This window comes from Leifsonia sp. Leaf336, assembly GCF_001423695.1.
Lineage (GTDB): Bacteria > Actinomycetota > Actinomycetes > Actinomycetales > Microbacteriaceae > Leifsonia.
On the sequence record NZ_LMOZ01000002.1, the window covers coordinates 225,346 to 281,206 of the forward strand.

Below are 55,861 nucleotides of genomic sequence, written 5' to 3' on the forward strand. Positions count from 1 at the left end.
GCGGGCACGATCCGCGGCTCCTACTTCGTCGTGAAGGGCGAGTACTGACGCGACCTCCGCGCGGGCTCACGCTTGCGGCTCGACGTCCGCGAGCAGCTCCCGCTTGACGTCGTGCTCGATCAGCACGGGGATGAAGTCGCGCACGGGCGCGCCGGTGTATTCCAGGTGCCGCTGATGCACGAGGTCGATGATCCGGTCCCGGGGGACCGCCGGGAAGCGCTCGGCGAGCCGGTCGACGGCGTGGCCGATGGCGACCTCCTCGTCGGCCTTCTCGCCGGGCGGGGCGACCATCGTCACGTCGTCTTCGAGGTTCGGCAACGAGATGGAGGGCGCTTCGTCACTCATGGCGAGATTATGCCGCGCGTGACAGGGTGGAGGCTATGGATGAAATCGAGGTAGTGGTCGTCCGCGTCTTCACCGATGAACGCGGCACCAACGGCAACGAACTGGGCATCGTGACGAGCTCACCCGCGACGACCGGGCGCGAGCAGGACATCGCCGCGGCACTGGGGTTCAGCGAGACGGTGTTCATCGACGCGCTGGACGAGTCGGCCGGCCTCGCGACCATCCGCATCTTCACGCCGGCCGCCGAACTCCCGTTCGCCGGTCATCCGAGCGTCGGGACGGCGTGGTGGCTGGCGCACGAGCGCACCCCCGTCGGCGCGCTGGCCGAGAAGGCGGGAGACGTGGCGGTGGAGGTCGACCTCGACGCCGACGCGGCCTCCATCGACGCCCGCGCCGAGTGGACGCCCGCCTTCACCTGGCTGCCGCTGGGCACCCCGGCGGAGGTCGAAGCGCTCGACCCGTTCGCGTTCACCGAGGGCCAGCACTACGCCTACGCGTGGATCGACGAGGCGGCGGGAACCCTGCGCGCGCGCATGTTCGCTCCCGCGATGGGCATCGTGGAGGACGAGGCGACCGGCGCCGCCGCCGTCGCCCTCACCGCGAAGCTCGGCCGCGCGCTGCGCATCACGCAGGGCGAGGGCTCCGAACTGGTCACCGAGCCGCTCGGCGACGGGCTCATCCGGGTCGGTGGGACCGTGGTGTACGACCGCACCATCGACGCGACCCTATGAGCGTCGAGCTCTTCCCGGTCGGCGCCCCGGGTGACGGCCTGACTCGCGTGGCGGCGACCGACGACGGCGCCGTCTGGTTCACCCTCGGCGAGAGCGGGCGGGTGGGGCGGCGAGACGCCGACGGCACGGTCGACCACCTCGACCTCGGCGCCGAGCCCGGCGCCGCCGAACCGGCCGGCCTGTGTGCCGCGACGGAGGACACTGTGCGGGTCGTGGATCGCGCGGGCAACCGCCTGGTCCATCTCGGCCGGGGGCCGCGCGTGATCGGCGAGACGGCGGTCCCGACACCTGACGCGGGTGTCCTGGCAGCGGTGACCCTGTTCGACGGCACCACCTGGTTCACCGAGCAGTTCGGCGGGGCGCTCGGCCGCATCGACATCCTGGGCCGTGTCGAGGAGTTCCCGGTCGGGGCCGAGGGCGCCCCCTCGGGCATCGCGGCGTCGGGCGACAGCATCTGGTTCTCGCTGCAGGGCCATCGGCCGGCGCTCGGACACGTGCGCGGCGGCGACGCGGCCATCGAACTCGTCGAGCTGCCGCTGGGCTCAGGGCCGCTCGGCGTGGCGGTCGCCGACGACGGCGCCGTGTGGACCGCGCTTCACGCGGCGGACGCCCTGGGGCGCGTGGACCGCGACCGCACGGTGACCGTGCTCCCGCTCGACGAGGGCGCCGGCCCGTTCACGGTGGTCGCCGACGGCCGCGGCGGCGTGTGGGCATCGCTGTGGGGAGCCGACGCCCTGGTGCGCGTCACGGCCTCCGGCGAGACCGAGCGCGTCGAGTTGCCCGAGGGTTCGGGGCCTCGCGGCCTCACGGTCGCTCCCGACGGCGCGGTCTGGGCCGCGCTGGTCTCGGGTGCGCTCGCCCGCGTCCGCTCCTGACCACGAACGGCCGTAACGGAGGAGATGCGGGCGGTTCCCGCCCGTACCTCCTCCGTTACCTGCCTTTCACCGGTGTGTCGGCGCGGATCTCCTCCGTTACCGGTCGCTCGGGAGGTGCCTACTCGGCCACGCCCACGTACTCGGCGGCCTGATCGGCGCTCGCGAACCCGGCCTCGAGCCGTGCGCGCAGCGCCACCCCGAGCCCTGAATCGACGTTCGTCCAGTACTGGATCGCACGCTCGCGGATGTCCTCGCGGGTGACACCGCCCACGGCTCCCGCGATCGTGTCCAGGAACCGCTCCCTCGCCGCGTCGTCGTACACCTCGCGGTAGAGCGTGCCCGCCTGGCCGAAGTCGTCGTCCTCCGCGTGGAGCGTCGCCGCCGCGCGCACGAGTGCGCCGTCGGACTCCCACGATCCCTCGCCCGCCGCCGCGGCGGAGGCCGACGGGCCGCCGAACGAGTTGGGCGCGTACACGGGCGCTGACGCCGGCTTGAAGCCGTGACGCCCGGCGCCGTCCTGCGAGTAGTTGCGCACCGGCGCGACCGGCGCGTTGACCGGCAGCTCGTTGTAGTTGGTGCCGACCCGGTAGCGCTGGGCGTCCGGGTACGAGAACACGCGCGCCATCAGCATCTTGTCGGGGCTGATGTCGATGCCCGGGACGGTGTTGGCCGGCGAGAACGCCGCCTGCTCGATCTGAGCGAAGAAGTTCTCCGGGTTCTCGTTCAGCGTGTGCACGCCCACCTCGATGAGCGGGTAGTCGCTGTGAGGCCACACCTTGGTGAGGTCGAACGGGTTGAAGCGGTAGGTCTTCGCATCCTCGTAGGGCATGACCTGCACGCTCACCTTCCACGCCGGGAAGTCGCCGCGCTCGATGGCCTCGTAGAGGTCGCGACGGTAGTAGTCGGCGTCCTCGCCCGCGATCCGCTCGGCCTCGGCTCCGTGCATCTCCTCGTTGCCCTGCAGCGCGTGGAAGTGGTACTTGACCCAGAAGCGCTCGCCGGCCGCGTTGATCCACTGGTAGGTGTGGGAGCCGTAGCCGGGCATGGTCCGCCACGAGCGCGGGAGGCCGCGGTCGCCCATCAGGTAGGTGACCTGGTGCGCCGACTCCGGCGATAGCGTCCAGAAGTCCCACTGCATGTCGGCGTCGCGGAGGCCGGAACCGGGCAGGCGCTTCTGCGAGTGGATGAAGTCGGGGAACTTGATCCCGTCGCGGATGAAGAAGACGGGGGTGTTGTTGCCGACGATGTCGTAGTTGCCCTCGGTCGTGTAGAACTTCACCGAGAAGCCGCGCACGTCGCGCCAGGTGTCGGGGGAGCCCTGCTCGCCCGCGACCGACGAGAACCGCTGGACCGTGCGCGTGGTGGTGCCCGGCTGGAACACGGCGGCCTTGGTGTAGGCGGTCACGTCGCCGGTGACGACGAACTCGCCGAAGGCGCCCCCGCCCTTGGCGTGCACGATCCGCTCCGGGATCCGCTCGCGGTTGAACTGTGCGAGCTTCTCGACGAGGTAGCGGTCGTGGAGGGCGGTGACGCCGTCCTGTCCCGCCGTCAGCGAGTGGGCGTCGCTGCCGACCGGAGTGCCGGTCTGGGTGGTCGTGTGGTTCTGCGTCATGGGTCTCCTCATCTCATTCGGCGTGCGACGGGGCTTTCGTCGCGCGCTCCTGACAGGACGGGCACAGCCCCCAGAACGTGACCTCGGCCGTGTCGACCACGAATCCGCCGGCATCCGAGGGATGCAGGCAGGGCGCGTGGCCGACGACGCAGTCGACGTCGGCGACCGCACCGCACGACGTGCAGACGACGTGGTGGTGGTTGTCGCCGACGCGGCGCTCGTAGAGGGCCGGCGAGTGCGCCGGCTCGATCCGGCGGAGGAGGCCGGCGACCGTGAGGTCGCCGAGCACGTTGTGGACGTTCTGGACCGAGGTGCCGGGAAGTGCGGGTAACACCGCGCGGTACACCGATTCCGCATCCACGTGGGGGTGGGCGTCGAGCACGCGGAGGACGGCGAGCCGCCCTTGCGTCACACGGAGCCCGGACGCGCGGAGCGCATCCTCGTGCTGTGCCGTGTCCATGACCCCAACGCTATCGGCATAGTTTTGACTAACTCAAAACAGACCACATCCCGGGCGTGGCGGCGCCGGAGGGCTCAGCGCAGGATGGACTCCATCTTCTTGCCCCGTGCCACCTCGTCGACGAGCTTGTCCATATACCGCAACTGCTGCATCAGCGGATCGTCGATCTCCTCCACGCGGACGCCGCAGATGACTCCCGTGATGAGGGAGGCGCGCGGATTCGGCGCCGGCGCCTCCTCGAAGAAGGTCTGCAGGTCGACGCCCCGGTCGATCGCCGACCTCAGCCCTGTCTCGTCGTAGCCGGTCAACCAGTGCACCACGGTGTCGACGTCCCCAGCGCTGCGGCCCTTGCGCTCGACCTTGGCGACGTAGAGCGGATAGATGCTCGCGAAGCTCGAGGCGAAGATCCTGTGCATGCCGTCCAGGGTAGTCTTCGCGAGCCCCGCAGGCCCGTGGGGCCGTGACTTTCGTCCCGTATGCTTCCATGAGACATATCGGCGAGACGGAAAGACGGTTCCGATGACGCAGGAGTTCGACGTCGAGGCGCTGGGCGTCGGGCTGCGCGTCCGGGTCGCGGGGCTGACACGCCGCGACGTCCGCCGACTGCGCGCTCAATGGAGGCGGGTCTCCGGTCGCGGCGCGACAGCGGCGACGATCTCCGTCGTCGTCGGCGACGGTGTCGCGGGCGCCGACGTCCGGGGGAGGGACTTCGACGAGGTCAGCGTCGCGCTTCGGCAGGTGATCAACCTCCGCGCGATCGATCGCAGGCGCGAGGACCTCCTCATGTTCCACGCCGCGGGCCTGGCCGATCCGGCGACCGGTGACGTCATCGCCTTGATCGGGGCGTCGGGCGCGGGCAAGACGACAGTGGCGTCGTCGCTCGGGACGGCGCTGGGGTATGTGTCGGATGAAACCGTCGCCGTCGACGCCGTGGGCAGAGTGCACGCGTTCCCGAAGCCGCTCGCGGTCAAGCAGCGCCACGGCCTGAACAAGCGGATCGCCGGCCCCGACACGCTCGGGCTGCTGGAGGCGCACACGCCCCTCCGGCTCACGCGGCTCGCACTCCTCGACCGTCGCGATGAGAAGGTGGCCCCGACGATCACCACGGTCGGGCTCGAAGAGGCCCTTGTCCCGGTCATCGAGCAGACCAGCTACTTCGCCTCGCTTCCGAGTGCCCTTCAGCGCCTGGATGCTCTCGTCGAGGCCTCCGGCGGTGTTCACGTGATCCGCTATCACGACGCGGCCGACCTGGTCGAACCGGTGTCGGAGCTGCTGCGGCGACGCGGTGCGCACCTCCCGTTCCCGGGGATCGTCGAGCGCAGCGGGTCCGTGGCCGACGCCGACACCATCCCGCCCGGCTCGTACGGGCGGGCGGGTGTGGATGACTGGATCGAACTCGACGGCGACATGCTGGTCCTCCTCGGCGGTCAAATCTCGCGGCTCTCACCGCTCGGATCCGTGCTCTGGGCGGCGCTGCAGGCGCTGCAGGCGCCGCAGCCGCTGGAGGCGCTCGTCGCCGCTGCCGAGGCGGCCTTCGGCCCCGCCCCCGCCGGCTCCGCACGGGTCGTCGTCGAGGCCCTGCTCGATGAGCTCGTCGCCGCCGGGTTGGTCGTCGCCGGGCCGCTACCGCGAGCGTGAACGCAGGCGGGTCTCCTCGATGTCGAGCATCGACTGCGCCTCGCTGAGGATGCGAGACGGGTAGGCGCCGCGCGCACGCTCGAGCAGGAGCCGGTCGCGTTCGGCGTCGACCACGGCGAGCCGGAGCGTGCGATACACGTGATGCGGCCGGTTCTCCGGGGGAGCGTCGTAGAGCACGATGCGTTCCCAGGCCGCCTCGGCCCGCAGGTAGGTGGTCTGGCGTACCCGCTCGACCACCTCCGGGTCGACCGGTGCGGGCGTTCCGGCCGCGATCTCCGGGTCGTCGAGCACGGCGAGCCCCGCTTCGCTCAGGTCGTCGAGCAGCTGGGCGAGCAGCCTCCTGTCGTCTTTCACGTCGACGCCTTGCAACCCCAGCAGTTTGATCAGCCAGGGCAGGGTCCCGCCCTGGACCACGAGACTGACGACCGCGACGGTGAACGCGATGAGGATGAGTTGCGGCCGGTAGGGGATGGTGTCGGGCAGTGACTGCGCGGCTGCCAGTGTGACGACGCCGCGCATGCCGGACCAGCCCAGCACCACCCCTCCCCGCCAATCGATCGCCTCCTGACGGAATTCCTCGAGGTCGCTGCGATGACGCTCGTACCGCAGCTCGGCGCGCCGCTTGCGCTGGGACTGCCAGCGATAGCGCACCGGATGGTCACGGAAGTAGCTGATCAGCAGCCATTCCCGCAGGACCTGCTTCTCTGCCCGTTCGCCGCGTTTTCGGAGGAGGAAGATGAGTGGCCCGATCAGGATGAAGCGGATGACGACGAGGGAGGCCATGGCGATCAGGCCGATGCCCACGGCGTCCCACACGCTCAGGATCTCGGGGTGCTCGACATCGGCGATGAGCGTGCGCAGCTCGAGACCGATGAGCAGGAAGACGCCGTTCTCGAGCAGGAACTGGATGGTGCGCCAGTTGATCTGGTCGCTGATGCGGGCCTGGGCGCTGAATTGCCGGGGAGCGGCATGGCCGGTGTAGAGACCGGTGATGACGACCGCGAGCACGCCCGACCCGTGGAGCGCCTCCGTCGGCGCGAAGGCGGCGAACGGCACGACGACCGACAGCGCGGTGTCGAGCACGGGGTCGTTCAGCTTGGAGCGCACCCACACCGAGACGAAACCGACGACCAGGCCGATCGCAAGCGCGATGATGACGGCCGAGAAGAAGTCCAGAACGCCGTCGATCGGCGTCGCGAGGGCGCCGACCGCCGCCGCGAGGGCCGTGCGCAGCAGCACGAGAGCGGTGGCGTCGTTGACGAGCCCTTCGCCTTCGAGCACGGTCAGCAAGCGGGGCGGCAGGCCGAGCTTGCGGCCGATGGAGGTCGCCGCCACCGCGTCGGGCGGGCTGATGATCGCCCCGAGCGCGATCGCCGCCGCCAGGTTGAGGTCGGGGAGCATCGTGTAGAGCACGAAGCCGGAGGCGAACGCCGTCACGACGACCAGGAAGACGGAGAGCCCGGCGATCGGCGCGAGATTCCTGCGGAAGTCGGTGAGTGGCACGCTGATCGCAGCGGCGTAGAGAATCGGCGGCAGCAGCCCGTCGAGGATGATCTCCGGGGGGACCTCGATGTCCGGGACGCCGGGCAGCCCGGAGAGCGTGACTCCGACGATCACGAGGATGATGGGCGCGGCGACGCCGAGCTTGCGGGCGAAGGCGGCCACGCCGACGATCACCGCGACGGCGATCACCGCATAGACACCGAGCTCCATCCCTCAAGCCTAGGGAACGCGAGGGGTGAGTCTGAACGCTCTCTCAGAGTGACGGTGCGTCCGGAGTGCGGGCGCGGAGGCCGTCGATCGCCATCGCGACGACGCGATCGCGCTGCTCGTCGTCGTCGAACGCGACGCCGGCGATGCCGGACACCATGCGGATGACGTCGCCGATGGAGGCGTCGGGCCGCAGCTCGCCGGCCTCCTGGGCGCGGCGCACCAGCGGATCGCCGGCGTCGTAGAGCGAGGTGCGACAGCTGAGCAGGACGGGGGAGTCTTTGTTGAGTCCCTCGAGGAGCGCCTTCTTGGTGCCGACGTAGAGCAGGAACCGGCGCAGCCACGCCTGAACGGCCTCCCACGGCTCGAGGGAGGCGGCGTCCTCCGCTGCGCGCACAACGGCCTCCACCTCTTCGACGTAGACGGCCTCGACGAGGGCGTCGCGGGTGGGGAAGTTGCGGTACAGCGTGCCGATGCCGACCCCGGCGCGCCGCGCGATGTCCTCGAGGGAGGCGCCGGCGCCGTCGGCCGCGAACGCCTCGCGCGCGGCGGCGAGCAGCGCGTCGAAGTTGCGTCGGGCGTCGGCGCGCTGGGGCCGCGCGATGAGGGGGCGGGCGGTGTCGGTGCCGGTCACGGCAGTGGTCCCTTCCAGGGGTCGGAGAAACTGAGGGTTGCGAAGTGGAGGCACCCTCCGGTAATGTCTTATCCGTAACCGGAGGCGGCCTCCGATCGGAGCCTCCCTCCAATTGTAGCTCTCCCGCAGCCGAAAGTTCACCCGGTCGGCCACACGCCGACCTCCGCGTTCGAGCGTTGTCAGCCATCGAGTAGGAAGCCGTACCCCGTGTCTCGATCCCGTCCCTCCGCCACCTTCGCCGTTCTGGCTCTCAGTGTGGCCTCCTTCGCGACCCTCCAGTCGCTCGTCGTCCCGGTCCTTCCGGTCATCCAGCAGGACCTCCACACCACCACCGCCGGCGTCACCTGGACCATGACCGCGTGGCTGATCGCCGCCGCGGTCGCGACGCCGCTCCTCGGACGCGTCGGCGACCTCGTCGGCAAGCGCCGCGTCTTCGTGCTCGCGCTGCTGGCCGTGGCCGTCGGCAGCGTCATCGCCGCCGTCGCGCCCTCCATCGGCGTGCTCATCGCGGGCCGGATCGTGCAGGGTCTCGGCGGCGCCATGTTCCCGCTCGCCTTCGGCATCATCCGCGACGAGTTCCCGGCGCACCGACTGCCGTCGGCGATCGGCGCGATCGCGTCGATCATCGCCGTGGGCAGCGGGCTCGGAACGGTGCTCGCGGGTCCGCTCGCCGACCTCCTCAGCTGGCGCGGACTGTTCCTCGTTCCCGTCGCCCTGACCGTGACGGCCGCCGTACTGGCCCTCGTCATCGTCCCCGAGTCGCCCACCCGGGCGACCGGAGGCGTCAACCCGTGGTCGGCGGCGTTGCTCTCCGGCTGGCTCATCGCCCTCCTGCTGCCGCTCGGCACGGGCGCCCAGTGGGGCTGGTCGTCGCCGCAGGTGATCGGGCTGTTCGCCCTGGCCGCGCTGCTGCTGGCCTCCTGGGTCGTCGTCGAGCTGCGCTCACGGCACCCGCTGGTCGACATGCGGCTCATGCGCGAGCCCGGCGTGTGGTCCATGAACGCCGCGGCCGTCTTCATCGGGGCCGCCATGTTCGCGGTGTTCGCGTTCTTCCCGCGCTTCGTGCAGACCCCGACGGCGACCGGGTACGGGCTCGGCGCGAGCGTGGCCGAGTCCGGCCTCCTGATGCTGCCGATGCTCGTGACGATGGCGGTGACCGGCTTCGTGAGCGGACCGCTCGAACGCTGGCTGGGCTTCCGCACCCAGATCGTGATCGCCGCGGTCGTGATGGCGGCGGCGAGCCTGTCGCTCGCCTTCCTCCACGGCACGCTCTTCGCCGTCGCCGCGGCGTCCGGTGTGTTCGGGATCGGGCTCGGCCTGATCTACGCGGCGATCACCAGCGTCGTCGTGCAGAGCGTCCCCGCGACCCAGACCGGAATCGCGAGCGGCATGAACGCGAACCTCCGCACGGTCGGCTCGGCCATCGGCGCCGCCGTGATGACCGCGCTCGTGACCGGCACGATCGGCGCGGGAGGCCTCCCCGCCGAGTCGGGCTACACCGAGGGCTTCGCGACGGCCGGGGTGCTGGCCTTCGGAGCGGCGGTCGTGACGGTCGCGGCGGCGCTCGTGGTGCGCTCGCGCGCCGGTCGCGCGACCGCGGCCGCGGACCTGGCGGCCGTGGCCGGCCTCGCCCGGCTCGACGCCGAGGCCCGCGTCGCCGCGGCGGAGCCGCTCCGCGCGGCGCCCGCGGCAGAGCCGGCGGTCGTCGAGCCGCTGAGCGCGGCTCGTGCGGCCGACGTCGAGGCGGCCGAGATGGCCCGCCTCGTCGCGAAAGTGGAGGCCGAGGGGCCGCGCCCGGCCGTGACCACCTCCGCCGCCTAGCGTCGGCAACGGAGGAGATCCGCCCGGGCGACACCCCGGATCGCGGTGAACGGAGGAGATCGGTGCACGACGTGCGCCGATCTCCTCCCTTTGCTGCGTCAGGCTTACTGCGTAAGGGCTTACTGCGTCAGGGCTTACTGCGTCAGGGCTTACTGCGTCAGGCGCGGGCGGCGGCCTCGCTGCGCCAGCGCGCGAGCAGAGCCCACGGGTCGGGGACCCGCAGCGACGCGACGTGCGCGAGCAGCGCGTCGTCGGTCTCGAACCACTCCGTGCCGGGGATGCGCAGCGCGGCGAACTGCACATGCCTGAGCTGCTCGACAGCGCGGTCGCCGCGCTCGAACGCGAGCACTTCGTCGTGGGGGAGGCTCGCGAAGCGCTGCGCCGGGTTTGCCGAGGTGCCGATCTTGACGCGGTCGCGGAACCGCAGGTAATACACGACGTCCACACGGGCCGCCCTGGCGCCATCAGGTGGGAGCTCGCCCAGCCTCCACTCGCACACCGCGCACAGCCAGCCGGACGGGTAGCGGACGCCGAGCCTCGACCCGCAGAACGCGCAGGGCGACGGCAGCAGGTCCGTCTGGCCGTATTCGGCCTCCACCCACTCGTGCGCCTCGAGCAGGTGCGCGAGACACAGGGCGAGCGGCGCCCCGGGATGCGCGGGCGCGCTGCACAGGGAACATGGCGCTGTCACACGGCGACCGTACCTGCGGCCGCTGACAGAGGAGGCGCGACGCTCAGTGGCCCGTCCCCGCCAGCACCTCCCGCTGCCGCGCGCGGCCCGGGTCGGCGTAGTACTTCGCCCACCATGCGTCGGTCGGGTCGAGGCCCACCGCCGCCACCACTCCGCTCAGCGGCCCCGGCGTCGGCTCGTGCGGCTTCAGCGACAGCGTGTACCGGAACCGGTAGTGGTCGAACAGCCGCATGAACTCGGTGAGGTACGCCTCCGCCACCCCGCTGTCGCCGCGGATGATCAGCATGTTCTCGTCGTTGCCCGTGGTGGAGGCCACGCTGAAGTTCGCCGACCCCGTCACGACGATCGGGTCGTCGCCGAGCGGGTCGATCAGCAGGTACTTGCTGTGCACGTACTCCACGTTGGTGGAGAGCGGGTTCCGCATCTCCGCCACGAACCCGGCGAGTGCGTCGGCCGGGAGGAAGGCTCCGGCGACGATGGTCGTGTTCGGGTCGGTGACGGCGGCGGAGGCCTTGGCCGCCGCCTTCGCGTCCTCGAACAGCAGGTAGCGGAGCGCGGCGTGCGACCCCGGCAGGTCGTCGCCGAACCGCGAGTCGAGCGTGAACGGGAAGGTGCCGCAGGCGATCGTGCTCGCGCTGCCGAAGAGCGCCGCATACCGGTCGAGCGCGGTGGCGTGCGTGTGCGGGCTGAACACGACCGAGACCCCGCCGGGCCACTCGTCCGGGAGCGCGTCGTTCGCGTCCACCCAGTCGTTCAGCGCGCTGTACGGCGGGTCGCCGAGCAACTGCTGCCAGTACGCGAGGTACGCCGCCGCGACGGTCGGGTCGTCGATCGAGTGCCCGACATTCGACTGGCCGAAGACGCCGTTGGTGGTGACGTTCGTCGATCCTGTCCAGACCGCGACGGGCGCACCGGCGTGGGAGGCCACGATGAACTTGTTGTGCGGGATCCTCGCGTGCGCCCGCCACCGCGCGACGAGGTCGTCGATGCCCGCGGTGGTCACCGCGTCGTGGTTCTTCGGGTTGCCGTCGTCGACGATGAGCTGCACGGAGGCCCCGGCGTGCGCGGCGACGCCGAACGCGCCGAGCACCGCGGGCAGCTGGAACTCGTAGAACGACCCGTGCAGTTCCCAGCTCGCGTCCTGCGCCCTCCCGATGAACGCGAGGAGGGCCTCCTCGAGCCCGCGGGAGAGCCAGGTCCAGGCCGCGTTGTTGGGGACGTCCTGCGGCTCGGCGTTGTGGAAGCGCTCGGCGTAGGCCTGCGACGAGATGACCCCGCGGTTGAACCACACGCCCTGCTGCGCGGGCTGGGCCGTCGAGATCGGCAGGGTCACCGTCTCGCGGGAGGTCAGCACCTGGCCCGGCGTCCCCTCCAGACTGTGGACGATGTAGGTGTAGTCGTGGCCCTCCTTGGCGGTGTAATCGCCCCAGAGGAACGTCTGCAGGGGGTTCACGTCCGTCGTCCACGTGCCCGCCGGCGCCCCGGTGAACCGCAGCCGGTTGGGCAGCCAGCGGTGCTCACCCGCCGTGTGGTCGAGTCGTTCGATGCCGAAGCCGTGGACTCCCGGCATGGTCGCCTGGTCGTGGTCGATTCCGATCAGGACGACGTCGTTGCCGGCGATGGCCTGTGCGGACAACGGTCCGCTGCTGCTGGTGACTTTCATGAGTGCTCCCCGACGTCATCCCCCGCCCGGAGCATAGGAGGGTCGTGCGCCCCCGCACCACCCCTGCCCATCGCATGTCCCGCGGAGGAGCGCGAGCTTCCGTGACGCCGTGTTTCGCGGGCGAAACAGACGGTCACGCAGGCTCGACCGCTGTTGCGAACGGCCGCATCCTGGGCTGCATCCCGTCCCGCGTCCTCAGCAATCCCCGACCCGCTCCAGGAGATCCCATGCGTTCCCGTTCCCTCCGCACCCTCGCCGGCGCCGCCGTCGCGCTCAGCAGCGTGCTCGCCCTCGCCGCCTGCGCCGGCGGCTCGGACGCCGCGACCGGCGGCGGCCAGAAGGTCGACGGCGGCACCATCGTCTACGCCCACCAGCAGGAGCCCGCCTGCGTCTTCGGAGGCTGGATCGAGCAGGCGTACCTGTCGTATCAGGTGCTCGACAACCTCACCTCGCTCGACGAGAACCACAAGGTCGTCCCGTGGCTCGCCACCGCGTGGAAGCAGTCCGACGACGGGCTGACCTGGACCTTCACGCTCAAGAAGGGCGTGAAGTTCACCGACGGCACACCGCTCACCGCGGCGGCCGTCGCCTACAACTTCGACTACTGGGTCCAGGGCGGCAACAGCACCGCCAAGGTGTGGCTCGACGGCTACTACAAGTCGGCCCAGGCGATCGACGACCAGACCCTCCAGATCAACCTGAGCCACCCGTATCCACGGCTCGCGGACAACCTCTCGCAGGGCTACTTCGGCATCCAGTCGCAGCACGCGCTGCAGACCCGCACCAAGGAGCAGAACTGCGAGGCCCCGATCGGCTCCGGCGCGTTCACCGTCGACAAGTGGAACCGCGGCCAGGACATCATCCTGAAGAAGAACAAGGACTACACCTCGCCGCCCGCGAACGCCAAGCACACCGGCCCGGCCTACGTCGACACCATCGACTGGAAGTTCGTCGCCGATCCGACCACCCGCGTGGCCGCGCTGCAGGGAGGCCAGGTCGACGCGATCTACGACGTGCCCTCCGTGCAGTGGAGCGTGCTGAAGAGCGGTGGCTACCAGCTCGAGAAGTTCGTCACCCCCGGCCGCCCGCAGCAGATCTCGTTCAACACCGCGAAGGGCCCGTTCACCGACGAGAAGGTGCGCCAGGCGTTCGCCTACAGCCTCGACCGCCCCGAGATCGTGAACACGATCGGCCGCGGGGTCATCCCGTCGGAGGGCAACGGCGGCGTCAGCCAGGCGACCCCCGGCTACAGCCAGAAGGCCGCCGACTGGTACACCCAGGACGCGAAGAAGGCGAACGCCCTCCTCGATGCCGCCGGCTGGAGCCAGAAGAACAGCGACGGCGTCCGTGAGAAGGACGGCCAGGCGCTGACCGTGCGGCTGCCCTACGGCGCCGGCTCGATCATCAACGCCGACGGCGCTGCCATCCTGCAGGGCGTCAAGGAGCAGGCGAGCAAGGTCGGCTTCGACGTCAAGCTGATTCCGGTGCCGCAGAGCGAGTTCTTCTCGGGCAAGTACTCCGGGCCGGACGCCTACGACCTCCAGGCCGGCTACTGGACCTCCGTCACGGCGGGCATCCTCTACATCAACTGGAGGCCGTCCACCGCCGACGACCCGAACTTCAGCAACAGCGCCTTCTACAACGACCCGGTGCTCGCCCAGTACATCCTCGACGGCAACTCCGCGGCGACGATCGAGCAGCAGAACGCCGACTACCAGAAGGCGCAGGACTACATCGCGCAGCACGCCCTCTCGATCGGCGTCTACGACCGGCTGAGCACGCTCGCCGTGTCGCCGAAGCTGCACGGCGTCTGGCAGGAGCACGCACAGGGAGGGCCGACGTTCTATGACGCCTATCTCACCAAGTAGGGCTGCCTCACCACGTGAGCTCCAGGCCGCAGCCGTGGCCGAGGCCGGGGCGGTCGTCACGACCGTCCGGCCCCGGCGCGGGCGGGCGGTGGTCCTCACCGTCCTGAAGAAGGTGGGGGCGGCGGCCGTGGTGCTCTGGGGCGCGGCGACGGTGGCGTTCTTCGCCCAGCTCGCGCTCCCGGGCGACCGGGCGACGACCATCCTCAACATCCGCGCCGGCCAGGTGCAGCTGCGCACGCCGGCGGAGCTCGAGCAGATCCGCGCGCAGTACGGCCTGACCCGGCCGGTCATCGTGCAGTACCTCGACTACCTCCGCGGACTGGTCAGCGGCGACTTCGGCGACTCGTATCAGCAGTACCGGCCGGTCACCGCGATCATCGGCGAGCAGCTCGGCAGCACCGTCACCCTCTCGCTCACCGCGATCGCGCTGGCCTGGGTGATCATGGTCGTCTGGGTCACGCTGACCGCCGGCCGCGGCCCGCGGGTCGGCGCACTCGGCTCGACCGTGGACGTCGTGACCGCCGGGCTGCCCGCCTACTGGCTCGGCATCATCCTGCTGCTCGTCTTCGGGCTGGGGCTGCGCTGGTTCCCGATCATCAGCGGCTCGGCGCCCAACGGCATCGTGCTGCCCGCGCTCACGCTCGCCATCCCGCTCGCCGGCTTCATGGCGCAGAGCGTGCGCACCGAGTTCGAGCGCTCGCTCGACCAGCCGTTCGTGCTCTCGGCCCGGATGCGCGGCATGGGGGAGTGGGGCATCCGCCTGCGTCACGTCCTGCGGCACGCGGTGATCCCCGCGGTCACGCTCTCCGGGTGGGCGCTCGGCGCCACGCTGTCGGGCGCCGTGATCGTGGAGTCGATCTTCTCCCGCCCGGGCATCGGCTCCGTACTGGTCACCGCCGTCAACTCGCAGGATCTGCCGGTCGTCACCGGGATCGTGACCCTGGTCGCCGTGGTCTACGTGGCTGCGAACCTCATCGTGGACGTCGTCTACACCGTGATCGACCCCCGGTTGGAGCTGTCATGACCTCCCTCACCAGCGCGTCGCCGAAACGGACGGGCGGCGCACCCGCGGTCCGGCAGTCCGCGGCCTCCCGACTCGCCCGCGCGCCGTGGGGCCTGTACCTCGCGATCGCGTTCGCGGCCCTCCTGCTCGTGGCGGTGATCGCGCCGCAGCTCCTCACGACGCACCTCCCGACCGCCATCGATTACGGCGCCGCGCTGCAGCCGCCGAGTTGGGCGCACCCGTTCGGAACCGACGAGTCGGGCCGCGACCTCTACACCCGCATCGTTTGGGGTGCGCGCGACTCGCTCACCATCGGCGTGGGAGCCGCTGCCGTGAGCATCGGTCTCGCCTTGATCCTCGGCACGCTCGCCGCGCTCGGCGTCAAGCCCGTCGCCCTGGTCGTTGACCGCTTCGTGGAGATCCTGTTCACCTTCCCCGCCCTCCTGCTGGCGCTGCTGCTCATCGCCATCGCGGGGCCGAGCGCGGCGACGCAGGTGCTCGCCGTCGGAGTCGGCACCGCGCCCGGGTATGCGCGCATGATCCGCGGCCAGATCCTCGGCGCGCGCAACTCGGGCTATGTGGAGGCCGCGACCGCCCTCGGCCACTCGCGCTGGCGGATCGTGCGCGCACACATCCTCCCGAACGCGCTGCGGCCGCTGGTCGCCGTGTTCGCGCTGTCGATCGGTCAGTCCATCGTGTGGGCGTCGAGCCTCTCGTTCCTCGGTCTCGGCGTCGCGCCGCCCGCCTCCGAGTGGGGCGCCCTGCTCGACGCGGGGCGCGCCTACCTCACCACGGCCTGGTGGCTCGTCGTCGTCCCGGGTCTCGTCATCGTCGCCGTCGCGCTCGCCGCGACCACCATCGGCCGGTACATCCAGGCGCGCCTGGAGAAGGGGGAGCGATCGTGAGCATCGCCGAGCAGAGCACTGCGGAGGACGTCGGCGCCAACGAACTGGGCGAGCTCGACTGGCCCGCCGTCCGCCTCCGGGTGCGCAACCTCCGCGCCGGCTTCACCGTCGACGGTGTGCACAGGCCCATCGTGTCCGGGGTGAGCTTCGACCTGCTGCCCGGCCAGTGCGTCGCGATCGTGGGCGAGTCGGGCTCGGGCAAGTCGGTCACCGCACGCAGCCTGGTCGGCCTTGCCGGCCGCAACGCCACGGTGGATGCCGACGCGCTGGAGCTGCACCACGAGGACGCGCGCGCCTTCACCGCGCGGCAGTGGCGGCGCGTGCGCGGTCGGGACGTCGGCTTCGTGCTGCAGGACGCCCTCGTCTCGCTCGACCCGCTGCGACCCGTGGGCAAGGAGATCGCCGAGGCGCTGCGCCTGCACCGCTGGGGGAACCGGGCGGCGCGGAAGGCCCGGGTGCTGGAACTGCTGGAGCGGGTGGGGGTGCCCGCCCCGGCGGTGCGCGCCCGCCAGCGTCCCGACCAGCTCTCGGGCGGGCTCCGGCAGCGGGCGCTGATCGCCTCCGCGATCGCGCTCGACCCCGACATCGTGATCGCCGACGAGCCGACGACGGCGCTCGACGTGACCGTGCAGGCTCAGGTGCTCGCGCAGCTGGAGGCCATGAAGGAGCGCGGCGCCTCCATCATCCTGATCAGCCACGACCTGTCCGTCGTCGCGCGCCTCTCCGACCACATCCTGGTGATGCGCGGCGGGGAGGTGCTCGAGCAGGGGCCGGCCGAGCGGGTGCTCGCCGCGCCGGAGAACGCGTACACGCGCGCACTCATCGCCGCCGCGCCCGGCGAGGCGACGCGGGGACGCGCGCTCACGCCCGGCGCACCCGATCCGGCGCCGCGCCTGCCTATCGGCGAGCCGGTGCTGGAGGCGCGCGACCTCGTCAAGCGCTTCCACACCTCCGACGGCACCGTGACCCGTGCGGTCGACGGCGTCTCGTTCACGCTGCACGCGGGGGAGACGCTCGGCATCGTGGGCGAGTCGGGCTCAGGCAAGAGCACGACCGCCAAGCTCGCCCTTGGCCTGGAGCACCTCGACGCGGGCGACGTGCGCTTGCTCGGGCACGAGTGGTCGTCGCTCCCGGAGGCGCGCCGCCGCGCGCTGCGCCGCCGCATCTCGGTCGTCTACCAGGACCCGCTGAGCTCGTTCGACCCGCGCTGGACCGTCGAGCGCATCCTGCTCGACGCCCTCCGCGCGGAGCCGTTCGCGGGCTCCGCCGAGCGGGACGCCCGCGTGCTCGAACTCCTGGCGCAGGTCGGCCTGAGCGCGGAGGTGCTGCCTCGGTTCCCGTTGCGGCTCTCGGGAGGCCAGCGGCAGCGGGTCGCGATCGCCCGCGCCCTGGCGCCGCGACCCGACGTGATCGTGCTCGACGAGGCCGTCTCGGCGCTCGACGTGACCATCCAGGCGCAGATCCTCGACCTCCTCGTCGCTCTGCAGCGGGAGTCGGGGGCCGCGTACCTCTTCATCTCGCACGACCTCGGCGTCATCAGCCACCTCAGCGACCGCGTGCTGGTGATGAAGGACGGCCGCGTGGTCGAGGAGGGCACAGCCGAAGACGTCTTCGAGCGCCCGCAGCAGCCGTACACTCGTGATCTGATCGCCGCGATCCCGGAGTTCGCCCCGGGCCTCGACAGCACCACCCGCGACACCCCGGAAGGCACCGACGCATGACCACCGAACCCAAGCAGCTCTTCGTCAACCTGTTCGAGATGGCGTGCGTGAGCCACATCACGCACGGGCTGTGGCCGCTTCCCGGCAACAACCGCGAGCGCTTCGCCGACCTCGACTACTGGCTGGAGCTCGCGCAGCTGCTGGAGCACGGCGGCTTCGACGGCATCTTCCTCGCCGACGTCATCGGCGCGTACGACGTGTTCCGCGGCGGCCCCGAGACCGCGCTGCGGGAGGGCCTCCAGAGCCCGAACCTCGACCCGCTGCTGCTCGTGCCGGCGATGGCTGCAGTGACCGAGCGCCTGGGCTTCGGCGTCACCTTCTCGACCACGTACGAGCCGCCGTTCGCGTTCGCCCGCCGCATGTCGACCCTCGACCACCTCACCAAGGGGAGGATCGGGTGGAACATCGTGACCTCGTACCTCCCCAACGCCGCCCGCAACTTCGGGCTCGACGACGAGGTGCCGCACGACGAGCGCTACCGCCGGGCTGAGGAGTACCTCGACGTGCTCTACAAGCTGTGGGAGGGCTCCTGGGACGACGACGCCGTCATCGCCGACCGCGAGGCGCGCGTCTTCACCGACCCCTCCAAGGTGCGGTACATCGACCACGTCGGCGAGCGGCACCGCGTCGCCGGGCCGCACATCGTGCACCCGTCGCCGCAACGCACGCCCGTGCTGTTCCAGGCGACCGGGTCGCCTGCAGGCATCGAGTTCGCCGGCCGGCACGCCGAGGTCGTCTTCACCGGCGGCCGCACGAGCGAGGAATTCCGCCGCAACGCCGACGGGATGCGCGACGCCGCCGAACGGCACGACCGGCAACGCGACGACGTCAAGTTCATCGCGATGGCGGGCGTGATCGTCGGGCGCACGACCGAGGAGGCCGAAGACAAGTGGAGGCTGTACCAGCAGCACTCCAGCCTCGACGGCATCCTCGCGCACAGCAGCCTCCCGGTCGATCTGACGGCGTTCCCGCGCGACATCACCGTGCGGGAGGCCCTGGCGCGAGCGGAGTTCCCGGCGGAGCGGGTGCCGTTCCTCCCGCTGGACAAGACCGTGGGCCAGGCACTCGACTTCGTGAAGAACGGCCGGGACGACCGCTTCCTGGTGGTCGGCGATGCGAAGACGGTGGCCGACGAGATCGAGCGCTGGCTCGACGAGGACGGCCTGGACGGCATCAACCTGCGCCAGTACCACTCGTTCGAGACGGCGCGCGACTTCGCCGACCTGGTCATCCCCGAGCTGCGCCGCCGCGGCCGGTTGCCGCAGGAGGGCGAGCGGTCGGCCACGCTGCGCGAGCGCCTCTTCGGCGACGGCCGCAACCGACTCCCCGAGCGGCACCCAGCCGCCCGCTACCGCGGCGGCGCGAACCTCCACGAGCCTGCGCTGGATGCGGCGCTGCCCGCACGCTGACGCCGAGGCCGAAAGGCGCGGAAAGGCGCGCGAAACAGCGTCGCGGCGCACGGTGCCTGCGTGATCGCACGCTAGGTTGAGGGAATGCGTGCGAGGGAGGGCCGGGCGGGGGCAGGCGCGCGCCGGCAACGGTCGTTCTGGCTGCAGCGCAGCAGGGCCCAGCGCGGAACCCTCGTCGCGACCGGTCTCGTCATCGTGGTGGTCGCCGCGCTCGCGAGCGTGATGTCCGGGCTCGCGTTCCGGTCGCCGACCGCCGCTGTGCGGGCCACCCTCGCCGACGAGCCGGCAGCCGTGACCTCCCTGGCGCTGGAGTCGTCTGCGCTGTCCGATCTGACGGCGCAGGACGCGGAGGTCCGCCGTGTTCTCGCACACCGCTTCGAGCGGCTGCCGGTGAGTGTCGCCGGCGCCTTCTCCGCTCCGCAGGTCCCCGTGGTGGGAGGCGGCACAGCGCTGCTCCTCGTGGCCGGCGACGACCTCCACTCGCGCGTCGTCGTGTCCGGAGGCCGCTGGCCCGACGCGAGCGGCCAGGCCGCCGTCGACGAGGCCTTCGCGCGCGCCCATTCGCTCCGCGTCGGCGACCGGCTGCAGCTGCAGGGCGGTTCGGCGCCGGTCCCGGTGGAGGTGACCGGCCTGTGGCGGCCCACCGATCCGTCCGCGCCCGCCTGGCTCGGCCTGACCGACGGTCAGGCCGGAACGGACGGCCGGGTCGTCGTGGATGCGGCGACCGCGAGTGCGGCGAGCGACGGCCTTACCGGCAGCTGGGTTGTGACGCCCGACGCCCGGCGGGCGACCGCTGCCCAGCTCCCGCGCCTCCACCATGCCCTGGCGGGCGCGGCCGGCGAGCTGAGCGGCGACTCGACGGCGGGCAGCAGTCCGTTCTCCGCCGAGGGCGACGCGACGGCGACGGTCGCGGCGATGCAGCGTTCGGTCGTCGCTCTGCACGCCGTCATCCCGGTTCCGCTCGCCGTGCTCGCCGCCTGTTCGGCGATCGCCCTCGTGCTGCTCGCCCAGCTGCTGGCCGGCGCCCGGAGGGTCGAGACGCGACTGCTGCGATCGCGCGGTGTCACCATCCCGACCCTCGCCGGGGCGACGGCCGTCGAATCCGGCATCGTCGCTGTGCTCGCGACGATCGTCGGCACTGCCGCGGCCCAGGTCGTCCTCCTGGTCACGGTCGCTCCGCCCTCCCAGGCGCTCGACATGCTGCTGCCGCCGCTGCTGACCGTCGCGATGGCGGTCCTCGCGTCGACGCTCACGGTCGTCTTCTCCGCGCGCGCCGCCTCTGATTCTCCGGGGGCGGTGGAGGCCGGGCGCGGCCGGGTCGTCGTGTCGGGAGGCCTCACCGTGCTGGCGGTCATCGCCGCGGCGGTGACACTGTGGCGCTTCGTGGCGTTCGGACCGGCCGTCGGCGGCGGATCCGACGCGGTCGATCCCACCGGGGTGGTCGCGCCCGCGGCGGTGCTGTGCGCGATCGCGCTGATCGGCCTCCTGCTGTTCGGGCCGGTCTCGGCCGCCGTCGAGCGCGTCGCCGGGCGTGGCCGCGGTGTCGCCGGTGTGCTGCCCGCCCGCCAGGTGGGTCGCGGTGTCGCGCTTTTCGCCGGACCGGTCGCGCTCATCGTGCTCGCGGTCGGCTCGCTGACGTTCGCCGCCGGCTACGCCGGGACGTTCACCGGCTTCCTGCGCGACTCCGCCCTGCTGGTGAACGGCGCGGCCGTGCGCACCGATCTCGGGGTGAGCGGGAGCCCGCACGGCCCGGCCGACACCTCCGGAGCCGCGAGCTTGGCCACCGTGCCCGGGGTGACGGCGGTCTCGCCCGCGATCGTCGACGACGGGACGGTCGGCGACTCCGACATCGCGGTGGTCGCCGCGAACGCCGGCGAGCTGTCGACACTGCTGCCGATCGGCGGTTACCTGCTCGACACGGGCGACCTATCGCGCCGCCTGCAGGTGAAGGGCGCTCTCGCGGGAGCCGAGCTCCCGGCGGGCTCGCACACGCTGACCGCGCACGCCGCGGTGACAGCCGGCGTGGGTGACGCCGTCGCGGCCGGTGGTACCGCGTGGCTGGCGACCTCCACCGGGGAGGTGGTGCCGGTGACCGGGACCGTCGTGCCGTCGGCCGCCCCCGCCACGATCACCTTCCCGCTCCCGGCTGGCGCCACCCGCCTCGTCGCGCTCGACGTGGCTCTGGAGGCTCCGGACGGCGCCGTCGACCTCGGCCTGCGGGTGGCCGGCCTCCCGCGCGGCGCCGGCAGCTGGGTCTCTGCACCCGCGGCCTTCGGTTCATCGGGCGCGTTCCGCGACGATGGCCCGCTGGGGGCGCGCGGCGCCTCGCTCACCGGGGACGCGTCGGTGCGGTTCGTGCCGCGCGGCGCGTCCGCACTCCCGCTCGCGGTCACCACCGCGCTCGCGCAGGACAACGCGCTCCAGGTGGGTCAGCGCATCGAGGTGCGCAGTGCGGTCGGCGACCTCCAGGGGCGGGTCGCGGCGATCGTGCCCGCGCTCCCCGGCACCTCGGCGGAGCGCGCCGTTTTCGCCGACCTGCCCGCGCTCACCGCCGAGCTGCTGCGGTCGTCGGCCTCGGTCTCGAGGGCCTCCTCCGTGTGGCTGGCCACCGACGGCGCCGCGGATGCCGGTACCGTAGCCGACGCCGTGCGCGCGAAGGTCGGCCCCGACGCCTCCGTGAGCACGGCCTCCGGCGCCTTCGTCGCCCGGTTCCTCGGAGGGGCCGTCATCAGCACCTGGCTGGGTGCGGCGGGGTGCGCGCTGCTGGCCGTCGCGGCGGTGGTCGCGGCGATCACCGCGGCGCTCCGCCGCCGGCGCGGGGAGGTCGTCGTGCTGCGCGCGGTCGGTCTCTCCGGTCGACAGCAGGCGTGGGCGCGACGGCTGGAGGTCATCGGCGTCGCCTGCGCGGCCGGTGTCTTCGGCCTCCTCGGCGGCGTCGTGGTCGTGCTGCTCGTCGGCAACACGCTCGCCCGCCTCTCGGTCGTCACCGCGCCGCCGACGCTGTCGGTGCAGGGCAGGGTCGACCCGGTCGGGATGACCCTCGGGGTGGTCGCGCTGGTGGCAGCCCTCGCCGTCGCGGTCTGGGGCTACGGCGCCGGCGTACGGCGCCAGGCCGCCGACACCGCGTACCGGGAGGAGACCCGATGACGCCCGACTCCCGCCCGACCACGTCCCGCGCCTCGCGCCTCACCGACGCCGGCCTCGCACTGCGCGCCCTGACGGCGTTCCGCGGCGGCCTCCTGCTGCTCGCGGCGGTCACGGTGGTCGTCACCATTGCGCTCGCCGCCTGGCCGCGAGTGGCAGGCGGCCTGCTCACAGCCGAGTTGCGGCACGAGCTGACCCAGGCCGGCGCGGGCGGGCGCGACCTGACGACGACCATCCGCACCGGAACCTTCACCGCGGGGCCGATCCTCGATCCCGCCGCGGTCTGGCGCGGCCTCCCCGGCATCGCGACGTCGGTGCACGCAGCGCTGAAGCCGCCGCTCCGTCAGGTCACCGGCCCGGGCGAGTCGGCCATGAGGAGCACCGACGTCTCCATCGAGCCTCCATCGGACGCCGCTGCCAACAGCCGGTTCAGCGTCGGCGTCGAGGCGTACCGGGGCCTGCGTGCGCAGGCGAGACTCGTGGAGGGAGCCTGGCCGGCGCCCGTCGCCGGCGTGTCGACCGGCGGCGCCGTCGTGGAGGTCGTGATCACCCGCGACGCCGCGAAGCTCCTGGGCTGGACTCTCGGCGGCGAGCGGCGTACCGCCACCGAGGGCGGCCTCCGTCTGAAGCTGGTCGGGATCGTCGCGCCGAAGGACGCCGCCGCCGATTTCTGGAGTCTGGACGCCGTCCGCACCCGCGGTCACTTCGTCGACGGCGGCGACTCCGGCAAGCAGTTCGGGGCGATCGTGTGGCTGGACGCCGGTTCGTGGCCGACGGTCGCGCCGGCGTTCGACGCGGCCGTCGCGTCGCTGTGGTTCCCGGTGCGGCCGGCGGCGTTCGAGGTCGACGACCTGACGGCCGTGCGGAGCGCCCTCGGCGGTTTCCTCGCCCTCCCGCCCGTGGCGTCGGTCGCCGGCGTGCCCGTTCCGCTCACCTTCAGCACCAGCCTTCAGGGGCCGCTCGACGGCTTCCAGAGCCGCGCGCAGCCGGCCGAAACGCTCTTCGCGATCCTCGCGGCCGGCCCGCTCGTCGTCGCTCTGACGGTCCTCGCGCTGGGCGCCCGTCTCGTGGTCGCCCGCCGCAGGGAGGCGCTCGCGCTCATGGCTGCGCGCGGAGCGTCGCCCGGCCGGTTGCGGGGGAGTCTCGCGCTCGACGGCGCGCTGGCCTCCGTTCCGGCGTCGATCGTCGGGCTCGCGATCGCGTTCGCCGTGACGCCGGGCGCGACGCCGGTACTGCTGCCCGTGCTGCTCGCCGCGCTCTGCGCGCTGGCGCCGCCGGTCGCGCTCGTGCTCGCCGCCGGCTCGCTGGCGCCTCGTCCCGTGGCGCCGCCCGCCCGGTCACGGTGGGCATGGGTCGCCGAGGTCACGGTGGTCGGCCTGGCGGTGCTCAGCGTGGTGTTGCTGGCGCGCCGCGGACTCTCGGCCTCCGGCGGGGGTCTGGAGGTCGACCCGCTCGTCGCGCTCACCCCCGTGCTCGTCGCACTGGCCGCGTGCGTGCTCGTGCTGCGCGTGACGGTCGTCCCGCTCGGCTGGCTCGCCGGGGTGTTCCGTCGCGGACGGGGAGCCGTCGCCTTCCTCGGCGCGTCCGGCGCGCGCGGAACCGGAGCCCGCGGCGGCCGCGGCGCCGTGCTCTGGCCGGTGTTCGCGCTGGTAGCCGGCGTGAGCATCGCCCTGTTCTCGGTGAGCGTGCTGGCCACCTCGCGCGACGGCCTCGACCAGGGCGCGCGTGCCAGGATCGGCTCCGACCTGTCACTGACGGCGGCCTCCTCCTTGAGCGGCGACCAGCTGGCCGCGGTGAAACGCATCTCGGGCGTCGCGGCCACTGCGACGGTCGACTGGGCGGGCGGCATCACGATCACCGCCGGAGGCACCGGGGAGGTCGTCTCCGGGTACCTCGTCGACCCGAAGCAGCTGGAGGCCGTCCAGCGCGACCTCCCGGCCTCCGCCCGGCTCGCGACGCTGCTGACCGGCGGGATGCCCGGGCGCACAGGGGCGGTGCTCGGCGGGTGGGAGAGCCGCATCCCGGTCACGAGCGCCCTCATCGTCGGCCAGGGCACGAACGTGCACCTCGCTGTCACCGAGCTCGACTTCGCGCCGGGCGTCTACGTGCGCGACAGCCGCTGGGCGATCGTCGACCGCTCGACGCTGCCGCCCTCGAGCGGGGTCACCGGCTCCCCGCAGACGGTGCTGGTCGCGCTGGCGCCCGGCGCCGACGCGGCACGCGTGCACGCCGGGCTCGCCCGCATCGGCGGATCGGGCGCCCTGGTGGGCGACGCGGTCGCCGAGCGCGCGGCTCTCCGTGCCTCCCCACTGGTGGCGGGCACCGAGGCGATCGCGCTGCTCTCGATCGCGCTGACGGTACTGCTGTGCGTCGCGGCGCTGGTGCTCACGCTGGTGATGAACACCGCTGCCCGCGTCCGGCTGGTGGCGACGCTGCGCACGGTCGGCTTCAGCGCGCGGCAGACCGCCGGAGTGCTCGCCTGGGAGCTCGGTCCCGTGCTCGTCATCGGTCTCGTCGCCGGCGCGGTCGTCGGGCTGATGCTGCCGGGGATCGTGCTCGGCCCGCTCGATCTCCGCGGTTTCACCGGAAGCCCGGTTCAGCCCGAGGTCGCCGGAGACCCATGGCTGAGCGCCGCCGCGCTCGCCGGATTCGCGGCCGTCGCGGCGGTCGCCACGCTCGTGGCCCTCGCGGGGGCGCGCCGCTCGTCGCCGGCCGCCGTGCTGCGGGCGGCCGGAGACCTTCCGTCGACAGGAGGACAATGACCAGGATGACGACGCAGGAGACCCTTCCCGCAGCGGCCGTCGCGCCGGACGCGACCGCCGAGCGCCGTCCGGACGCCGTGCGCGCCGACGCCGCGATCCGCTGCTCCGACCTCGTGCGCATCTTCACCGCCGACGGCGTGGAGGTCCAGGCGCTGCAGGGCCTGACCCTGAGCGTCGACAGCGGGGAGCTCGTCGCGATCGTCGGCGCCTCCGGCTCCGGCAAGTCGACGCTTCTCGGCATCCTGTCGGGCCTCGACAAGCCGACCGCCGGGTCGGTGACCGTCGCCGGCCGCGACCTCCTCACCCTGTCGTCGCGCGAGCGCGTCGACTACCGGCGCCGCACGGTCGGCTTCGTCTGGCAGCAGACCTCCCGCAACCTCCTCGGCTACCTCACCGCGCGCGAGAACCTGGCTCTGGCGATGTCGCTGGGCCGCACGCCTGGCCGGGAGAGCCGCTCGAGCGAGCTCCTCGATCTCTTGGAGGTCGACCACTGCGCCGACCGCACGCCGGCCGAGATGTCCGGCGGCGAGCAGCAGCGCGTCGCCATCGCCGTCGGGCTCGCCAACGAGCCGCGCGTGCTGCTGGCCGACGAGCCGACGGGCGAGCTCGACGAGGCGACGAGTGCCGAAGTTCTGGAGGCCATGCGCGGCGTCAACCGCGAGCTCGGCGTGACGACGCTGATCGTCACCCACGACCCCACCGTGTCCGATCACGTCGCCCGCACGGTGCAGATCCGCGACGGCCGCACGGCGACGGAGGTCCTCCGCCGCACCGGCGTCACGGCCGAGGGTGACGAGCACACGATCGCCGAGGAGTACGCCGTCCTCGACCGGGTCGGCCGCCTCCAGCTCCCGCAGGAGTACCTGACCACCCTCGGGATGCGCGAGCGCGTGCGACTCGCCCTCGAGGCTGACCACGTCGGGGTCTGGCCGCACGTCCGGCCGGATGCGGACCCGACCCCGAACGCGCCGAAGACCTCGACCCGGCAGGAGGCCGCCGATGACGAGCGTTGAGACCGTGGCCGAGCAGGCGCAGCCGTCGCCCGACGGGCCGCTGCTGGTCGCCGCCGGCGTCAGCCGCGTGTTCGAGACCGCGGCGGGGCCGGTGGTCGCGCTCGCCGAGGCGACGCTCGACGTCCACCGCGGCGAGCTGGTGGTGATCAAGGGCCGCTCGGGCTCCGGCAAGACGACCTTGCTCAACGTGCTCAGCGGGCTCGACCGGCCGACCTCGGGGCGGGTCGTGGTCGACGGCGTGGAGGTCGGGACGGCCGACGAGGCCGCTCTCGTCGCTCTGCGTCAGCGCAGCGTCGGGTTCGTATTCCAGTCGTTCGGCCTCATCCCCGTCCTCTCGGCGGCGGAGAACGTGGAAGTGCCGCTGCGACTGCTCGGCACTCCACCCGCCGAGCGCGACGCTCGCGTCGCCGAGCTGCTCGATCGGGTGGGCCTGGCGGCACACGCGCGGCAGCGGCCGACCGAGCTCTCCGGCGGCCAGCAGCAGCGCGTCGGAATCGCCCGCGCGCTCGCTGCCGACCCTCCGCTCCTCTTCGCCGACGAGCCGACCGGGCAGCTGGACAGCGTGACCGGGCGGCAGATCATGGACCTCCTGGTCGAGCTCGTGCACGGCAGCGGCGTGGCCGCCGTAGTGACGACGCACGACCCGCTGCTGATGGCGCGCGCGGATCGCGTGCTGGAGCTGCACGACGGCCGGCTCGGCGCCGGTGCGCCGCGCCGCGGCCGTCATGCGGCGGAGGTCTGAGGGCTGCTCGCCGTGACACGTGCGGCCCTGCGGCGCTGCTGCCGCCGCGTGAGGGCGACGAAGGTGAGGTAGACGCCCAGGAACGCCTCCCACACGATCTCCGGCAGCGTCGCGACCGCGGAGACCGTCGATCCCTGGGTCCAGAGACCGAAGAGCACGCCGACGCCCGAGAGCGCCACGAGCGAGCCGCCGACGATCCCGACGATCGCCATTGGTCGCGGCACCAGCCCCGAGTGCAGCAGCAGCCAGCCGAGCAGCACGCCGTTGCCGAGGCCGGCGACGAAGCCGGGGCCGAGGAGGAACGTCCAGTTGCGGAGGGCGACGAGCGGGTTCGCCGACACCGTGACGGCCTCCTGGTCGCCGAGCGCTGCGGCCCGGAGCCTCAGCGTCACGACCGTCAGCACGCACAGCATCCCCACCGCGATGAAGACGCACTCCATGATGCGCGCGACCACGTAGGCGAGCGCGAACCCCTCGGCCCGGCGGCGGAGGATCGGGTAGAGCGCGAGAGCCGTGCCCAGATTCGCGACGATCAGCACGACTTCGCAGAGGATGCCGAGCACCACGCGCGCGTCCGCGCCGGCGCCGAGCACGTAGCCGGGATCGTCGAGCACCGGGGCGTAGAGCTGCACGCCGGCGATGGCGGAGACGAATGTGACGAGGAAGAGGACGCCGGCGGTGAGCACGCGACGGCGATCGGCGGGCTGGTGTTCGGTGGACATATGTTCGGTGGGCTGTTGTTGGGTGGACATGGTGGCCTCGGTTCGGGTGGAGCGGGCTAGGATGGTGTACGCCGTACACCTGCACGATAGGTGTACACCGTACACCTTGTCAATACCCGTCCTCCCGTCACCATCCACGCCGAAGGGAAGCGCCATGTCCGAGCCCGCTCGCCCACGCCTGACCCGCGATGCTGTCCTGCGCCGCGCGCTCGAGCGTGCCGACGCCGTCGGCCTCGACGCCCTCTCGATGCGTTCGCTCGCCTCCGAGCTGGGCGTCGTGCCGATGGCGCTCTACAAGCACGTCGCGAACAAGGACGAGCTCGTCGACGGGATGGTCGACCTGGTCTGGGCGGAGGTCGAGCCGCCGGCCGGCGCCACCTGGCGCGAGGCGATGCGCGCTCGGGCGGTGTCCCTTCGGGGGGCGCTGCGGCGTCATCCGTGGGCGGTCGGCCTGATGGAGTCGCGGATCCGCCCCGGGCCCGCCAACCTCGCCGCGCACAACGCGATGATGGGCTGCCTGCGCGAGGCCGGCTACCCCTTCCGCACCACCGTGCACGTCACCTCGGTGCTCGACGCCTACGTGTACGGGTTCGCCCTGCAGGAGAAGACCCTCCCGTTCGACACCCCGGAGGAGTCGGGGAAGGTGGCGGCCGAGAAGGAGCAGTCGGTACCTCCCGAGCTGGCGCAGTACTTCCCGTACCTCGTGGAGGTCGTCGCCGAGCTCGCGCAGGCGGGCTACGACTACGACGAGGAGTTCGCCACGGGCCTCGACCTCATCCTCGACGGAGTCGAGCGCCGCTGGCCGTAGTCGTCGCCAGATCTGCCGCAAATGTTGCGCTAGGCGCCGGTGCCCATCGCCACATTCGGCGCAAATCTCGCGGTCGCGTCAGTCGAGGTGGTCGAGATAGCGGAGGATGATGCCCTCGCGCAGTGCCCACGGGCACACCTCGAGCTCGGCGACGTCGAGGGCGCGCATGGCCTCCCGCAGCACCACGCCGCCGGCCACGATCTGGAACGTGCGGTCGGCGGTGATGCCGGGCAGCGCGGTGCGCGCGTCGGCCGGCAGCTGCGCCAGTCGGGGCACCCAGTCCGCCAGCTCGGAGCGGCGCAGGAGGCTGCGCTCGGTGCCGCCGGGGCCGCTCGCCGTCGAGCCGGCCAGCCGGGCGAGAGAACGGATGGTCTTGGACGTGCCGATGACGTGCTCGGGTCCCCGGCCGGAGAACTGCCCGACCGCTTCGGCAAGGGTGGCCCTGGCGTGATCGCGCAGCGCCGTGAGCTGGTCGTCGGTCGGCGGGTCGTCGTGCAGGAACCCGATCGTGCTGCGTCCGGCTCCGAGCGGGAGGGACACCGCGGTGTCCGGGTATTCGTCCGCGCCCGCTGCGATCTCGAGCGAGCCGCCGCCGATGTCGAGCAGCAGTAGCGATCCGGACGACCACCCCGACCAGCGGCGCACGGCCAGGAAGGTCAGGCGGGCCTCGTCCTCGCCCGAGAGCACCTGCAGCTCGACGCCGGTCTCAACGCGGATCCGCTCGAGGATCGCCGGACCGTTGGCGGCCTCCCGGATCGCGGACGTCGCGAACGGCAGGAGCGCCTCGATGCCCTCGGCCCGGCCGACCTCGACCGCCGCGCGGATGGCCTCCAGGATGGCGGCCTCGCCGTCTGCGCTGATCGACCCGTCGTCGGTGATGTAGCGCATCAGCCGCAGCACCGACTTGTGCGTCGCCGCGGGAAGCGGCCGGGCGCCGGGGTGGGCGTCGACGACGAGAAGGTGGATGGTGTTCGATCCCACGTCGAGGACTCCGAGTCGCATAGTGAAGAGAGTAACGGTCGCGCGAACCTCGCCGACACGCCGTGGAACACGGGTCGATCCCCGCGACACGCCGCGCTCTTCCCCCCACTTCGGAGGGGTCGATGTCGGTGGTTCCGCGTAATCTCGCAGGTGAGGCAAAGAAGGCCCGAAAAAACTCGAAAACACTACATGTAGTGGAATGACAATCGTGTCATTCGGGTTATATAGTGGGTAAACACCGCGAGACACACGGTGAAACAGACTTCACGGGGAGGCCAACATGGACTACGAAAACGACAGCGTCGGCGGCTACGCAGTTCCCGTCGACCCGATGGACCTGCTGCAGTGTGACAGCTGCCAGTAGTCCACTGATACTGCCTCGAGAGCCCCGGCGCTTCTGCGCCGGGGCTCTCGTGTTTCGTAGAATCGTCGGGTGCCAGTGAATCCAGAGCTCGTGGGGCGCAGCTTCCCGCCGACCCCTCCCTACCTCGTCGGGCGTGAGAAGGTGCGCGAATTCGCCGCCGCCGTCCTCGCCACCGACCCGATCAGCTTCGACGTCGACGCCGCGCAGGCCGCGGGCCACGCCGACCTGGTGGCGCCGCCGACGTTCGCGGTCGTCGTGCAGCAGCTCACCCTCGACCAGCTCCTCGCCGACCCCGAGGCCGGGATCGACTTCAGCCGAGTCGTCCACGGCGACCAGCGCTTCACGTTCTCGCGCCCGGTCATCGCGGGCGACGAGCTCACCGGGACGCTCACCGTGACCTCCGTCAAGTCGCTCGGCGCGCACTCGATGGTCACCGCTGAGACCGTCATCGTCGACGACGCCGGCGAGCACGTCGTCACCACCGTGTCCACCCTGGTCGTTCGAGGAGACGAGTGATGTCCGCACCCGAGTTCGAGTCCCTCACCGTCGGCGACGTGGTCGCCGAGCGCACTTTCGACCTCAGCAGGGACGCGCTCGTGCGTTATGCGGGCGCCTCCGGCGACTTCAACCCGATCCACTACCGCGACGACGTCGCGACCTCGGTCGGCCTCCCCGGTGTGATCGCTCACGGCATGCTCACGATGGGTCTGTCGGTGCAGCCGGTCGTGGACTGGGCTGGGGACCCCGCGCGCGTCGTCGACTACCAGGTGCGTTTCACCCGTCCCGTGGTCGTCGATCCGACGAGCGGCGCGAGCGTGCAGGTGACGGCCAAGGTCGGGCAGCTGGACGCGGAGGCGCGGGTGGCGCGCATCGACCTCACGACCACGTTCAATGCCGAGACCGTCCTCGGCAAGGCGCAGGTTCGCGTCTCGCTCGCGTGAACGACGCGATGACTGAGGCCACTGCCCTCGCCGAGCTCACGACCATGCGGGTCGGAGGCGTGCCGGAGGCCCTCATCGCGCCGGCGGATACCGACGCTCTGGTCAGGGCGGCCCGCGATCTCTGGGATTCGGGGGAGGAGTGGCTCCTCCTCGGCGGCGGCTCCAACACCGTCGCCAGCGATGACGGCTTCGCCGGCACGGTCATCCACGTGGTGACGCGGGGCATCGAGCGAATCGACGCCCCGAGCGGTCGCGTGCGGCTGCGGGTGCAGGCGGGCGAGCCGTGGGACGAGGTCGTCGCACTGACCGTGCGGAACGGCTGGTCGGGGGTGGAGGCGCTATCCGGCATCCCCGGATCCACCGGCGCAGCGCCGGTACAGAACATCGGCGCGTACGGGCAGGAGCTGGAGTCGGCGCTCGTCGGTGTCGACTTCCTCGACGCGGCCACCGGCGAGGTGGTGCGTCTGTCACGTTCCGAGCTGGAGCTCGGCTACCGCACGTCGGCGCTTAAGCGCGGGAGGCTCGGTGTGGTGCTCGCGGTGGAGCTGGAGCTGTCCGACAACACCGTGCCCGGCGGCGTGGGCGCGCCGCTCAGTGCCCCGGTCGCATACGCGCAGCTGGCCGACTCACTCGGCGTGCCCCTCGGCAGCCGGGTTCCCGTCGCGGAACTGCGCCGTGCCGTGCTTGGGCTGCGCGCCTCCAAGGGGATGGTGCTCGACCCCGACGACCCGGACTCGGTCAGCTCCGGCAGCTTCTTCACGAACCCGATCGTCTCCGAGTCGTTCGCGCGAAGCCTTCCCGCGAACGCACCGCGCTGGCCCGTGACGCCGCCCGAGCCCGATGTGATCATCGGACTTCCCGCCGGCGGCGTGCACCCGCTCGACATCCCGCCGCTGGCGGACGGCCCGTACGACGTCAAGCTCTCCGCCGCCTGGCTGATCGAGAACGCGGGCATCCGCCGCGGCTTCGCCCTCCCCGGCTCGGGAGCGGGCATCTCGTCGAAGCACACCCTCGCCATCGTCAACCGCGGCCACGCGAGCGCATCGGACGTCGCCCAGCTGGCGTCGTTCATCCAGTCGCGTGTTCAGGCCGAGTTCGGCGTGGTGCTCCGCCCGGAGCCGGTGCTGGTCGGCCTGACCCTGTAGGGCTGCGCGGACGGGGCCGGAACCCTCAGAGGCGGACGCTGTACAGACCGGCGATGGGTACTCTGGCGGCCTTCTCTGAGAGGACTCTCACTATTCGTTCTTATGCTGTGCCGCATGGGATTCCTCGATCGTCTCCTGGGCCGCGAAGAGCCGCAGGACGAACGCACTCAGCAGTACCCGCCCGCTCAGCAGTACACCCCAGCGCAGCAGCAGACGCCCGCGCAGCAGAACCCGGCTGCGCCCGCTCACGCCGACGCACGGCCCGCGCAGCGCAGCGACGACGAGATCGCCGTCGAGCGCTACCGCTACCTTCTGCGCACCGCCCCACCCGAGACGATCGAGCAGGTGCACGAGGAGGCCTTCGCCAAGCTGACTCCGGAGCAGCGGCGCCTCGTGTTCCAGGAACTCTCCGCCAACGCACCGTCAGGTGAGCAGCCACGAGGAGACGACGCTCGCTCGCTCGCCCAGGCGGCGACGCGCTCCGAGCTGCGCCAGCCCGGCACCCTGGAACGCTCGCTCGGCACCCGTCCTGCGGGTGGCATGGGCTTCGGCAGCATGTTCGCGAGCTCGCTGCTCGGCAGCGTGGCCGGTTACGTCATCGCCTCCACCCTCGTCAGCGCGTTCCTCCCGGCCCCCGGTGTCGACCAAGCGGCGGGCGACGGCGGGTCGCCCGACTCCGGCTCAGGTGACGCCGGCACCGGTGACGGCGGTTCCGCCGACAGCGGGACCGACGCCCAGGCCGCTTCCGCCGACGCCTCCGGGGCAGACACGGCGGGCGGTACCGACGCGGCCTCCGGCTGGGACCCCGGTGTCGACGACGGCGCCTCCGGCTGGGATGGCGGTTCCGGGTGGGACGCTGGTTCCGGCGGACTCGGTGATTTCGGTGGCGGCGACTTCGGCGGCGGCGATTTCGGCGGCTTCATCTGAGCTTCCGGCCCGTCACGCCCGCAGAGCGGCAGCGAACGGCAGTACCCCTCCTGCACCGGCACGCCTCAGCTCGCGTCCGGCGACCGTGATCGTCCACCGGCTGTCGATGACGTCGTCCACGAGCAGCACCGGCTGTCCGGACGGTATGTCGAGCCCGCCTGCGTCGAACCGGTCCCAGACGCCGGCGAGGCGATAGGTGCTGTTACCGCCCGCGCTCCCCGACGGACCGCCTCGCCGGAGGGCGAGCGCTCCGAGGTAGGGGAGGCGCCCGATCTCCGCCAGGCCTCGGGCGAGGCTCTCGGTGAACAGCGGTCGCGAGCGGGACGGCACCGCGACCACTGCGCCCGGCCGCTGCGACCAGCCCCACTGGGCGAGCACCTGAACGCACGCCCGCAGGATCTCCGGTGGGCACTCGGCGTCGGGTGACTCCGGAGCCAGCAACCCGCGGAGACGACCTCCCCAGCCCAGGTCCGTCATCCGGGCAAGCACTCGACCCGGCTCGAGCTGCTCGTCCGGCGGGATCTTGCCACGCACGGGAACGCCCAGAGCGTCCGCGCCGGTCGGCCACAGCTTGCGTGGTTCGACGGGTACGCCGGCTCGGTCGAGTTCCGAGGCGACCGCCTGCGCGGCGTCGGCAGCCACCGCGCTCGGGTACCAGGCCCCGGCGCAGCGGTCGCATCGTCCGCATGGTCCGGCGTCGGGGTCGTCGAGCTGGCGTTGCAGGAAATCCATGCGGCAGCCCGCCGTGCGTTCGTACTCGATCATCGCGCGCTGCTCGGCCTCTCGAGCTGCCGCGATGCGTTCGTAGCGTTCGCGGTCGTAGGCCCACGGCCGACCAGTGGAGATCCATCCGCCCGGCACACGCCGCACGGCGCCGTCGACGTCGAGCACCTTGAGAAGGAGTTCGAGTGCGGACGATCGCAGGTCGACACGGCTCTCGAGCACCCGCGTGGACTGCGCCCGATCGCCCAGGGCGCCGAGTAACGCGGACGCCTTCTCCTCCGTTGGCATCGCGGCGGTTGCGAAGTACTGCCAGATCGCGTGGTCCTCGGCGCCCGGCAGCAAGAGCACATCGGCCGTTTCGGTGGCGCGCCCTGCGCGCCCGACCTGCTGGTAATAGGCAACGGGCGATGAGGGTGCTCCCAGGTGCACGACGAATCCGAGGTCGGGTTTGTCGAATCCCATCCCGAGGGCGCTGGTGGCCACGAGCGCTTTCACCTCGTTGCGCTTGAGCCTCCCCTCGAGCTCCTCCCGCTCGGCAGGATCGGTCTGGCCCGTGTAGGCCGCGACATCGTGACCGGCCTGCCTGAGCACGCGCGCGGTGTCATCGGCGGCTGACACCGTGAGCGTGTAGATGATGCCGCTGCCCTCCAGATCGGGAAGGTGCCCGGCGAGCCAGGCCAGACGAGCGGTGGCGTCATCGAGGGCGAGGACCCCGAGCCGCAGCGAGCGGCGGGCCAACGGCCCGCGGATCGTGCGCACGGCGCCCGCGCCCGACGTGCCCCCCAACTGTTCCTCGACGTCGGCGACGACACGCTTGTTGGCCGTGGCCGTCGTGGCGAGCACGGGAACGCCCTCGGGCAGCGCGCGCACGAGCTCTCGCAGCCGGCGGTAGTCGGGCCGGAAGTCGTGGCCCCAGTCGGAGATGCAGTGCGCCTCGTCGATGACCAGGAGCCCGCACCGTTCGACGAGCGCAGGGAGGTGCTCATCGCGGAACTCCGGATTGTTGAGCCGCTCCGGCGAGACCAGGAGCACATCGACCGTGTCGTCTCTCAGGCGGCCGACCACCTCGTCCCACTCGTGGCGGTTGGCGGAGTTGATGGACAACGCTCTGACGCCTGCACGCGCGGCGGCCTCCACCTGGTCGCGCATCAGAGCGAGGAGCGGCGAGACGAGGATGGTCGGGCCGGTTCCGCGTTCGCGCAGGAGCATCGTCGCGACGAAGTACACCGCGGACTTGCCCCACCCGGTGCGCTGTACCACCAGCGCCCTGCTCCGGTCGTCGACCAGGGCCTCGATGGCCTCGAACTGACCGTCGTGGAACTGCGCGTCCGGACGCCCGACGAGGGCGCGTAGACGGGAGAGGGCTCGATCGCGGGTGGTCTCTGACGTGGTCTCGGTGGTGCTCATGCAGCCATCGTTCCAGAAGCGACCGACGCGCGACCGGGTCGGCGATGATCTGTGGAGAGCTCACGTACGAGCGAGATTGTGAGGGAAAGTGGCGATGGGTGAGGGGTGGGATGAAATGGCCGCAGCGAACCGCCGGTAGAAGGGAAGCGGCCGAAATCGCGACGATTCCCGCACCTACAGTTCCAGCGTGTCCACTACAGCCCCCACCCGCACACCGTCTCCCCTTCGCCCCTTCGAACTCCGGCTCCGCCTCCCGAACGGCACCGCCGCCGTGGTCGTGATGGACGCGCGCAACATCGGCGAGGCCCTCGACAAGGCGCGCAACGCGCTCGGCGACGTCCAGGTCATCGAACCGAGCTGAGATGGCGTCGGCATCCACAGCTGGCGACCCGCTCCGCGTGATGCACGTGGTCGACAACCTCGGGCAGGGAGGCGCCCAGCAGGTCGTCGTCGACCTGTCCAATTGGCTGGCGCGCGACCACGGTGTGGAGGTCTCGGTCTACGGCGAGCGTGGAATCGCGGTCGGGCAGCTGGCACCATCCGTACGCTTCATCGCCGCCGAAGGCGGTAGCTTCTTCGGTCAGACGAAGGCTCTCCTCGAGGCGGCACGCCAGGTCCGTCCTCATGTCCTGCATGCTCATCAACGCAGGGAGGCCCTGCAGGCACTCGTCATCGGTCGCCTTCTCGGGATCCCCGTCGTCGAGCACGCGCACACCCGCCTGCCCACCGTACGGCCGCGCGCGCTCTCCTTCCGCAGCCGCGTGATCTTCGCCGTCGGCCCGACGGTCGCCGAGATGGTTGTGGTTGACGCGGGCCGCCCGCGTGAGCGCGTGGTCGTCGTCGGGAACGCGCCGGCGCAACGACAGGTCGGATCGCCATCGGCTCCGAACCCCCCGACCTCGCCGCTGCACGTGCTCGCGGTGGGCCGCCTCGCGGAACAGAAGGACCCTCTTCGATTCGTGCGTGTCATCGCCCGGCTCTCCCGCGATATTCCGGTAGAGGCGACGTGGGCAGGCGATGGCGAGCTGAGTGCCTCGGCTCGTCGGTTGGCACGCGAACTCGGAGCACCCATCGACTTCATCGGTCACGTCGACGACGTCTCATCCCGGCTCGATGACGCACACTGCCTGGTGATGACCTCGCGCTGGGAAGGGACCTCGTTGGCCGTGCTGGAGGCATTCGACCGCCAGAGGCCGGTCGTGGCCACAGTGTCCGCGTCCAACGGCCTTCTCTCCGAAGGACGAGGTTTCGAGGTCGCGGATGACGCAACGGACGCACAGTTCGCTGCGACGATCGCCCGCGTCGTCGAGCACGATGGCGATCGCAGCAACGCGGTCGAGGCCGCGAAACGCTGGGTCGACGCGGAGGCGTCTCCCCAGCGGGTGTTCGAGCCGATGCTCGCGGCCTACCGCCGACTGAGTGAGCCAGTGCGGCGAGCATGAACCCCGTCCTCCTGCTCGGAGCTGCCGGGGGACTGCTGGGCGTTGTCCTCTTCATGCTTTTCGTTCCCCCTCGGTTGAGCCGCGGCGTCGCGGTCGGACTCGCACTTCTCGTCATCACCATTGGCGTGGACAACGGAGCGCCGGAGGCCGTTTGGCAGGTGAGTGCGATCGTTGCGAGCGCGATCCTCATCCTCTCGTTGGTGCGTTCGCGTGCGATCCGTTCGGGCGGCGTCCGGTTCTGGGTGGTGGCCGGCTGGCTGGCGTACCTCGTCCTCGGGATTCTGCTCACCGGAAGCTGGCCGTTGACCTGGACGGTGATCTATTTCAGCGTTGCCGGACTAATGGCCTGGGTCGCGGCGAGAATCGACCCGATCGAACTCCGAGTCGTGTACGCGTTCGTCGCGACCGCCGCGGCCGTACAGGTCGCGATCGCCGTGCTCGAGGTCACGGTCCTCCCGGAACCGATCTGGGGATATGTCGGCGGTGTCCGCTGGAATCCGCTCACGGGCGACGAGCTCGCGCGCACGCAGGGCACGCTCGGGCATCCGATCCCATTCGCGATCTTCTGCGGCTTCGCCTTCATCATCGCGTGGTCCAATCCGGCTCGGTGGTCGCAGAAGGTGCGCCTTATCAACCTCAGCGTCGCGACGGCCGGTATCGCCCTCTCGGGGACGCGAAGTGCGATCCTGTCGATCGCGGCGGGCATTCTGGTGCACGTAGCCCTCAATGGTTCCCTCGCGAAATGGTTGCGATCCGTCGTGATCCTCATCGCGGTCGGAATCGTGCTTCTCAACATCGACATCGGCATTGTTCGGATCGCTGAAGATCTGATGGACTCCGGGTCGTGGACGCACCGCCTCGGTGCGCTGGTGTCGGTGCCGGCGCTGCTGGACAGACCACCTGCCGAGTCCTGGTTCGGCAACGGCTTCGGGAGCATCGTTCAGCTGTACGACCGGGGCCTCATGCAACAGATCTACCTGGAGACCGTCGACAACATGCTGGTCTACGCCTTGGGGACCATGGGCATTGTCGGCGCGATCGTTCTGTTCGCGCTCTCGGTCGTCACGTTCGCCTTGAGCGACCGAACCGTGCGCGCAATCTTGGTGATGGTGTTCGCGATGTATTTCTCGTTCGACGTGTGGACGTGGATCAACATCGGGGTACTCGTCTGCATGTTCATGGTGTTGCCTCGTTCGGATCGCTCCGTCGACGGTCCTGTGCTCGATAGAAGCGGACTCGTCGTGCGAGCGGGAGTGACTCCCTGAACTCGTTATAGCGGCAGTGAGGCTTCCCTCGTCAGCTACGGCTTGCGCGTCGCGAGCGCTGCTCGTTCGCCTGCCCGTCCACCGAGGTGTCGCCTCCTGCTTCGATCGAAGCGACCGGCTGCGCCTCGCCTGACTCGTCGGCGTTCGACGTGTAGTAATTGCTGCGGTAGTAGCCGTAGTCGTGGGAGTCGATCCCCCTCGGGGGAATCTTGTTGAGCACGACGCCGAGCACTTTACCGTTGACTCTCACTACGGACCGGTACGCCTTCTCGAGTTGCTCACCGGTGACCTGCTTGGCACCGACCGTGATGACCACGCCGTCCGCGATGGTGCCCATGATCGCCGCATCGGTGACGGAGAGGAGCGGCGGTGCGTCGAGGATGACGATCGCCACGTCGGCAAGCGCACTCACGAGTTCTCGCATCGTCCTCGATCCGAGCAGCTCACTCGGGTTCGGCGGGACGCGTCCTGCTCCGAGTACGCGCAGATGGGGACTGTCTGACGGGGCCTGAAGTGCATCGTTGAGATCGACGCGTCCACTCAGGACGTCCGTCAGGCCGACGCCGCTCCGCAGCGAGAAGAGGGTCGACTGCATCGGGCGGCGGAGATCGCAATCGATCACGACCACGTTCGAGTTCGCCGACGCGATCGCGTCCGCCAGATTGGCCGTCAGCGTCGACTTGCCTTCGCCCGGGATGGAGCTCGTGACGACGATCACCTTCGGCGGCTGGTCGACGTCGATGTAGCTCAGGTTGGTGCGGAGTTCTCGGAGCGATTCCGAGATCGTGAACAGCTCGACCGCATCGTCACCTGAGTCGCTGTCGGTGACACGCCGGCGGTCCTCCAGTGCCGGACTGGCGGGGATGGTGCCGATGACGGGCGCACCGAGCAGCCGTTCGATCTGTTCCACAGAGCGGATCCTGCGATCGAAATGCTGCCGCAGCAGGCCGTACACGACCGCGAGCGCGATACCGGCGAGAATGGCCAGCACGAGGGCCGTCTGGACGTTCGGAGACGACGGAAAATACGGAGGGCGTGCCGACGCGAGCGCCACGAATGAGATCGCGGGCTCGGCGATCGCACCCTCGGGTGCCTCGAGAGCCCGTACCTGCTTCGTGAGCCCAGCGATCCACGCGTTCGCCAGCTTCGCCGCGCCGTCAGGTGTGCTCGCGCGGGCGGTGATCTCGATCACCGCGGTGTCCGCGGGGAGGCTCGCTTGGATGTGCCCGAGCAGGTCGCCGATCGATCGATCGGTGCCGAGTATCTTCCGAGCGCGATCAGCCACGGCATCGGAGTTCGCCACGCGGACATAGGATTCGGCGCGCGACTTGGCGAGACTCTCTCCAGCGAACGCCATCGATAGGCTTTCGCCGGTCGCCGCCTGGGTCAAACCGCTCGCGGTGGACTCGTACACGCGTGGTTGCACGGCCGTGAGCGCCGCGACCAGCCCGACGGTCAACATGACGATTGCAAGTTCTCCGACCCAGTACCGCCGAAGCAGCTGTACGAAGTCGCGCACATCCCGCCCTCGGGTACTGGCTTCCGCGGTTTCGGTCTGCGAAGACATTCTCACAGTCCCCTTCTGCCGTTCGACGGCATAACGTCGTCCGGCTCGGGCCGGGTCGAGTCGAGCAGGCGTAGCCGTTCGAGCTCTGCTATCAGGTTCACGCAGTCCTCCGCCGCAGTTTCGGGATGTTCGGGATACAACCGGAGGACTTCGGCGACGATCGCCGCGTCGCTCGCATGCCCGTTGAATCGTGTCCACAGTTGCGATGACGTGCCATTGAGCTGGAACTGCCGGAAATCGTCGGTGTCCGCGATGACGCAACTGTCGGCAGTGGATCCCACCCACACGATCGTTCGCCCATGTCGATGCACGACCTCAGCGAAATCACCTTGGGCGTCACCCGAGCTCAGGGTCGCCATTCGAGGATTCCTCCCTCGATCAAGCCGTCGACGACACGGCGGAAGTGCATCTCGTCGTCGGAGACGCGACCGTGGATACCGCGAAGCACACGCAGCAGTACGACCTCCGGGGTGGGTCGGATGGTGTGCAGCCACATGGTCCGAGCAATACCGGACAGCACCTTCACATGGCCGCCTTGCGCGACCAGGATCACCCCTGAAACCTCGATCGCATCGTCGACCAGAGCCTGGACCAACCCGGTTCCGGTCTCTTCGTGATGTCGTCGCGCGGGGAGGAGGAATGCCAACTCATCCGATCCCAGGGGAGGAGAGGCCGGAGGGCCGGCATACGGATCGATGTCCCGCACGTCGGAATACGACAACCGCTCGAAGCCTCCAACCTCGCGGGCGAGATGCGCGAGCGCGAACAGTGGCGTGGGGTGCGAGCTCAACCCGGAGAGTTGAGCGACGACCGCCATGATCCCTTCCGCAGTGCTCAGGCGAGCCGAGGTCGGCGTGTGCGGCGTGTGGCGACGATCGACGATCAGCACGCGGCCGACTCGGAACCGGTCGCGCGTCGGGAGGACGAGGCCGAGTTCGGCGGGTGAGGTCTCCGTCTTGCCGCCCAGCTCGCGCACGACCGAGAGCGGCTTGGGGTACGGAAGGACGTCTGTCTGCTCGTCGACGAACGCGGTCTCGTCCGTAAGATACGAGGCCGCCCGGGCGAGGTAGGCGATCGCCGTTGTCTTTCCCGCGCCCGACGGCCCGACCAGCAGGAATGCCCGGCCGTGTGCGTCCGCTCCCGCGGCGGCGTGAAAGAGCAGTCCGCGACCAAGGTTGAGCTCGATGAGGGCCAGCGTGATGAGCGATGTCGCCTGAGCCTGTGCAGCGTCGAGCGCTTCTCTGTCGTTCTCCGGCACCGCGACGGTGAGTTCGCGCGCAGCATGCCCGCTGTGGTTGTCCAGAAGGTGATTCCACGCGGCCGAGAACTCCGCTGCTGCTGCCTCGGCGCCGAGGCCGACGAAGTCGAGCCTCAGCCGATGCCGCAGTGCGGCGATGGCGAGGGCTCGGCGCGGTGCGCGCAGATCGCTCGGGTTCGCGGGCATGTGCCTCCTCGGGATGTGGCGATTGAAATCAGGCGCAGATCAGTATCAGGGGGACCGCCCGGTCGGCCGTATCGGGGCGGGGGGCGCGCGAGAGCGTGACCGCGGAGCCACTTCAGGTGAGGACTGGCCAGTGTGACGCGATTGTGAGCCGAAATTCCGGGTGAAGTGCTACCTCAGACCATCAGGGATTTCGTATCGGCGTCCCGACGAGGCCACCGTGACCAGCGCATGCTTCTCTTCAGCCACGGCGGCCGTTGCGCGGTGCGGCGGCCGATAGATCGAGGGAAGTATCGATGCCCGACACTCGCTTTTCCATCCTGTTCGTCTGCACCGGCAATATCTGCAGGTCGGCGATGGCAGAACGTCTGCTGCGATTTCGTCTGGACAGGGTCGGTCAGGTCGGTGTGTCCGTGTCGAGCGCCGGTACGCGGGCGGTCGTCGGGCGGCCGATGTCGTCGCAGACCCGACCTCGGCTCCGTGCGCTCGGGGGTGATCCGGAGGATTTCGTCGCGACGCAGTTGACGGAGAAACGCATCGCGTCCGCGGACCTGATTCTTGGGATGGCCGCTGAGCACACCGATCGGGTCCTGGCGCTCGAGCCACGCGCTTTCGCGCGCACGTTCCTCCTGATGGAGTTCGCCCGCGCGATCTCGGGCGGGAACGGTTCGCCCGGTGCCGACGACCCTCGACGCTGGCCCGTGCTCACGAGCCGGGCGATGGAAGCACGCCGCACGGGGCTCGTCCCCCTTCGCGAGGACGACGACATAGACGACCCATACGGGCATGACGATCAGGCGTTCGATGACATGGCGGGGCGACTCGGGCCGGCCGTGGACGCGCTCGTCGGTGGTCAGGTGATCGAGCGATGAGCGTCGGTCTCGAAGAGCTCGGGTTCGAAGCCCAAGCCGACGCCGAAGCCCCAGCACGGCATCGAGGCCGCGCCGCGCGAAGGCCTGGGAAGCGGAACGACAAGCGTCGGCGTCGCGTCTGGATCTGGGTCACTGCGGTGCTGGTCGTCGTCCTGCTTCCTGTCGGGCTGATCGGCGGCTACTTGTTCTGGCTGGGCGCCTCGTTCGACGACAGCGTCAGACGGATCAGCCATGCGTTCCCCGCGGAGAAGGGCCGCCCTGCCGCCGTCGCCGGGGTCACGAACATCCTCCTCATCGGCTCCGATTCGCGGACAGGTCTGGGCGATGTCATGAAATCGGGTCCGACAGGCGACCGATCGGACACCCTCATGCTGGTCCACATTCCAGCCGATCGCTCGGGTGTCGTCATCGTCTCCTTGATGCGAGACCTGTGGGTGCCCATCCCCGGTCATGGCCACGCGAAACTCAACGCTGCCTTCAGCTGGGGAGGCACACGGCTTGCGGTGCAGACCGTAGAGGGCCTGCTCGATGCGCGGATCGACCACGTGATGGTGGTCGACTTCGGCGGATTCGGCTCCATCGCCACAGCCCTGGGAGGTGTCGAAGTCTGGTCGGACCGGGCCTTCACGTCCAAGAACATGCCTGGTTACAGCTTCGAGCAGGGCATCAACACGGTTGAGGGATCCGCGGCCCTTGCATTTGTTCGCGAACGATACTCGTTCGCTGACGCGGACTTCCAGCGCGTCCGCAATCAGCAAGCCTTCATCCGCGGCGTGCTGCACGGATTCATCTCGAAAGAGACGTTGCTGAATCCCGTCCGCACGCAGGCTGCCATCCAGACGCTCGCCACATACCTGGCGGCCGACTCCGGTCTGACCGCGCCTGTGGCCGGGGGGCTTGCATTCGGGCTCAACGGCTTGAAGCCCGACGCGATCCGCACATTGACGCTCCCGACGGCGGGGACGGGCACATCACCCGACGGCCAGTCGATCGTGCGTCTGGACGAGGCGCGAACCGCGGAACTCAGAAACGCACTGGCCGCCGACGATGTCATCGCCGTGCTCGACAGCGGTGCCCTCGGAAACGGGAGGAAATGATGCTGAGAACCGACGTGCCACGCGCACACCGGCCGGATTCGCTGAGCGTCCGGGAGCGGAACGTCATCGCCCTCGTGGCCACGGACGCCGTGGCCGTCGCCGGCGCGCTCGCCGTCGCTCACACGTTTCGTTTCGGGGCCGGCGGCGATGAGCTGTTCGCCCTCGACATCTCGTATGTCGTCTTCTCGATAATCCTCGCTGTCGCGTGGCTCCTCGCTCTTGCCGCAAGTGGTGCGTACCTCACGTGGCCCAAGCGACTGGAAGGTCCCTCGTACGGAGCGCCGATCCGAGCCACGGTCAAACTCGTCGCCACTCTCGCGGTCGCATCGCTTGCTCTGCAGCTCGATCTCTCGCGCGCCTACCTTGCATTCGCGATCCCGCTGGGCCTCCTTGCGCTCCTCGTCGTCCGGCTGGTCTGCCGCGCTTGGATCTACGGTCACCGCACTCGCGGCAGGTACATCCGACGGGCACTCGTGGTGGGGACCCCGGAGCGTGTCTCCGAACTCGCACACGCCTTTGCTGAGCGCGCTGCACCTGTGGCGGTCGATGTCGTCGCGACGACCGGGATCGAGAACGCCAAGGGTTCGCATCTCCGTTCGCTGGTCGCGGAACATCGGGTCGACATCGTCGTCCTGACCGAAGAACGCGAGGGCGCCAACGTGCGGCAGCTCCTCTGGGACATCGAGGGAGTGGGCGCCGTCGTCTGGCTCTCGACGGATGTCCCCGAACTCGCGGCGCCGCGCGCGGCGTATCACCCGATCGAACGGCTGCCGATCATCGAGGTGGAGCCGGCCGACCGCTCCATCAGCCGCCGCCGCGCGAAACGAGCGTTCGACATCGTGTTGAGTGCGATCGCGCTTGTGATCCTCCTTCCGGTCATCCTCTTCGTGGCGCTGCTGATCAAGCTGGACAGCCCGGGGCCGGTGTTCTTCCGTCAGTCTCGGATCGGCCGGGATGGGGAGACCTTCGGGATCGTCAAGCTACGCACGATGCGCGTCAATGCCGAGGCCGAGCTCGCCGGCCTCCTCGACCGCAACGAGGGAGCCGGACCCCTTTTCAAGATGAAAGACGATCCGCGCGTCACCCGCGTCGGGGGGTTCCTCCGTCGTACATCGATCGACGAGCTACCTCAGCTGTGGAATGTCCTCAAGGGCGACATGAGCCTGGTCGGACCGCGGCCGCCACTTCCGTCGGAGGTCGCAGAGTACGACGACCCGAGTCATCGCCGGCTCATCGTCAAACCCGGGATGACCGGCTTGTGGCAGGTGAGCGGGCGCTCCGACCTGACGTGGGAGCAGGGTGTCCGGCTCGACCTCTTCTACGTCGAGAACTGGTCGGTGCCCGGCGACATCCGCATCCTCATTCAGACCGTCGGGGTCGTTCTGCGGCCGAACGGAGCCTACTGACGCTCGTCCGTCACTCAACGCTCCGGTCGGTCGGCTTTACGTGACGACGTTCGCCACGTCTCGCGTGTGAGCGTGACAAGACCCCGCGGCAACACGCGCAGCCCACGTCCCCACCTGGCCAGGTAGCTCCCGAGGAGCTCGGGCAGCCGGAGATTGCTCCGGGTGGTCTGCTTGACGAGCGCGGAGACCGGCGGAAAGAGCGCGAGCCGGAGCAGCGACAGCCGCTCACGTGGTGTGGCGTGTTTCCAGAGCAGGGCCCGTCGGTCGATCGCCTCCGGGAACTTCGTGCGTAGGCGCCACTCGTCGGACGGCTCTCCCCAGTCGATGTCGACGTGCATCGGCAGGAGTCGCTCGAAGAGCGGCCGAGCCGTGGCAAGCGCGCCGATCTCTCGCGCACGAGAGGTCAGGAGACCGACATTCATGCTCGAGCAACGTCCAACGAGATAGTCGAGTTCCGCACGATGACTTTCGGCCCAGATCGATCGGATCGCGTGGACTGCGCCGATCATGATCGAGTCGGCGAGCCCGGGGATCAGAGTCGGCTGGTTGCCGCACCAGATGGTCGTGCGCTGCGACCAGAGCAGCTCGAAGACGGAGTTCGCAGACTTCTCGATACCGGGATAGCGGAAATGGACATCGATGTCCGCCGCCCAGCCCGGGTGATACATGCTGACACCGTGCAGCGGAAACGTTCCCGTGTCCGGGTCGTGAGCCCGTTTCACCCAGCCGCGCTCTCCGAGGGCGGCGACGAATCGTTCGAAGTCGTGAGGGGAGACCAGGACGTCGACGTCGCTGCTGGTTCGAGGCGGCCGAAGCCCGTATTCGGTGGCGGCGATTCCTTTGATGACGAGCAGACGAACCCTGTCGAGCGCTGCGACACGGGCGACGGATGCCGTGAGGAGCAGGGTGGGTGCAGTCAGTGGAGCGAGGGACGATCCAGCGTGATTCACCATTCTTTTCACTCCACCTCCTTGAGTCCGCGCGAGAAGTCCGCGGTATTTCGCGCCGAGAACGCCCGACGTCTTTGCGAGACACGCGGCCTGTCGGCGCGGATACGAACGACTTGTGCCGCGTCTTCTTCTCATAGTCACCGATACGGCATCGAGTGACGGGGATCAGGCGATGGGCGGTCGTTCTCGTGCGAAGAGGTGAACGTCGTCTCTGGAGGTGAAGTCAATGGCGAAGTAACGCGGAGCGAGGCGCGGGAAAGTGAGGGATTCCCGGTGGGGCCGCTGAGGGCCAGCCCATTGTCGGAGCGTGAAGATACGAAACGAGTCGCTCATGGACACGATGATGACCGCCGGTCCGGGCCACACGGAACGGCACACGATGAAAGACAGCGGTCGGACGATTCTCGTCCGCTGCCTCTGCGGCCAGGGCCGGGACCACCCCTACGGCGACGGATCAGGAAGTGCGGCGACGGCGGCTCCGCTGAGCGGCTCCGATCGCGCCGAGCAGCGCTGACACGACGATCACGAGCCCGAGCAGCGCGATCCACAGAGCCCAGGCGGCTCCCGGTGTGAGCGATGCGATCCACACCGTCACACCGGCGAGCCGTGCCGGCGACGAGACCACGATCAGCGTCACGCTGGAGAACACGACGAGCAGTACCCCCCAGACGATTCCCGCCCAGCGCACCGGCGGCCGTGACGTGGCCGGTGGCACGGAGTGCGCGAACGTGAACGAGGGCGCGGCGGGCGCAGCCGGCGCAGCCGCCGCGGCGGGCACAGTGGCTTCGTCCAGCGAGATGGTGTCGCCGGCCGCCGCATCTGCGGCGTCCTCCAGCGGCATCGTGTCGTCCGAAGCGGGGGTGGGGTCGTCGGCGTTGGTGGTCATGTCGTTCTCCTTCACTTCTGGACGCGGTCGATGTGGACGTCGTCGACCTGGGCGATACGGACGACCACCTGCGGAGCCCCGCTGGGCCCGACGACGAGGTCGGTGCTGCAGCCGCCGAGGAGCGCGGGGTCGCAGTGATGCGTCTGCTCACCTCCCGACGGGTCGGTCACGGTGACCGACGAAACCGTCGCGGCCTCCACTCGCACCGTCGCGTCGTCGGGGACGATCACCGTCGTCTCGCCCGGTCCCTTCGCCAGGTTGACGACCGGCGTTCCGGAGGCCGTGACCGCCCGGGTGAGATCGATCGTCGTGTCGCCCCAGCCCTGGAGGTAGTTGGCGTTGTCGGTGGGGGTCACGGAAAGGTGGGTCCCGGTGCTGACGTTCGCATCGAGACGCACACCGGGCGAGGTCGGCAGGAGCGCCGCCAGCGCGGTGAGCACGGCCATCAGGATGCCGAGGAAGATCAGGAATCCGCTCCGGCGACGGGCGATCCCCGCGATCAGCACGGTCACTCCGAAGACGAGCGTCGCCGCCGCGAGGGAGGCCGTGAGCGCGTAACCGGGAAGGCCGGTGATGGCTCCCCAGAACGCTCCGGTGAGCGAGGCGGCGACCAGCGCCAGCCCGACGGCGAGCCACCCGATCGCCGCCCCGACCTTCGGGTTGGCGGCACGATAGGCGGCCCGACGTGCCTCGGCCTGGGCGTTCGCAGCGGAGGCCTCGGCCCGCAGCTGGGCGGACCGCTGAGCCTTCACGGCGCGCATGTCCTCGGCGAGGCGCTGCTTCCACTGATCGTGCTCAGCCCTCCACTGCGCCTGTCGGTCGCGCCAGTCGGCGACCTCCTGTTCCGTCGCCTGTGCGTCCGGCGCGGGGGGTGCGGGAGGCTCCGAGCCGATCGCGACGGCCGGCGCAGGCGGCACAGCCGCGGAAGCCGCCGTGGCCGAGGTGGACGCCGTGGTCGAGGTCGTCGCGCCCGTCCATGCGGCCGCGCTGGAGGGCGGCGCGCTCGCCGGAGCCGCCGTGCTGCCGCCTCCGCCCGAGCGCTTGTCGGCGTTGCGGACGGCCACCACGATGAGAGCGGCAGCGGCGCCGAGGACGATGAGGGTCCAGAAGATGCGGCTGACGACGTCGAACCAGCCGGGATCGTGGCCGAACGGGCCGCCGAACCACCAGACCCCGTTGGTCCACGGCAGCAGCGAGAGCACGACCAGCACACCGATCGCGACGATGGGAGCCTCGAACTCGCCCTCGAACAGGCGCTTCAGGTGGATCCGGCCGTCGCGGTCGGGGAGCAGCGCCCAGGCGATCGCGTACAGCAGCACCACCGGGGCGCCGAGCAGTGCGGCGACGACGGCGATTCCACGGACGATCAGCGGGTCGATCCCGATCCGGTACGCGATGCCCGCGCAGACGCCGCCGATCCAGCCGTCGGTGCGCGAGATGCCGAGGCTGCGCATCCAGTCGAAGAACCGGGTGCCGCGGCCGGAGAATCCGGTCTGCGGTCCGCCGTACGGCCCGGAGGCCGACGGGCCCGCGGGCGTCGATCCGGGCGTCGTGGCGCCGGGAGGGGGAGGAGGGGTCGTGCCGTCGTTCACCATGACTCGATCGTGGCGCGCGACGACCACCTCCCGCTATCCGGGGTCACCCTGAGCGGACCCTGATTCCTCCCGGCTCGGCTGTCGGGCCGCGGTCCCGTCTGCTTGGATTCCAGGTATGGCCTCTGCACCCCTGCCCGGCGAGCGCGCGACGCGCGCACCGTTGGCACGACCGCGCGACTGCATGGTCGGCGGGGTGAGCGTCGCGCTGGCCGATCACCTCGGCTGGCCGGTCGTCGCCGTGCGCTGGGTACTGGTCGGCACCGCGCTCCTGGGCGGGGCCGGCGCGCTCTTCTACGCGTGGCTGTGGGCGCTCACCCCGCTCCGCGACCCCGCTCCCGGCAGCTCCGACGAGCGCGTGCGGCGACGGGTGAACCTGCCATGGGTCCTCGCCGTCGGCGGGGCGGCCTCCGGACTGGCCGCGATCGCGCTGGTCGCCGGGGGCGCTCCCGACGCGGCGGTGGGCGCGGTTCTCGCGTCGATCGCTCTCCTGGTCGCCGCCGTGCTGTGGGAGCAGCTGGTCGACGACGAGAGCGCGATGCCGTCGAGGCTCACTCCGACGGGCTTCCGGCTCGCGGCCGGCGGGTTCCTCGTCGCCCTGGCGCTCGTTCTCAGTGCGATGCAGGCGGCGCGCGGGTCCGGGCTGCTGTGGCTCGCGATCATCGGCGCGACGTTCGCGGGAGCTGCGGTCATGGTCGGCCCCTGGGGGCTCCGGCTCTGGACGGAGCTCATCGCCGAGCGCACCGCGCGCGTCCGCGAAGAGCAGCGCGCCGAGATGGCGGCGCACCTGCACGACTCCGTGCTGCAGACCCTGGCGCTCATCCAGAACCGCGCGGGAGCCTCGAGCGAGGTCGGGAGGATCGCCCGCGCCCAGGAGCGCGAGCTGCGCGACTGGCTGTACGCCGAGGCGGCGGAGGGCGCCGTGCCGGACGCCGAGGATCTCGCGGCAGAGCTCCGCTCGGTCGCGGCTGCGCTGGAGGTGGACCACGCCGTGCACTTCGACGTGGTGAGCGCAGGCGACCCCGTGCGCCGCGCACCGTCAGAGCTGGCCGCGGCCGCCCGCGAGGCGATGCTCAACGCCGCCCGGCACGCGGGAGGCGACGTCTCGGTGTACATCGAGTCGGGCAGGGGCTCGGTCGACGTCTTCGTCCGCGACCGGGGCCCCGGCTTCGACATCGACGCGCTGCCGGAGGGGCGCCTCGGGGTGCGCGAGTCGATCATCGGCCGGATGCGCCGGGCGGGAGGTCGGGCGACGGTCACCGCGCGCGACACCGGCACGGAGGTCCACCTGACGGTCGAGCTGCCGGGGGAGCGAGAATGAGCACATGACCGACGAGACGCCGCGTCCGATCACCGTCGTGATCGTGGACGACCATTCGATCTTCCGCTCGGGCCTCCGCGCCGACCTGGACGACCGCCTCCGCGTGGTCGCGGAGGCGCAGGACGTCGACGGGGCGGTGGAGGCGATCCTGCGCACCCGGCCGGAGGTGGTGCTGCTCGACGTCCACCTGCCGGGTGGCGCGGGCGGAGGCGGTGCGGAGGTCCTCCGCCGCACGGTCGCCGAGAGCGCGGGGACGCGTTTCCTCGCGCTGAGCGTCTCGGACGCGGCCGAGGACGTCGTCGGCGTCATCCGCGCGGGCGCCCGCGGTTACCTGACCAAGGGCAGCTCCGGGCGCCAGGTGAGCGATGCGGTCGTCGCCGTGGCAGGAGGCGACGCGGTCTTCTCCCCGAAGCTCGCCGGCTTCGTGCTCGACGCCTTCGGGGCCACGGCGGGTGAGCAGGCCGAGAGCACGGACGAACTCGACCGTCTCTCGGCCCGAGAGAGGGAGGTCATGCGCCTGATCGCGCGCGGCTACGCCTACAAGGAGGTCGCCGCCGAGCTGTTCATCTCGGTCAAGACCGTCGAGACCCACGTGTCCGCGGTTCTCCGCAAACTCCAGCTCTCGTCGCGCCACGAGCTCACCGCGTGGGCGCTCGAGCGCAAGCTGCTGTAGTTCGCGGCCCGAGGACGGGCGTTTTTGCGAGGGGGTGCGGTGTCCCGTACACTTGGGTGCGGTGGTTGAATCTGCCAAGCTTTTCTGCGCCTATTTTCGCGATGCCAGGAGGGTTTCGCGGTTCACAATCCCTAGGGCGGTAGCTCAATTGGCAGAGCAGCGGTCTCCAAAACCGCAGGTTGCAGGTTCGATTCCTGTCCGCCCTGCAAGCCGGCATCCCGATGCCGGTCCACGAAAGGTGTAACGAGGTGGCCCGAAAGGTAATCGACGAGCCGAGCGAGGAGATCGTCGCCAACGCCAAGAAGGAGCGCGCTGCCAAGCGCAACCCCTTCGCGCGGATCGCCCTGTTCATCCGGCAGGTCTTCGGCGAGCTCAAGAAGGTCGTCACGCCGACGCGCAGGGAGCTCTTGAGTTACACCGGCGTCGTGCTCGTGTTCGTGGTGATCATGATGGCGATCGTGTCCCTGCTCGACTGGGTGTTCGGTCTCGGCGTGGTGTGGGTCTTCGGCAATCCGAAGTAGATCCAGCAGCCGACCGACCGCACGGCCATACCGACAGAAATGGAATGAATTCAGTGTCTGAGACGAACCGCGACGACGTGGACTGGGCGACCGCCGCCGAGCAGTCCTCCGAAGACGACGAGGCGCAGACGGGCAACGTCCTGGAGCGCGACGAGGAGTCGTCCGACCCCGCGGAGCACGAGGCGCTGCACATCGTCGCCGAAGACGGCACCGAGATCGATCTCGACGCCGTGCTCGACGCGATGGCCGAGGCCGTCGACCCCGAGGCCGACCGCGCCGTCGACGAAGCTCTCGAGGTCGACTCGGCCGAAGAGGCCGAGGCCGCTCAGGAGGCCGTCGAGGACGAGGACGAGGTCGCCGCGGACCCCTATGAGGAGTTCCGCGCCGAGCTGCGCGCCAAGTTCGGCAAGTGGTACGTCATCCACTCTTACGCCGGATTCGAGCGCCGCGTGAAGTCGAACATCGAGAACCGCATGGTCTCGATGAACATGGAGGACTTCATCTTCGAGGTCCAGGTCCCCATGGAAGACGTGGTCGAGATCAAGAACGGCCAGCGCAAGATGGTCAACCGCGTACGCATCCCCGGCTACGTGCTGGTGCGCATGGACCTCAACGAGGACAGCTGGTCGGTGGTCCGCCACACGCCGGGCGTCACCGGCTTCGTCGGCAACGCGCACAACCCGACTCCGCTCCGCTTCGAGGAGGCCTTCTCGATGCTGAAGAGCCTCGTTCAGGTCGAGCAGGCTCCGGCCAAGGGTGCCGCCAAGGGGCAGAAGACCGCCGCGCGGGTCATCCCGGCCGAGGTCGACTTCGAGATCGGCGAGACCATCACCATCAAGGAAGGCTCGTTCGCGGGTCTGCCTGGCTCGATCAGCGAGATCAAGCCGGAGAGCGGCAAGCTCACCGTGCTGGTGTCCCTCTTCGAGCGCGAGACCCCGGTCGAGCTGAGCTTCGACCAGGTCACGAAGCTCTGACGGGAATTCTTCAGAGCCTCCCCACTGTTTTACGAATCACCGGGTCTCGGAAGGGCCGAGAAACCGGGAGAGCGACGCGGGCGTGACGCCCACGGGCTCGAATACACAAAGAAGGAAGAGACATGGCACCGAAGAAGAAGGTCACCGGTCTGATCAAGCTTCAGATCAACGCCGGCGCTGCCAACCCGGCCCCGCCGATCGGCCCGGCCCTGGGTCAGCACGGCGTGAACATCATGGAGTTCTGCAAGGCGTACAACGCGGCGACCGAGTCGCAGCGCGGCAACGTCATCCCGGTCGAGATCACCGTGTACGAGGACCGCTCGTTCACGTTCGTCCTGAAGACCCCGCCCGCGGCCGAGCTGATCAAGAAGGCGGCAGGCGTCCCCAAGGGCTCCGGCGTCCCGCACACGACCAAGGTCGGCAAGCTGACCCAGGAGCAGGTGCGCGCCATCGCCGAGCAGAAGATGGTCGACCTCAACGCCAACGACATCGACGCGGCGTCGAAGATCATCGCAGGCACCGCCCGTTCGATGGGCATCACGGTCGAGGCGTAAGCCCGACCCCCCGTCATCCAGACATCACCGTGGCAGAGCCGGCCAGGCTCGCACCACATTCTCGTTAGGAGAAATCTCATGGCACAGAAGTCCAAGGCCTACCGGGCCGCGGCCGACAAGATCGAGGCCGGCAAGTTCTACACCCCGACCGAGGCCGTCACCCTCGCGAAGGAGACCGGTTCCGCCAAGTTCAACTCGACCGTCGAGGTCGCGCTGAAGCTCGGCGTGGACCCGCGCAAGGCGGACCAGATGGTCCGCGGTACCGTCATCCTTCCTCACGGTACCGGCAAGACCGCGCGCGTCATCGTGTTCGCGACCGGCCCGGCCGCCGAGGCCGCGATCGCCGCTGGCGCCGACGAGGTCGGCGGCACCGACCTGATCGAGAAGGTCGCCGGCGGTTACACCGACTTCGACTCGGCCGTCTCCACTCCGGAGCTCATGGGCCAGGTCGGCCGTCTCGGCAAGGTGCTCGGCCCGCGCGGCCTGATGCCGAACCCGAAGACCGGCACCGTCACGCCGGACGTCGCGAAGGCCGTCTCCGACATCAAGGGCGGAAAGATCGAGTTCCGCGTCGACAAGCACTCGAACGTGCACTTCGTGGTCGGCAAGGCGGGCTTCACCGCCGAGCAGCTCGATGAGAACATCAAGGCCGCCCTCGACGAGGTCGTCCGTCTCAAGCCGTCCGCCGCGAAGGGCCGTTACATCCAGAAGGGCGCCGTGTCGACCACGTTCGGCCCGGGCATCCCGCTGGACGTCAACGCCATCTGATCGCGTCGCACTCCTCGGAGGGCCGGAACCGCGCTGCGGTTCCGGCCCTCCGTCGTTGAGGGCGGCTCGCCGCGAGAACGTTGCAGCGCGGCAATTACTTCGACAGACTTGTCTACCCCATCTTGCGGAGGTAGAACGCTCGGGCTATGTTCGGCCTGTCGCGCATCACGCGACGGCTCGCAGTCGAGTCAGTCCAAGCGAAGGATTCTTTGATGGCATCTCGCACCACCTCGCCCCTTCACAAGAGGGCATTGGGAATCATCGCCACCACGACCGCCGTGGTGGCGTTGTCGTTGGCAGGCGCATCCGCGGCGAACGCCGCCGATCGGGTGACCTACGCCAAATCCGTCCCGTCGTGGGCCACAGCCCAGAACGACGCCGGTGTGGCACCGGCCGACACAACAGTTCAGGGCGAGATCTATCTCCCCCTCCGCGACCAGAAGGGCGCGGAGACGCTGGCGAAGCAGGTCTCGAACCCGTCGCTGGCGGGGTATCGGAAAGCGCTGAGCCCCCAGCAGTGGATCGCGCGGGTCTCGCCGACGCAGGCGGATTACGACTCCGTGGTGTCGTTCCTGAAGACGGCGGGTCTCACCATCCAGGGCGAACCGGCCAGCAGGCAGTACGTCGTCTTCCGCGGGACACCGGATCAGCTCGGCTCGGTGTTCGGCACGTCGCTGCACAGCTACGAGGTCGCAGGGCACCGTCTGGTCGGCCCCGCCTCCGCGCCTTCGCTCCCCGCAGCGGTCGGCAACAAGGTGTCCGCCGTCAGCATCGAGCAGTCGCGACTGCTGACACGGCCCGACTCGATCCAGCAGGGCGATATCGGAGCATCTGCTGACCCGCAGATCACGCGCAAAGCGGCCGTGGCTCCGGTCATCCAGACCCCCTGCTCGCACTACATCGGCGAGAACACCGTCACAGTTCCTCCCGCGTACAACGGGCAGACGACCTACAGCACCTACAACTGCGGTTACACCCCGCAGCAGCTGCGCAGCGCCTACGGACTGACGGACCTCAACAAGCGGGGCGTCAACGGCAGCGGGCAGACCGTCGCGATCATCGACGCCTACGCCAGCCCGACGATCCTGAAGGACGCGAACAGCCTCGCCCAGCAGAACGGCGAGCCCGGACTGACGATGTCGAGCTACCAACAGCTCGTGCCCGCGCCCAGCCAGTTCACCGACCAGGAGCTGTGCCAGCAGCCGAGCGGATGGCAGGGCGAACAGACGCTGGACGTCGAGTCCGTCCACTCGGTCGCCCCGGGAGCACGCATCCTGTACGTCGGAGGAACCGACTGCAGCGGCGGCCTGGACATCGCGATGTCGAAGATCCTGGACAACAAGCTCGCGAACATCGTCAGCAACAGCTACGGGAACGTGGGAGAGGCCGTGCCGGCCGACGTGATCCAGGGCGAGGTCAACCTCCAGCTCCAGGCTGCGGGCGAGGGGATCGGGCTCTACTTCTCCAGCGGAGACAACGGTGACGAGGCGGCGGCTCCGCCGGACGGCCTCGGCTACGCGTCGCCGGACTTCCCTGCGTCGTCGCCGTGGGTGACCTCCGTCGGCGGTACCAGCCTCGGCATCGCCAAGAACGGCTCGATCGCGTGGGAGACCGGCTGGGGAGACCAGCTCGACAAGATCGTCAAGAACGCCGACGGCTCGCTCGCGTACTCGGAGCCCCTTCCGGGCTCTTTGTTCGCCGGCGGCGCGGGTGGAGGCGTCAGCGCCGTGTTCCCGGCTCCGGACTACCAGCGGGGGATCGTCCCGCAGGCGCTGAGCAACGGGTTCCGGGTCTCCCCGGACGTCGCAGCGCTGGCAGACCCGTACACCGGGTTCCAGATCGGCATCCGGCCGATCGTGGACGACACCACGCTGGCGACGGGTGACTACGTCAATCAGACGTACGGCGGAACGTCGCTGGCCTCTCCGATCGTGGCAGCGCAGATCGCCATCGTGCAGCAAGCGACCGGGAAGACCATCGGGTTCGCGAACCCGACGCTCTACGCGGTCAAGCGCGTGCTGCCGAGCGCGTTCCGCGACGTCGTGCCGCAGAACCCGCCGCAGGCACTGGTCTACACCAGCAAGAACAGCGGGAACACCTATTTCATCACGCTCGATCAGGACACCTCGCTGAAGACGGCGAAGGGCTATGACGACGTCACCGGCCTCGGCGGCGTCTCGTTCAACCTCCTGAACCTGGTGGCACAGGGCAGGCACTGACCGCTCCACTCGCACGAGGGCCGGCCGTCTCCACGCGGAGGCGGCCGGCCTCGCTACGCTGGCGGGATGAGCTTCGCGATCCGTCCCGCGACCGCCGCCGACGCCGTGGCACTGGCCGAGGTCGCCGCCGTCACGTTCCCGCTGGCGTGCCCTCCGCACACGACTGAGGAGGCGAAGGCGTCGTTCATCGCGGCCGTGCTCTCGTCGGACCGGTTCGTCGAGTACGCGGCCGACCTCCAGCGGCGCCTCTTCGTGGCGGAGGACGACGCCGGGGAGGTCATCGGCTACACGCTGCTCAATATCGGGGAGCCCGCGGACGACGACGTGCGCGCGGCCGTCACCGTTCGCCCGACCGCAGAGCTCAGCAAGTGCTACGTGATGCCGGGTCACCACGGCGAAGGAGTGGCCGGGCGGCTCATGGAGGCGAGCCTGGGGGCGGCGGCCGACGCCGGGGCCGCGGGAGTCTGGCTCGGCGTCAACGAGGAGAACGCCCGCGCTCAACGCTTCTACGGCAAGCACGGGTTCGAGCGGGTCGGCGCCAAACGCTTCCTGGTCGGTGATCGCCTGGAGCACGACTGGGTGATGGAGCGGGCGCTGGTCCCAGGGCGTTCGCAGGAAGCGAGTGGGTAGAATCCCTCGACCCGTTCCATCCGAGGAGTGCCCGTGCGACGACTGCTGCGCATCGTTCGCCAGCCGTTCGCCCAGCCGCTGCTGGCCGGTGGTTGGCAGCGCGCCGTGCCGTTCCTGCTCGCCGTCGGAACGGTGTGCGTCCTCAGCGGTCTGACGATCATCTGGGCTGCGCGGCTGACAGTTCCCTACCCGGTCTACGTGAGCGAGCTCGGGGCGGCCGGCGCCCCGACTGCCGCACCCTTCGCCGTCGCCCTGCTGCTCATCGCGGCGGGAGGCTTCTCCGTCGCTCTCGCGAGCGGTCACGTGCGCTCGTCGCACCGGCTGCTCGACCGCTGGGCGCCGGCCGCGAGCCTGGGCTTCGCCGCGCTCTGCTTCGTGCTCGCGTCGCAGGTGACGTGCACCTCGTACTGTCCGGTGCCGTTGGTGGATCCGAAGTCGACCCTCCAGGACCTCGTGCACACCGTGTCGGCGGTGCTCGGTTTCGGCGCGGCGTGCTTCGCGATGCTGCAGGTGGCGTTCGCGTCCCGGTTGCCGCGCGTCGCGCGCTACTCGCTCGTCAGCTGCGTCGCTGTCGCGGCGATCACGATCGTCGGCGGTCTCCTGGCGATCGTCCATGTGGCGACCGACCTCGGCGCGTGGCTGGAGCTGATCGGGACGACCGTGGCGGTCGCGTGGATCGCGGTCTACTCCCTTGCGCTGACCCGAGTACCGGTCGCGGCTAACTGACTCCGGCGGCTCGGGCTCAGGCGGGTTGTGCGGCGGCGGGCCGTGCCGGCATCCGCGGCGCCGTCGCCTGGCGCAGCAGTTCGATCAGGTCGCCGGCGAGGGCGACCAGGCGGGCGATCTCGCGATCGTCGCGCTCGACCCACTGGCACTGCGGCTCCTCGTGCACGGGCACGAACCGGTCGTGCTGCTCCC

At 70.4% G+C, this 55,861-nt stretch carries 52 protein-coding genes and 1 tRNA gene (2 of these 53 running past the window's edge); 35 read left to right on the forward strand and 18 right to left on the reverse strand.

Features of this window, described 5'->3' with window-relative positions:
- On the forward strand, positions 1-48 hold the end of the coding sequence (locus ASF88_RS10015; RefSeq protein WP_055917508.1) for a hypothetical protein. 414 nt of this gene lie to the left of the window's left edge; only the last 48 of its 462 coding nucleotides appear in the window; its start codon lies beyond the left edge, outside the window; the stop codon is at positions 46-48.
- A gap of 18 nt (positions 49-66) precedes the next feature.
- Here ASF88_RS10015 and ASF88_RS10020 read toward each other — a convergent pair whose 3' ends face one another.
- Positions 67-345 (reverse strand): three-helix bundle dimerization domain-containing protein, encoded by a 279-nt coding sequence (locus ASF88_RS10020; RefSeq protein WP_235493401.1) that lies wholly within the window; start codon positions 343-345, stop codon positions 67-69.
- 35 nt (positions 346-380) lie between these two features.
- On the opposite strand from ASF88_RS10020, the gene ASF88_RS10025 reads away from it, so the two are divergent.
- Together ASF88_RS10025 and ASF88_RS20355 are read left to right on the forward strand one after the other, a co-directional pair.
- The gene (locus ASF88_RS10025; RefSeq protein WP_055917511.1) at positions 381-1,076 is read left to right on the forward strand and encodes a PhzF family phenazine biosynthesis protein; all 696 of its coding nucleotides are present in this window, start codon (positions 381-383) and stop codon (positions 1,074-1,076) included.
- Positions 1,073-1,951, forward strand: a complete 879-nt coding sequence (locus ASF88_RS20355; RefSeq protein WP_055917514.1) for a virginiamycin B lyase family protein — start codon at positions 1,073-1,075, stop codon at positions 1,949-1,951. The genes ASF88_RS10025 and ASF88_RS20355 overlap by 4 nt, the downstream gene beginning before the upstream one ends.
- 118 nt (positions 1,952-2,069) lie before the next feature.
- Here ASF88_RS20355 and ASF88_RS10035 read toward each other — a convergent pair whose 3' ends face one another.
- From ASF88_RS10035 to ASF88_RS10045, 3 genes are all read right to left on the reverse strand, one after another.
- On the reverse strand, positions 2,070-3,563 hold the full coding sequence (locus ASF88_RS10035; RefSeq protein ID WP_055917517.1) for a catalase: 1,494 nt from the start codon (positions 3,561-3,563) through the stop codon (positions 2,070-2,072).
- Positions 3,564-3,576: 13 nt separating this feature from the next.
- Positions 3,577-4,023 (reverse strand): Fur family transcriptional regulator, encoded by a 447-nt coding sequence (locus tag ASF88_RS10040; protein ID WP_055917520.1) that lies wholly within the window; start codon positions 4,021-4,023, stop codon positions 3,577-3,579.
- A gap of 74 nt (positions 4,024-4,097) precedes the next feature.
- Positions 4,098-4,439 (reverse strand): DUF2200 domain-containing protein, encoded by a 342-nt coding sequence (locus ASF88_RS10045; protein WP_055917523.1) that lies wholly within the window; start codon positions 4,437-4,439, stop codon positions 4,098-4,100.
- Between the two features lie 103 nt (positions 4,440-4,542).
- Between ASF88_RS10045 and ASF88_RS10050 the strand changes: the two genes are divergently transcribed.
- Positions 4,543-5,661 (forward strand): hypothetical protein, encoded by a 1,119-nt coding sequence (locus ASF88_RS10050; RefSeq protein WP_055917525.1) that lies wholly within the window; start codon positions 4,543-4,545, stop codon positions 5,659-5,661.
- Here the strand turns inward: ASF88_RS10050 and ASF88_RS10055 are convergent.
- Both ASF88_RS10055 and ASF88_RS10060 read right to left on the reverse strand, forming a co-directional pair.
- Complete coding sequence (locus ASF88_RS10055) at positions 5,647-7,374, reverse strand: cation:proton antiporter (RefSeq protein ID WP_055917529.1); 1,728 nt, start codon at positions 7,372-7,374, stop codon at positions 5,647-5,649. The genes ASF88_RS10050 and ASF88_RS10055 overlap by 15 nt on opposite strands.
- A 43-nt stretch (positions 7,375-7,417) precedes the next feature.
- Positions 7,418-8,005 carry a TetR/AcrR family transcriptional regulator gene (locus tag ASF88_RS10060; protein ID WP_055917532.1) on the reverse strand — a complete coding sequence of 196 codons (588 nt, stop codon included), beginning with the start codon at positions 8,003-8,005 and terminating at the stop codon, positions 7,418-7,420.
- A gap of 207 nt (positions 8,006-8,212) precedes the next feature.
- Here ASF88_RS10060 and ASF88_RS10065 point away from each other — a divergent pair, with 207 nt between their 5' ends.
- Entirely contained in the window at positions 8,213-9,826 is a 1,614-nt protein-coding gene (locus ASF88_RS10065; RefSeq protein ID WP_055917535.1) for an MFS transporter, read from the forward strand.
- A 157-nt stretch (positions 9,827-9,983) separates the two neighbouring features.
- On the opposite strand, the gene ASF88_RS10070 is transcribed toward ASF88_RS10065, so the two are convergent.
- Both ASF88_RS10070 and ASF88_RS10075 read right to left on the reverse strand, forming a co-directional pair.
- The gene (locus ASF88_RS10070; RefSeq protein WP_055917539.1) at positions 9,984-10,517 is read right to left on the reverse strand and encodes a GIY-YIG nuclease family protein; all 534 of its coding nucleotides are present in this window, start codon (positions 10,515-10,517) and stop codon (positions 9,984-9,986) included.
- A 43-nt stretch (positions 10,518-10,560) separates the two neighbouring features.
- The gene (locus ASF88_RS10075; RefSeq protein WP_055917546.1) at positions 10,561-12,180 is read right to left on the reverse strand and encodes a phospholipase D-like domain-containing protein; all 1,620 of its coding nucleotides are present in this window, start codon (positions 12,178-12,180) and stop codon (positions 10,561-10,563) included.
- 227 nt (positions 12,181-12,407) lie between these two features.
- Here ASF88_RS10075 and ASF88_RS10080 point away from each other — a divergent pair, with 227 nt between their 5' ends.
- The 9 genes from ASF88_RS10080 (at position 12,408) to ASF88_RS10120 (ending at position 26,747) form a co-directional block, all read left to right on the forward strand.
- Positions 12,408-14,048 (forward strand): ABC transporter substrate-binding protein, encoded by a 1,641-nt coding sequence (locus ASF88_RS10080; RefSeq protein WP_055917549.1) that lies wholly within the window; start codon positions 12,408-12,410, stop codon positions 14,046-14,048.
- 34 nt (positions 14,049-14,082) lie between these two features.
- On the forward strand, positions 14,083-15,072 hold the full coding sequence (locus ASF88_RS10085; protein ID WP_055917552.1) for an ABC transporter permease: 990 nt from the start codon (positions 14,083-14,085) through the stop codon (positions 15,070-15,072).
- Entirely contained in the window at positions 15,069-15,956 is an 888-nt protein-coding gene (locus ASF88_RS10090) for an ABC transporter permease (protein WP_055917555.1), read from the forward strand. The genes ASF88_RS10085 and ASF88_RS10090 overlap by 4 nt, the downstream gene beginning before the upstream one ends.
- Positions 15,953-17,677, forward strand: coding sequence for a dipeptide ABC transporter ATP-binding protein (locus ASF88_RS10095; RefSeq protein ID WP_082518888.1), 1,725 nt, complete (start codon positions 15,953-15,955; stop codon positions 17,675-17,677). Before ASF88_RS10090 ends, ASF88_RS10095 begins: the two co-directional genes overlap by 4 nt.
- On the forward strand, positions 17,674-19,086 hold the full coding sequence (locus ASF88_RS10100; RefSeq protein ID WP_055917558.1) for an NtaA/DmoA family FMN-dependent monooxygenase: 1,413 nt from the start codon (positions 17,674-17,676) through the stop codon (positions 19,084-19,086). The genes ASF88_RS10095 and ASF88_RS10100 overlap by 4 nt, the downstream gene beginning before the upstream one ends.
- Positions 19,087-19,170: 84 nt before the next feature.
- Entirely contained in the window at positions 19,171-22,233 is a 3,063-nt protein-coding gene (locus ASF88_RS10105; RefSeq protein WP_055917561.1) for an FtsX-like permease family protein, read from the forward strand.
- Positions 22,230-24,992 carry an FtsX-like permease family protein gene (locus ASF88_RS10110; protein WP_055917564.1) on the forward strand — a complete coding sequence of 921 codons (2,763 nt, stop codon included), beginning with the start codon at positions 22,230-22,232 and terminating at the stop codon, positions 24,990-24,992. The genes ASF88_RS10105 and ASF88_RS10110 overlap by 4 nt, the downstream gene beginning before the upstream one ends.
- Before the next feature lie 5 nt (positions 24,993-24,997).
- The gene (locus tag ASF88_RS10115; protein ID WP_157498303.1) at positions 24,998-26,005 is read left to right on the forward strand and encodes an ABC transporter ATP-binding protein; all 1,008 of its coding nucleotides are present in this window, start codon (positions 24,998-25,000) and stop codon (positions 26,003-26,005) included.
- On the forward strand, positions 25,992-26,747 hold the full coding sequence (locus ASF88_RS10120; protein ID WP_055917567.1) for an ABC transporter ATP-binding protein: 756 nt from the start codon (positions 25,992-25,994) through the stop codon (positions 26,745-26,747). The genes ASF88_RS10115 and ASF88_RS10120 overlap by 14 nt, the downstream gene beginning before the upstream one ends.
- Here ASF88_RS10120 and ASF88_RS10125 read toward each other — a convergent pair.
- The gene (locus ASF88_RS10125; RefSeq protein WP_055917570.1) at positions 26,729-27,469 is read right to left on the reverse strand and encodes a DUF4386 domain-containing protein; all 741 of its coding nucleotides are present in this window, start codon (positions 27,467-27,469) and stop codon (positions 26,729-26,731) included. The two genes, ASF88_RS10120 and ASF88_RS10125, sit on opposite strands and share 19 nt — an antisense overlap.
- A 154-nt stretch (positions 27,470-27,623) precedes the next feature.
- Here ASF88_RS10125 and ASF88_RS10130 point away from each other — a divergent pair, with 154 nt between their 5' ends.
- Positions 27,624-28,277, forward strand: a complete 654-nt coding sequence (locus ASF88_RS10130) for a TetR/AcrR family transcriptional regulator (protein WP_055917573.1) — start codon at positions 27,624-27,626, stop codon at positions 28,275-28,277.
- Positions 28,278-28,355: 78 nt separating this feature from the next.
- On the opposite strand, the gene ASF88_RS10135 is transcribed toward ASF88_RS10130, so the two are convergent.
- Positions 28,356-29,279 carry a Ppx/GppA phosphatase family protein gene (locus tag ASF88_RS10135; protein ID WP_055917576.1) on the reverse strand — a complete coding sequence of 308 codons (924 nt, stop codon included), beginning with the start codon at positions 29,277-29,279 and terminating at the stop codon, positions 28,356-28,358.
- 412 nt (positions 29,280-29,691) lie between these two features.
- Here ASF88_RS10135 and ASF88_RS10145 point away from each other — a divergent pair, with 412 nt between their 5' ends.
- The 4 genes from ASF88_RS10145 to ASF88_RS10160 all read left to right on the forward strand — a co-directional run bounded on the left by ASF88_RS10145 (position 29,692) and on the right by ASF88_RS10160 (position 32,635).
- Positions 29,692-30,138 carry a MaoC family dehydratase N-terminal domain-containing protein gene (locus ASF88_RS10145; protein WP_082518890.1) on the forward strand — a complete coding sequence of 149 codons (447 nt, stop codon included), beginning with the start codon at positions 29,692-29,694 and terminating at the stop codon, positions 30,136-30,138.
- The gene (locus ASF88_RS10150) at positions 30,138-30,563 is read left to right on the forward strand and encodes a MaoC family dehydratase (protein ID WP_055917583.1); all 426 of its coding nucleotides are present in this window, start codon (positions 30,138-30,140) and stop codon (positions 30,561-30,563) included. Before ASF88_RS10145 ends, ASF88_RS10150 begins: the two co-directional genes overlap by 1 nt.
- 8 nt (positions 30,564-30,571) lie before the next feature.
- Positions 30,572-31,708 (forward strand): UDP-N-acetylmuramate dehydrogenase, encoded by a 1,137-nt coding sequence (locus ASF88_RS10155; RefSeq protein ID WP_055920260.1) that lies wholly within the window; start codon positions 30,572-30,574, stop codon positions 31,706-31,708.
- Positions 31,709-31,822: 114 nt separating this feature from the next.
- On the forward strand, positions 31,823-32,635 hold the full coding sequence (locus ASF88_RS10160; RefSeq protein WP_055917586.1) for a hypothetical protein: 813 nt from the start codon (positions 31,823-31,825) through the stop codon (positions 32,633-32,635).
- A 12-nt stretch (positions 32,636-32,647) separates the two neighbouring features.
- Here ASF88_RS10160 and ASF88_RS10165 read toward each other — a convergent pair whose 3' ends face one another.
- Positions 32,648-34,765: a RecQ family ATP-dependent DNA helicase gene (locus ASF88_RS10165; RefSeq protein WP_055917591.1), complete on the reverse strand. Its 2,118-nt coding sequence runs from the start codon at positions 34,763-34,765 to the stop codon at positions 32,648-32,650.
- Between the two features lie 187 nt (positions 34,766-34,952).
- Here ASF88_RS10165 and ASF88_RS20360 point away from each other — a divergent pair, with 187 nt between their 5' ends.
- From ASF88_RS20360 to ASF88_RS10175, 3 genes are read left to right on the forward strand one after another with little or no spacing between them, the layout of a single operon-like run.
- Entirely contained in the window at positions 34,953-35,126 is a 174-nt protein-coding gene (locus ASF88_RS20360) for a hypothetical protein (RefSeq protein ID WP_157498304.1), read from the forward strand.
- Between the two features lie 46 nt (positions 35,127-35,172).
- Positions 35,173-36,207, forward strand: coding sequence for a glycosyltransferase family 4 protein (locus ASF88_RS10170; protein ID WP_162242569.1), 1,035 nt, complete (start codon positions 35,173-35,175; stop codon positions 36,205-36,207).
- Complete coding sequence (locus tag ASF88_RS10175; protein ID WP_055917595.1) at positions 36,204-37,472, forward strand: O-antigen ligase family protein; 1,269 nt, start codon at positions 36,204-36,206, stop codon at positions 37,470-37,472. The genes ASF88_RS10170 and ASF88_RS10175 overlap by 4 nt, the downstream gene beginning before the upstream one ends.
- 31 nt (positions 37,473-37,503) lie before the next feature.
- On the opposite strand, the gene ASF88_RS10180 is transcribed toward ASF88_RS10175, so the two are convergent.
- Genes ASF88_RS10180 through ASF88_RS10190 form a run of 3 tightly spaced genes read right to left on the reverse strand, consistent with a single transcriptional unit; the run spans position 37,504 to position 40,483 of the window.
- Positions 37,504-39,039: a polysaccharide biosynthesis tyrosine autokinase gene (locus tag ASF88_RS10180; protein WP_082518891.1), complete on the reverse strand. Its 1,536-nt coding sequence runs from the start codon at positions 39,037-39,039 to the stop codon at positions 37,504-37,506.
- A 2-nt stretch (positions 39,040-39,041) separates the two neighbouring features.
- On the reverse strand, positions 39,042-39,398 hold the full coding sequence (locus ASF88_RS21160) for a PqqD family protein (protein WP_055917601.1): 357 nt from the start codon (positions 39,396-39,398) through the stop codon (positions 39,042-39,044).
- Positions 39,386-40,483: an ATP-binding protein gene (locus ASF88_RS10190; protein ID WP_055917604.1), complete on the reverse strand. Its 1,098-nt coding sequence runs from the start codon at positions 40,481-40,483 to the stop codon at positions 39,386-39,388. The genes ASF88_RS21160 and ASF88_RS10190 overlap by 13 nt, the downstream gene beginning before the upstream one ends.
- Before the next feature lie 293 nt (positions 40,484-40,776).
- Between ASF88_RS10190 and ASF88_RS10195 the strand changes: the two genes are divergently transcribed.
- Genes ASF88_RS10195 through ASF88_RS10205 form a run of 3 tightly spaced genes read left to right on the forward strand, consistent with a single transcriptional unit; the run spans position 40,777 to position 43,855 of the window.
- On the forward strand, positions 40,777-41,352 hold the full coding sequence (locus ASF88_RS10195; RefSeq protein WP_055917608.1) for an arsenate reductase/protein-tyrosine-phosphatase family protein: 576 nt from the start codon (positions 40,777-40,779) through the stop codon (positions 41,350-41,352).
- Positions 41,349-42,449, forward strand: a complete 1,101-nt coding sequence (locus ASF88_RS10200; protein WP_055917611.1) for an LCP family protein — start codon at positions 41,349-41,351, stop codon at positions 42,447-42,449. The genes ASF88_RS10195 and ASF88_RS10200 overlap by 4 nt, the downstream gene beginning before the upstream one ends.
- Positions 42,446-43,855 (forward strand): sugar transferase, encoded by a 1,410-nt coding sequence (locus ASF88_RS10205; RefSeq protein ID WP_082518892.1) that lies wholly within the window; start codon positions 42,446-42,448, stop codon positions 43,853-43,855. The genes ASF88_RS10200 and ASF88_RS10205 overlap by 4 nt, the downstream gene beginning before the upstream one ends.
- Before the next feature lie 14 nt (positions 43,856-43,869).
- Here the strand turns inward: ASF88_RS10205 and ASF88_RS10210 are convergent, their stop codons facing one another.
- The 3 genes from ASF88_RS10210 to ASF88_RS10220 all read right to left on the reverse strand — a co-directional run bounded on the left by ASF88_RS10210 (position 43,870) and on the right by ASF88_RS10220 (position 47,286).
- Complete coding sequence (locus ASF88_RS10210; protein ID WP_082518893.1) at positions 43,870-44,940, reverse strand: nucleotidyltransferase family protein; 1,071 nt, start codon at positions 44,938-44,940, stop codon at positions 43,870-43,872.
- A gap of 319 nt (positions 44,941-45,259) precedes the next feature.
- Positions 45,260-45,691, reverse strand: a complete 432-nt coding sequence (locus tag ASF88_RS10215; RefSeq protein WP_157498305.1) for a hypothetical protein — start codon at positions 45,689-45,691, stop codon at positions 45,260-45,262.
- 11 nt (positions 45,692-45,702) lie between these two features.
- Positions 45,703-47,286: a PspC domain-containing protein gene (locus tag ASF88_RS10220; RefSeq protein ID WP_055917624.1), complete on the reverse strand. Its 1,584-nt coding sequence runs from the start codon at positions 47,284-47,286 to the stop codon at positions 45,703-45,705.
- Between the two features lie 115 nt (positions 47,287-47,401).
- On the opposite strand from ASF88_RS10220, the gene ASF88_RS10225 reads away from it, so the two are divergent.
- From ASF88_RS10225 to ASF88_RS10270, 10 genes are all read left to right on the forward strand, one after another.
- The gene (locus ASF88_RS10225; RefSeq protein WP_055917626.1) at positions 47,402-48,604 is read left to right on the forward strand and encodes an ATP-binding protein; all 1,203 of its coding nucleotides are present in this window, start codon (positions 47,402-47,404) and stop codon (positions 48,602-48,604) included.
- Between the two features lie 4 nt (positions 48,605-48,608).
- Complete coding sequence (locus tag ASF88_RS10230) at positions 48,609-49,277, forward strand: LuxR C-terminal-related transcriptional regulator (RefSeq protein WP_055917629.1); 669 nt, start codon at positions 48,609-48,611, stop codon at positions 49,275-49,277.
- A 133-nt stretch (positions 49,278-49,410) separates the two neighbouring features.
- Positions 49,411-49,483, forward strand: a tRNA-Trp gene (locus ASF88_RS10235).
- A gap of 42 nt (positions 49,484-49,525) precedes the next feature.
- Positions 49,526-49,798 (forward strand): preprotein translocase subunit SecE, encoded by a 273-nt coding sequence (gene secE, locus ASF88_RS10240; RefSeq protein WP_055917632.1) that lies wholly within the window; start codon positions 49,526-49,528, stop codon positions 49,796-49,798.
- 53 nt (positions 49,799-49,851) lie between these two features.
- Complete coding sequence (gene nusG / locus ASF88_RS10245) at positions 49,852-50,772, forward strand: transcription termination/antitermination protein NusG (protein ID WP_055917637.1); 921 nt, start codon at positions 49,852-49,854, stop codon at positions 50,770-50,772.
- 122 nt (positions 50,773-50,894) lie between these two features.
- Positions 50,895-51,326, forward strand: a complete 432-nt coding sequence (rplK, locus tag ASF88_RS10250) for a 50S ribosomal protein L11 (protein ID WP_055890341.1) — start codon at positions 50,895-50,897, stop codon at positions 51,324-51,326.
- A gap of 78 nt (positions 51,327-51,404) precedes the next feature.
- Positions 51,405-52,094: a 50S ribosomal protein L1 gene (gene rplA, locus ASF88_RS10255; RefSeq protein ID WP_055917638.1), complete on the forward strand. Its 690-nt coding sequence runs from the start codon at positions 51,405-51,407 to the stop codon at positions 52,092-52,094.
- Between the two features lie 212 nt (positions 52,095-52,306).
- The gene (locus ASF88_RS10260; protein WP_235493403.1) at positions 52,307-54,313 is read left to right on the forward strand and encodes a S53 family peptidase; all 2,007 of its coding nucleotides are present in this window, start codon (positions 52,307-52,309) and stop codon (positions 54,311-54,313) included.
- Positions 54,314-54,379: 66 nt separating this feature from the next.
- Complete coding sequence (locus ASF88_RS10265) at positions 54,380-54,943, forward strand: GNAT family N-acetyltransferase (protein ID WP_055917641.1); 564 nt, start codon at positions 54,380-54,382, stop codon at positions 54,941-54,943.
- A 33-nt stretch (positions 54,944-54,976) separates the two neighbouring features.
- Positions 54,977-55,669 carry a DUF998 domain-containing protein gene (locus tag ASF88_RS10270; protein WP_055917644.1) on the forward strand — a complete coding sequence of 231 codons (693 nt, stop codon included), beginning with the start codon at positions 54,977-54,979 and terminating at the stop codon, positions 55,667-55,669.
- A gap of 16 nt (positions 55,670-55,685) precedes the next feature.
- On the opposite strand, the gene ASF88_RS10275 is transcribed toward ASF88_RS10270, so the two are convergent.
- Positions 55,686-55,861 carry the end of a YqaJ viral recombinase family protein gene (locus tag ASF88_RS10275; protein ID WP_235493480.1) on the reverse strand. 460 nt of this gene lie beyond the right edge of the window, so the window shows 176 of its 636 coding nt (coding positions 461-636); its start codon lies off the right edge, out of view — the gene reads right to left on this strand; its stop codon occupies positions 55,686-55,688.

Excerpts from the sequence above, each read along its gene's own strand:
- ASF88_RS10020 (WP_235493401.1), bottom strand. The coding sequence starts at position 345 with ATGAGTGACGAAGCGCCCTCCATCTCGTTGCCGAACCTCGAAGACGAC.
- ASF88_RS10025 (WP_055917511.1), top strand. The coding sequence starts at position 381 with ATGGATGAAATCGAGGTAGTGGTCGTCCGCGTCTTCACCGATGAACGC.
- ASF88_RS20355 (WP_055917514.1), top strand. The coding sequence starts at position 1,073 with ATGAGCGTCGAGCTCTTCCCGGTCGGCGCCCCGGGTGACGGCCTGACT.
- ASF88_RS10035 (WP_055917517.1), bottom strand. The coding sequence starts at position 3,563 with ATGACGCAGAACCACACGACCACCCAGACCGGCACTCCGGTCGGCAGC.
- ASF88_RS10040 (WP_055917520.1), bottom strand. The coding sequence starts at position 4,023 with ATGGACACGGCACAGCACGAGGATGCGCTCCGCGCGTCCGGGCTCCGT.
- ASF88_RS10045 (WP_055917523.1), bottom strand. The coding sequence starts at position 4,439 with ATGCACAGGATCTTCGCCTCGAGCTTCGCGAGCATCTATCCGCTCTAC.
- ASF88_RS10050 (WP_055917525.1), top strand. The coding sequence starts at position 4,543 with ATGACGCAGGAGTTCGACGTCGAGGCGCTGGGCGTCGGGCTGCGCGTC.
- ASF88_RS10055 (WP_055917529.1), bottom strand. The coding sequence starts at position 7,374 with ATGGAGCTCGGTGTCTATGCGGTGATCGCCGTCGCGGTGATCGTCGGC.
- ASF88_RS10075 (WP_055917546.1), bottom strand. The coding sequence starts at position 12,180 with ATGAAAGTCACCAGCAGCAGCGGACCGTTGTCCGCACAGGCCATCGCC.
- ASF88_RS10080 (WP_055917549.1), top strand. The coding sequence starts at position 12,408 with ATGCGTTCCCGTTCCCTCCGCACCCTCGCCGGCGCCGCCGTCGCGCTC.
- ASF88_RS10090 (WP_055917555.1), top strand. The coding sequence starts at position 15,069 with ATGACCTCCCTCACCAGCGCGTCGCCGAAACGGACGGGCGGCGCACCC.
- ASF88_RS10100 (WP_055917558.1), top strand. The coding sequence starts at position 17,674 with ATGACCACCGAACCCAAGCAGCTCTTCGTCAACCTGTTCGAGATGGCG.
- ASF88_RS10105 (WP_055917561.1), top strand. The coding sequence starts at position 19,171 with ATGCGTGCGAGGGAGGGCCGGGCGGGGGCAGGCGCGCGCCGGCAACGG.
- ASF88_RS10110 (WP_055917564.1), top strand. The coding sequence starts at position 22,230 with ATGACGCCCGACTCCCGCCCGACCACGTCCCGCGCCTCGCGCCTCACC.
- ASF88_RS10115 (WP_157498303.1), top strand. The coding sequence starts at position 24,998 with ATGACGACGCAGGAGACCCTTCCCGCAGCGGCCGTCGCGCCGGACGCG.
- ASF88_RS10120 (WP_055917567.1), top strand. The coding sequence starts at position 25,992 with ATGACGAGCGTTGAGACCGTGGCCGAGCAGGCGCAGCCGTCGCCCGAC.
- ASF88_RS10125 (WP_055917570.1), bottom strand. The coding sequence starts at position 27,469 with ATGTCCACCGAACACCAGCCCGCCGATCGCCGTCGCGTGCTCACCGCC.
- ASF88_RS10130 (WP_055917573.1), top strand. The coding sequence starts at position 27,624 with ATGTCCGAGCCCGCTCGCCCACGCCTGACCCGCGATGCTGTCCTGCGC.
- ASF88_RS10135 (WP_055917576.1), bottom strand. The coding sequence starts at position 29,279 with ATGCGACTCGGAGTCCTCGACGTGGGATCGAACACCATCCACCTTCTC.
- ASF88_RS10150 (WP_055917583.1), top strand. The coding sequence starts at position 30,138 with ATGTCCGCACCCGAGTTCGAGTCCCTCACCGTCGGCGACGTGGTCGCC.
- ASF88_RS10155 (WP_055920260.1), top strand. The coding sequence starts at position 30,572 with ATGACTGAGGCCACTGCCCTCGCCGAGCTCACGACCATGCGGGTCGGA.
- ASF88_RS10160 (WP_055917586.1), top strand. The coding sequence starts at position 31,823 with ATGGGATTCCTCGATCGTCTCCTGGGCCGCGAAGAGCCGCAGGACGAA.
- ASF88_RS10165 (WP_055917591.1), bottom strand. The coding sequence starts at position 34,765 with ATGAGCACCACCGAGACCACGTCAGAGACCACCCGCGATCGAGCCCTC.
- ASF88_RS10175 (WP_055917595.1), top strand. The coding sequence starts at position 36,204 with ATGAACCCCGTCCTCCTGCTCGGAGCTGCCGGGGGACTGCTGGGCGTT.
- ASF88_RS10180 (WP_082518891.1), bottom strand. The coding sequence starts at position 39,039 with ATGTCTTCGCAGACCGAAACCGCGGAAGCCAGTACCCGAGGGCGGGAT.
- ASF88_RS21160 (WP_055917601.1), bottom strand. The coding sequence starts at position 39,398 with ATGGCGACCCTGAGCTCGGGTGACGCCCAAGGTGATTTCGCTGAGGTC.
- ASF88_RS10190 (WP_055917604.1), bottom strand. The coding sequence starts at position 40,483 with ATGCCCGCGAACCCGAGCGATCTGCGCGCACCGCGCCGAGCCCTCGCC.
- ASF88_RS10195 (WP_055917608.1), top strand. The coding sequence starts at position 40,777 with ATGCCCGACACTCGCTTTTCCATCCTGTTCGTCTGCACCGGCAATATC.
- ASF88_RS10200 (WP_055917611.1), top strand. The coding sequence starts at position 41,349 with ATGAGCGTCGGTCTCGAAGAGCTCGGGTTCGAAGCCCAAGCCGACGCC.
- ASF88_RS10205 (WP_082518892.1), top strand. The coding sequence starts at position 42,446 with ATGATGCTGAGAACCGACGTGCCACGCGCACACCGGCCGGATTCGCTG.
- ASF88_RS10210 (WP_082518893.1), bottom strand. The coding sequence starts at position 44,940 with ATGAGAAGAAGACGCGGCACAAGTCGTTCGTATCCGCGCCGACAGGCC.
- ASF88_RS10215 (WP_157498305.1), bottom strand. The coding sequence starts at position 45,691 with ATGACCACCAACGCCGACGACCCCACCCCCGCTTCGGACGACACGATG.
- ASF88_RS10220 (WP_055917624.1), bottom strand. The coding sequence starts at position 47,286 with ATGGTGAACGACGGCACGACCCCTCCTCCCCCTCCCGGCGCCACGACG.
- ASF88_RS10225 (WP_055917626.1), top strand. The coding sequence starts at position 47,402 with ATGGCCTCTGCACCCCTGCCCGGCGAGCGCGCGACGCGCGCACCGTTG.
- ASF88_RS10230 (WP_055917629.1), top strand. The coding sequence starts at position 48,609 with ATGACCGACGAGACGCCGCGTCCGATCACCGTCGTGATCGTGGACGAC.
- rplK (WP_055890341.1), top strand. The coding sequence starts at position 50,895 with ATGGCACCGAAGAAGAAGGTCACCGGTCTGATCAAGCTTCAGATCAAC.
- rplA (WP_055917638.1), top strand. The coding sequence starts at position 51,405 with ATGGCACAGAAGTCCAAGGCCTACCGGGCCGCGGCCGACAAGATCGAG.
- ASF88_RS10260 (WP_235493403.1), top strand. The coding sequence starts at position 52,307 with ATGGCATCTCGCACCACCTCGCCCCTTCACAAGAGGGCATTGGGAATC.
- ASF88_RS10265 (WP_055917641.1), top strand. The coding sequence starts at position 54,380 with ATGAGCTTCGCGATCCGTCCCGCGACCGCCGCCGACGCCGTGGCACTG.